Annotated in this window: 42 protein-coding genes and 3 pseudogenes (1 of these 45 running past the window's edge); 31 read left to right on the forward strand and 14 right to left on the reverse strand. The window is 40.1% G+C overall.

What is annotated here, in order from left to right; translation table 11 throughout:
- Positions 1 to 21: 21 nt before the first annotated feature.
- From C3945_RS12120 to C3945_RS04375, 3 genes and pseudogenes are all read left to right on the forward strand, one after another.
- Positions 22 to 228: pseudogene (locus C3945_RS12120) on the forward strand (GNAT family N-acetyltransferase); the annotation flags it as partial.
- Between the two features lie 15 nt (positions 229 to 243).
- The gene (locus C3945_RS04370; protein ID WP_237585476.1) at positions 244 to 753 is read left to right on the forward strand and encodes a hypothetical protein; all 510 of its coding nucleotides are present in this window, start codon (positions 244 to 246) and stop codon (positions 751 to 753) included.
- Positions 754 to 788: 35 nt separating this feature from the next.
- Positions 789 to 1,274 carry a hypothetical protein gene (locus C3945_RS04375; protein WP_161878477.1) on the forward strand — a complete coding sequence of 162 codons (486 nt, stop codon included), beginning with the start codon at positions 789 to 791 and terminating at the stop codon, positions 1,272 to 1,274.
- 65 nt (positions 1,275 to 1,339) lie between these two features.
- On the opposite strand, the gene corA is transcribed toward C3945_RS04375, so the two are convergent.
- From corA to C3945_RS04405, 6 genes and pseudogenes are all read right to left on the reverse strand, one after another.
- Positions 1,340 to 2,356, reverse strand: coding sequence for a magnesium/cobalt transporter CorA (gene corA / locus C3945_RS04380; protein ID WP_161878478.1), 1,017 nt, complete (start codon positions 2,354 to 2,356; stop codon positions 1,340 to 1,342).
- 184 nt (positions 2,357 to 2,540) lie between these two features.
- Positions 2,541 to 4,096, reverse strand: a pseudogene (gene guaA, locus C3945_RS04385) (glutamine-hydrolyzing GMP synthase).
- Between the two features lie 12 nt (positions 4,097 to 4,108).
- Positions 4,109 to 5,591: pseudogene (gene guaB, locus C3945_RS04390) on the reverse strand (IMP dehydrogenase).
- A 420-nt stretch (positions 5,592 to 6,011) separates the two neighbouring features.
- Positions 6,012 to 6,218 (reverse strand): hypothetical protein, encoded by a 207-nt coding sequence (locus tag C3945_RS04395; RefSeq protein ID WP_161878479.1) that lies wholly within the window; start codon positions 6,216 to 6,218, stop codon positions 6,012 to 6,014.
- Positions 6,219 to 6,390: 172 nt separating this feature from the next.
- The gene (locus C3945_RS04400; protein ID WP_161878547.1) at positions 6,391 to 7,911 is read right to left on the reverse strand and encodes an ABC transporter permease/substrate-binding protein; all 1,521 of its coding nucleotides are present in this window, start codon (positions 7,909 to 7,911) and stop codon (positions 6,391 to 6,393) included.
- The gene (locus C3945_RS04405; RefSeq protein ID WP_161878480.1) at positions 7,911 to 8,882 is read right to left on the reverse strand and encodes an ABC transporter ATP-binding protein; all 972 of its coding nucleotides are present in this window, start codon (positions 8,880 to 8,882) and stop codon (positions 7,911 to 7,913) included. Before C3945_RS04405 ends, C3945_RS04400 begins: the two co-directional genes overlap by 1 nt.
- A gap of 101 nt (positions 8,883 to 8,983) precedes the next feature.
- On the opposite strand from C3945_RS04405, the gene C3945_RS04410 reads away from it, so the two are divergent.
- The 7 genes from C3945_RS04410 (at position 8,984) to C3945_RS04440 (ending at position 15,211) form a co-directional block, all read left to right on the forward strand.
- A complete protein-coding gene (locus tag C3945_RS04410) occupies positions 8,984 to 9,454 on the forward strand; it encodes a GNAT family N-acetyltransferase (RefSeq protein WP_161878481.1) in 471 nt (156 codons plus the stop codon).
- 398 nt (positions 9,455 to 9,852) lie between these two features.
- On the forward strand, positions 9,853 to 11,046 hold the full coding sequence (locus C3945_RS04415; RefSeq protein ID WP_161878482.1) for a hypothetical protein: 1,194 nt from the start codon (positions 9,853 to 9,855) through the stop codon (positions 11,044 to 11,046).
- 10 nt (positions 11,047 to 11,056) lie between these two features.
- Positions 11,057 to 12,250 carry a hypothetical protein gene (locus C3945_RS04420; protein ID WP_161878483.1) on the forward strand — a complete coding sequence of 398 codons (1,194 nt, stop codon included), beginning with the start codon at positions 11,057 to 11,059 and terminating at the stop codon, positions 12,248 to 12,250.
- Positions 12,247 to 13,188 carry an ABC transporter ATP-binding protein gene (locus tag C3945_RS04425; protein WP_161878484.1) on the forward strand — a complete coding sequence of 314 codons (942 nt, stop codon included), beginning with the start codon at positions 12,247 to 12,249 and terminating at the stop codon, positions 13,186 to 13,188. The genes C3945_RS04420 and C3945_RS04425 overlap by 4 nt, the downstream gene beginning before the upstream one ends.
- Positions 13,172 to 14,065: a hypothetical protein gene (locus tag C3945_RS04430; protein ID WP_161878485.1), complete on the forward strand. Its 894-nt coding sequence runs from the start codon at positions 13,172 to 13,174 to the stop codon at positions 14,063 to 14,065. The genes C3945_RS04425 and C3945_RS04430 overlap by 17 nt, the downstream gene beginning before the upstream one ends.
- Positions 14,066 to 14,084: 19 nt before the next feature.
- Positions 14,085 to 14,780 carry a hypothetical protein gene (locus C3945_RS04435; protein WP_161878486.1) on the forward strand — a complete coding sequence of 232 codons (696 nt, stop codon included), beginning with the start codon at positions 14,085 to 14,087 and terminating at the stop codon, positions 14,778 to 14,780.
- Between the two features lie 110 nt (positions 14,781 to 14,890).
- Positions 14,891 to 15,211 carry a hypothetical protein gene (locus C3945_RS04440; RefSeq protein WP_161878487.1) on the forward strand — a complete coding sequence of 107 codons (321 nt, stop codon included), beginning with the start codon at positions 14,891 to 14,893 and terminating at the stop codon, positions 15,209 to 15,211.
- Positions 15,212 to 15,274: 63 nt separating this feature from the next.
- Here C3945_RS04440 and C3945_RS04445 read toward each other — a convergent pair whose 3' ends face one another.
- Positions 15,275 to 17,545: a S8 family peptidase gene (locus C3945_RS04445; protein ID WP_237585479.1), complete on the reverse strand. Its 2,271-nt coding sequence runs from the start codon at positions 17,543 to 17,545 to the stop codon at positions 15,275 to 15,277.
- A gap of 247 nt (positions 17,546 to 17,792) precedes the next feature.
- On the opposite strand from C3945_RS04445, the gene C3945_RS04450 reads away from it, so the two are divergent.
- The 15 genes from C3945_RS04450 (at position 17,793) to C3945_RS04520 (ending at position 44,128) form a co-directional block, all read left to right on the forward strand.
- Positions 17,793 to 19,076, forward strand: a complete 1,284-nt coding sequence (locus tag C3945_RS04450; protein ID WP_161878489.1) for a TIGR02679 domain-containing protein — start codon at positions 17,793 to 17,795, stop codon at positions 19,074 to 19,076.
- Positions 19,077 to 19,157: 81 nt separating this feature from the next.
- Positions 19,158 to 21,218, forward strand: coding sequence for a beta-galactosidase (locus C3945_RS04455; RefSeq protein ID WP_161878490.1), 2,061 nt, complete (start codon positions 19,158 to 19,160; stop codon positions 21,216 to 21,218).
- Between the two features lie 163 nt (positions 21,219 to 21,381).
- A complete protein-coding gene (locus tag C3945_RS04460) occupies positions 21,382 to 22,335 on the forward strand; it encodes a LacI family DNA-binding transcriptional regulator (RefSeq protein WP_161878491.1) in 954 nt (317 codons plus the stop codon).
- 368 nt (positions 22,336 to 22,703) lie between these two features.
- Complete coding sequence (locus tag C3945_RS04465; protein WP_161878492.1) at positions 22,704 to 24,578, forward strand: glycoside hydrolase family 13 protein; 1,875 nt, start codon at positions 22,704 to 22,706, stop codon at positions 24,576 to 24,578.
- Between the two features lie 42 nt (positions 24,579 to 24,620).
- Complete coding sequence (locus C3945_RS04470) at positions 24,621 to 26,891, forward strand: glycoside hydrolase family 65 protein (RefSeq protein WP_161878493.1); 2,271 nt, start codon at positions 24,621 to 24,623, stop codon at positions 26,889 to 26,891.
- A gap of 295 nt (positions 26,892 to 27,186) precedes the next feature.
- Positions 27,187 to 27,861, forward strand: coding sequence for a beta-phosphoglucomutase (pgmB, locus tag C3945_RS04475; protein WP_161878494.1), 675 nt, complete (start codon positions 27,187 to 27,189; stop codon positions 27,859 to 27,861).
- Between the two features lie 33 nt (positions 27,862 to 27,894).
- Positions 27,895 to 29,523 (forward strand): glycoside hydrolase family 13 protein, encoded by a 1,629-nt coding sequence (locus C3945_RS04480; protein WP_161878495.1) that lies wholly within the window; start codon positions 27,895 to 27,897, stop codon positions 29,521 to 29,523.
- A 109-nt stretch (positions 29,524 to 29,632) separates the two neighbouring features.
- A complete protein-coding gene (locus C3945_RS04485; protein ID WP_161878496.1) occupies positions 29,633 to 31,933 on the forward strand; it encodes a glycoside hydrolase family 65 protein in 2,301 nt (766 codons plus the stop codon).
- Between the two features lie 297 nt (positions 31,934 to 32,230).
- Complete coding sequence (locus C3945_RS04490) at positions 32,231 to 33,562, forward strand: sugar ABC transporter substrate-binding protein (protein ID WP_161878497.1); 1,332 nt, start codon at positions 32,231 to 32,233, stop codon at positions 33,560 to 33,562.
- 176 nt (positions 33,563 to 33,738) lie between these two features.
- Complete coding sequence (locus C3945_RS04495; RefSeq protein WP_161878498.1) at positions 33,739 to 35,052, forward strand: sugar ABC transporter permease; 1,314 nt, start codon at positions 33,739 to 33,741, stop codon at positions 35,050 to 35,052.
- A complete protein-coding gene (locus tag C3945_RS04500) occupies positions 35,052 to 35,930 on the forward strand; it encodes a sugar ABC transporter permease (protein ID WP_161878499.1) in 879 nt (292 codons plus the stop codon). The genes C3945_RS04495 and C3945_RS04500 overlap by 1 nt, the downstream gene beginning before the upstream one ends.
- A gap of 100 nt (positions 35,931 to 36,030) precedes the next feature.
- Positions 36,031 to 39,000, forward strand: a complete 2,970-nt coding sequence (locus C3945_RS04505) for an alpha-amylase family glycosyl hydrolase (RefSeq protein ID WP_161878500.1) — start codon at positions 36,031 to 36,033, stop codon at positions 38,998 to 39,000.
- A 335-nt stretch (positions 39,001 to 39,335) separates the two neighbouring features.
- Entirely contained in the window at positions 39,336 to 41,036 is a 1,701-nt protein-coding gene (locus tag C3945_RS04510; RefSeq protein WP_161878501.1) for an alpha-glucosidase, read from the forward strand.
- 50 nt (positions 41,037 to 41,086) lie between these two features.
- Positions 41,087 to 43,261: a PTS transporter subunit IIBC gene (locus C3945_RS04515; RefSeq protein ID WP_161878502.1), complete on the forward strand. Its 2,175-nt coding sequence runs from the start codon at positions 41,087 to 41,089 to the stop codon at positions 43,259 to 43,261.
- Between the two features lie 24 nt (positions 43,262 to 43,285).
- Positions 43,286 to 44,128, forward strand: a complete 843-nt coding sequence (locus C3945_RS04520) for an endonuclease/exonuclease/phosphatase family protein (protein WP_161878503.1) — start codon at positions 43,286 to 43,288, stop codon at positions 44,126 to 44,128.
- A 348-nt stretch (positions 44,129 to 44,476) separates the two neighbouring features.
- On the opposite strand, the gene C3945_RS04525 is transcribed toward C3945_RS04520, so the two are convergent.
- From C3945_RS04525 to C3945_RS04535, 3 genes are all read right to left on the reverse strand, one after another.
- A complete protein-coding gene (locus tag C3945_RS04525; protein WP_161878504.1) occupies positions 44,477 to 45,811 on the reverse strand; it encodes a 6-phospho-alpha-glucosidase in 1,335 nt (444 codons plus the stop codon).
- Positions 45,812 to 45,867: 56 nt separating this feature from the next.
- Positions 45,868 to 47,487, reverse strand: a complete 1,620-nt coding sequence (locus tag C3945_RS04530) for a PTS transporter subunit EIIC (RefSeq protein WP_161878505.1) — start codon at positions 47,485 to 47,487, stop codon at positions 45,868 to 45,870.
- Between the two features lie 137 nt (positions 47,488 to 47,624).
- A complete protein-coding gene (locus C3945_RS04535) occupies positions 47,625 to 48,383 on the reverse strand; it encodes a MurR/RpiR family transcriptional regulator (protein ID WP_161878506.1) in 759 nt (252 codons plus the stop codon).
- A 233-nt stretch (positions 48,384 to 48,616) separates the two neighbouring features.
- Here C3945_RS04535 and gntK point away from each other — a divergent pair, with 233 nt between their 5' ends.
- The 3 genes from gntK to C3945_RS04550 all read left to right on the forward strand — a co-directional run bounded on the left by gntK (position 48,617) and on the right by C3945_RS04550 (position 52,596).
- Positions 48,617 to 50,149, forward strand: a complete 1,533-nt coding sequence (gntK, locus tag C3945_RS04540; RefSeq protein ID WP_161878507.1) for a gluconokinase — start codon at positions 48,617 to 48,619, stop codon at positions 50,147 to 50,149.
- A gap of 250 nt (positions 50,150 to 50,399) precedes the next feature.
- The gene (locus C3945_RS04545; protein WP_161878508.1) at positions 50,400 to 51,878 is read left to right on the forward strand and encodes an ABC transporter substrate-binding protein/permease; all 1,479 of its coding nucleotides are present in this window, start codon (positions 50,400 to 50,402) and stop codon (positions 51,876 to 51,878) included.
- A complete protein-coding gene (locus C3945_RS04550) occupies positions 51,871 to 52,596 on the forward strand; it encodes an amino acid ABC transporter ATP-binding protein (RefSeq protein ID WP_161878509.1) in 726 nt (241 codons plus the stop codon). Before C3945_RS04545 ends, C3945_RS04550 begins: the two co-directional genes overlap by 8 nt.
- 296 nt (positions 52,597 to 52,892) lie before the next feature.
- Here C3945_RS04550 and C3945_RS04555 read toward each other — a convergent pair whose 3' ends face one another.
- From C3945_RS04555 to C3945_RS04565, 3 genes are read right to left on the reverse strand one after another with little or no spacing between them, the layout of a single operon-like run.
- On the reverse strand, positions 52,893 to 53,108 hold the full coding sequence (locus C3945_RS04555) for a helix-turn-helix domain-containing protein (protein WP_161878510.1): 216 nt from the start codon (positions 53,106 to 53,108) through the stop codon (positions 52,893 to 52,895).
- Between the two features lie 10 nt (positions 53,109 to 53,118).
- Entirely contained in the window at positions 53,119 to 53,592 is a 474-nt protein-coding gene (locus tag C3945_RS04560) for a DUF2975 domain-containing protein (protein WP_161878511.1), read from the reverse strand.
- A gap of 19 nt (positions 53,593 to 53,611) precedes the next feature.
- A complete protein-coding gene (locus tag C3945_RS04565; protein ID WP_161878512.1) occupies positions 53,612 to 54,088 on the reverse strand; it encodes a DUF2975 domain-containing protein in 477 nt (158 codons plus the stop codon).
- Positions 54,089 to 54,284: 196 nt separating this feature from the next.
- Between C3945_RS04565 and uxaC the strand changes: the two genes are divergently transcribed.
- Positions 54,285 to 55,679: a glucuronate isomerase gene (gene uxaC / locus C3945_RS04570; protein WP_161878513.1), complete on the forward strand. Its 1,395-nt coding sequence runs from the start codon at positions 54,285 to 54,287 to the stop codon at positions 55,677 to 55,679.
- A gap of 298 nt (positions 55,680 to 55,977) precedes the next feature.
- A complete protein-coding gene (locus C3945_RS04575; protein WP_161878514.1) occupies positions 55,978 to 56,385 on the forward strand; it encodes a hypothetical protein in 408 nt (135 codons plus the stop codon).
- Between the two features lie 58 nt (positions 56,386 to 56,443).
- On the opposite strand, the gene C3945_RS04580 is transcribed toward C3945_RS04575, so the two are convergent.
- Positions 56,444 to 56,815, reverse strand: a complete 372-nt coding sequence (locus C3945_RS04580; RefSeq protein ID WP_161878515.1) for a hypothetical protein — start codon at positions 56,813 to 56,815, stop codon at positions 56,444 to 56,446.
- 373 nt (positions 56,816 to 57,188) lie between these two features.
- Between C3945_RS04580 and C3945_RS04585 the strand changes: the two genes are divergently transcribed.
- A protein-coding gene (locus tag C3945_RS04585; protein WP_161878516.1) for a peptidoglycan DD-metalloendopeptidase family protein crosses the window boundary here: on the forward strand, positions 57,189 to 57,671 show its beginning. 1,161 nt of this gene lie beyond the right edge of the window; the window shows 483 of its 1,644 coding nt (coding positions 1-483); it begins with the start codon at positions 57,189 to 57,191; its stop codon lies off the right edge, out of view.

A 57,671-nucleotide genomic window follows, 5' to 3' on the forward strand; every position in this document is an offset into this window, starting at 1 on the left:
GATATGATTCCTCCTGTGTGATTGCTTACGTATTATCACACACCTTATCTTTTCTGTCTAGCTAAGTGTAACCTATCCAGAGAATACATAGGAATTTATATTTCTCCTGAATACCGACATGAAGGAATAGGAACAGAAATATTCGATGAGTTATACAAGCTATCCCCTACCAAGAAATTTCAGATGTCGATTTCATCAAGTGATGATGGAGCTCGCTCATTTTTAAACAGAAGGGGTTTCAACTTGGCAAGAAAGTGCTACACCCCGGCACTGACCCATCCTTTATTTGATAGTGAGAAAGACTATACTGATGAGGGAGTCACGTTCAAAGATCTTACAGAAGAACAAAAAAGAGAGCTCCTAAAACTTCAGCTAACGAATTATAAAGAATGTCATGAACCAGTTAACGCATTGAATGAAACGGTTAGTGCTGAGACTTGGAAGGACATTATCATGGATCAATTTAATGAAGATCACTCTTACATCTATTTGAAAGAGGGAGAAGTTGAAGCGTATGTCCTATCTTATAAGGCTGAAAATATGAAGGATATTGATATAGGATATATAGGAGGCAAAGAGCACGTGGCTTTGCATAATTATCTCCCCTTTTACAAAAGTGTGGTAAATAACCTAATGAAGAATGTTGAAACAGTCTCAATTGAAGCCGATGATGTTGATCCATTCGCTTCAGCAATGCTAAATCTGTTTGAGTACGATAGAAGTATATCGTGGGATGCGTACGTGTTGAATTAAAAACTATTACTTATCTTTAAAGAGGAGACAAGCGTATGGTATCTAAATGGTTATCAGCAACGTCAATACTAATAGCTCTGTTGATTAGTGTAGGTTGCTCCGATCAAGAAGTGGAAGGGAGCCCAGACATTGATAAGGTTGATACAGAAGACGCGATGATTACACCACCTCATTTAATTGTCCACATCGGAGAAGAGACAGTAACGGCAGAAGTGGGTGCGTATAGTTGGACTGTAGACTTGGGAGATGGCAACTATGTTACCACAGTAGTGGATGCTGCTGGACCGCACGACATAGTCAAGATGATTGAACCTACTCCAGTAGATGGAGACGCAAACGTGTCACTTGAGTTTGAAGAAGAACCATTGAGTTATACCGTGAAGATTTGGGACGAATATGGCAATGTAACTAGTGAATCACAAGAAATTGAACTCCCTGACCAAGGAGAAGTCATTTACGAAGTCTTGGCAAGTTGGGAGAGTGATACTGTTAGTTATGCTATTTTGTTAAGTGTGGAGTAGATGATAAGAAAAGCAGCAGCGAGCGCTATTCAAGTGGTGTCTCACTGCTGCCTATTTAATGTCTATTAGAACCACTTCTTTTTCTTAAAAAACAGAAGCATCAACCCTGTGATGATAATCGACACTACCCAAAAACCTGTGTAGCCGTATGTCCAGTTCAATTCAGGAAAGTGGGTGAAATTCATACCGTATATACCCGCCAGAAAACTTAAAGGAATAAATATAGCTGAGTAGATTGTTAAGACCTTCATGATATCATTGGTCTTGTTTCCGATACTTGACAGGTAAGTATCTAATATACCTGAACAAATTTCTCGGTAGGTTTCTGTTAAGTCAATGAGCTGAACAATATCGTCGTAGACGTCTCTAAAATAATAGAGAGTCTTTTCATCGATCCATGCGTAATCATTTTTCGAGAGGCTACTTACCGCGTTTCTCATCGGCCAAAGTGTTTTTCTTATATGGATGAGCTCTTTTTTCAAGTGATGAATAGCAGTAAGGATGTCTTTAGTCGGGTCTTCTAAAACAGCGTCTTCCAACTCATCTATCTTTTCACCTAACGCTTCTATTAATGGAAAGTAGCTTTCAATGACAGTATCGGTCAAAGTATAGAGTAAATCATCCGCCTGATTTTTTCTTATGCGAGTGCCATCTTTTAATTTAGCTATGACCTCATCAAATATGCTTGTCTCAACCGGTTGAAAAGAGAGTACGGTATCTTCGTACAAGATAAAACTAAATTGCTTCACTTCTAACTGGTTGTTTTTGCTTAAACTCATGCCATTGAGTATTAAAAACAAGTAATCGTCATGCTCTTCGAGTTTAGGCATATGGTTGGTAGTTAAAATATCTTCCACAACAAGAGGATGGAGGTTGAATCGTTCTCCGACACCTTTTATCAATGTCTCGTCATTTAGTGAAAGAACTTCTAGCCATTTCACTTTACGACCACCCGTTAGGTCTAGTTGATCTAAGCTCTCCAGTTCCATTCGGTCAATATCTTCATTATCATATTGAATAAAAAACAGTTTGCTGTCATACATGCCTATCCCTCCAGATTTTAGCTGGCAGTCTCTTTGCATTCATTATACCTCTTTTAACGAAGGATTTAGTCCTTTAAGAGTTAAGGTAGTCATTAGGATAATCGTTTTACTAACGCTGATTATGAGGTGTTGCGAGATTTATCGCTAAACTTTAGTATTGTCTCACGAAATAGGCTAGCACAGAAAAGGACCAGAAACTGTTAGCTTCAGGTCCTTTATCTTTTTATTCCCACTCGACAGTTGCAGGTGGTTTGCTGGTAATGTCATACACAATACGGTTCACGTGTTTGACTTCGTTAACGATACGGACGGAAATCTTTTGTAAAATATCCCATGGGATTCGTGCAAAATCGGCAGTCATTCCATCAATAGACGTGATAGCACGAATACCGACAGTATAGTCATAAGTGCGCGTGTCTCCCATGACACCCACACTACGAATACCAGGAAGAACAGTGAAGTACTGCCAAATATCACGGTCAAGACCAGCTAATTTGATTTCTTCACGTAAAATAGCGTCGCTTTCTCGAACGATTTCCAATTTTTCTTCAGTAATTTCCCCTAAGACACGAATGCCTAAACCTGGGCCGGGGAAAGGTTGGCGCCAGACGAGTGACTCAGGCATGTCTAACTCAATGCCTAGTTTTCTCACTTCGTCTTTAAATAGTGTGTTCAAAGGTTCAATTAATGTGAAAGTCATGTCTTCAGGTAACCCACCTACGTTATGATGCGATTTAATGGTTTGAGCTGTGGCTGTTCCACTTTCAATGACATCTGAATAAATGGTTCCTTGAGCTAAGAAGTCCACGTTCTCCAATTTTCCAGCTTCGTCATTAAAGACTTCAATAAATTCATTTCCAATTAATTTACGTTTTTGTTCTGGGTCGGATACACCTTTTAATTTACCTAAGAAGCGGTCTTTGGCATCGATTCGAATAATGTTTAAACCGAATTTGCAAAGAGACTGTTCATCACTTGATCGCCTTCGTCTTTTCGAAGCAAACCATGATCCACAAAAATGCATGTCAACTGATTGCCGATGGCTTTGTTTAAAAGAACACCAACGACGCTTGAATCCACGCCACCAGATAAGGCAAGCAAAACTTTTTTATCCCCCACTGTTTCTCGAATAGTTGCGACTTCTTTTTCAATAAAGTGTGTCATGCTCCAATTACCACTGGCTTGGCAGCTGTTAAATACAAAGTTTTCAAGGAGTTGTGTACCTTGTTCAGTATGGCTGACTTCTGGGTGAAACTGCAGGCCAAAAATTGTTGCTTCACTGTTTTCAAAAGCCATGACTGGGTACTCATCATTTGAAGCCGTTACTTTAAACTTTTTAGGTAAAGAAGTGACTTGATCTGTATGACTGACCCAAACAGATTGGTTTTGAGTCAGTTCGTTAAACAATAAACCGGCTTCTTCCGATAGGGAAACAGAACGGTTGCCTAAATGTTGGAAAGTATGTTTTTCTACAGAACCACCGAAGTGTTTAGTGATAAGGTGCATACCATAATCAATGCCCAAAATAGGGACGCCCATTTCAAAAATCCTAGGGTCAATAGAATACGCGTCACGGTCATTCACGCTCTTGGGTCCACCGGATAAAATAACACCTTTAACTGACTGCTCTCTTAATTTTTCAGCGCTTATGGTATGAGGAAGAAGTTCTGAATACACACCCAATTCACGAATACGTCTGGCCAAAACTTGGTTGAATTGGCCACCAAAATCCAATATAGCTATTTTTTCAAGTTCATTTATATTCGTTTTCAAAGTCATTGTCGCCTCTCTTTATCGTATAGAATAGTTTGGTGCTTCTTTTGTCACTTGGACATCGTGAGGGTGAGATTCTTTAAGGCCGGCTCCACTCATATGAATGAACTGAGCTTCTTCTCTAAGCTCCTTCAAGTCAGTTGCGCCAACGTAGCCCATGCCAGAACGCAAGCCTCCAACCATTTTGGAAAATAATATCTTCTAGACTGCCTTTATATTCCACGCGTCCTTCAATACCTTCTGGAACGAGTTTGTTGGCTTCGTTTACAGAGTTTTGGAAGTAGCGATCGCTTGAACCTTTTTGCATCGCGCCTAAACTACCCATCCCGCGGTACGTTTTATAGCGGCGTCCTTGATACAATTCGAATTCACCTGGTGATTCGTCTGTGCCGGCTAGCATACTGCCCAGCATGACGGCATGCCCACCTGCTGCCAAAGCTTTAACGATATCGCCTGAATATTTGATGCCACCGTCTGCAATGATGGCTTTGCCGTATTTTCGGGCAACAGTTGCCGCGTCATAAATAGCGGTAATTTGTGGGACGCCGACACCAGCAACGACACGAGTGGTACAAATGGAACCTGGTCCAATGCCGACTTTGACAACGTCTACACCTGTTTCAAACAAGGCTTCTGTTCCTTCTGCCGTAGCGACATTTCCAGCAATCAAAGCAATGTCAGGGAAGTGATCACGAATTTCTTTCACTTTGCGAATCACTCCGGCACTGTGTCCATGAGCCGTATCAATAACGATCACGTCAACGCCAACCTCAATTAAGGCTTCAGCTCTTAAGAAACTGTCGCTTGTCACACCAATGGCAGCCCCAGTCAGTAATCGACCATGTTCATCCTTGGCCGCGTTCGGGAATTGGGTCACTTTTTCCAAATCTTTAATCGTAATCAAACCACTTAAGCGACCGTCATCATCGACTAATGGCAATTTCTCAATTTTATGTGTCTGTAAGATTTTCTCGGCTTCCTCTAAAGATGTGCCTTTAGGCGCGGTTACTAAGTTCTCTTTAGTCATGGCAGAATCAATTGTTTGGCTGTAATCTTTTAAAAAGCGTAAGTCACGGTTAGTCAAAATACCGACAAGGACACGGTCTTCTAAGGAATTAACGACAGGAATCCCACTGATGCGGTAGCGAGACATCAATTCTTCAGCGGCAGAGAGCAAGTGGTTAGGTGTTAAAAAGAAAGGGTCAATAATGACACCATTTTCTGAACGTTTAACCTTTCGGACCTCGTCAGCTTGTTCTTCAATAGACATATTTTTATGAATGATCCCCAGTCCCCCTTGTCTGGCCATGGCGATAGCCATACGGGAATCGGTGACGGTATCCATGCTGGCGCTTAAAATAGGCACGTTCAGTCGAATCTTATCAGTGAGTTGAACCGATAAATCCACGTCATTTGGCAAAACATGACTTTCGGATGGAACGAGCAGGACGTCATCAAAGGTGAAGCCCTTTTTAGCAAATTTACTTTCCCATTGTGTCATTGTAATCATATCCTCTCTTGTATAGGTGTACGGCTGAAGCGTCAGTGTTAAATTATCGAGTAGTGTACCAAACGGTTTGGAAGGCGTCAACGCGACAAATGAGAGGAAATATAGAATATGAGAATATTTTCAGAAAGTGAAGCGCCGTTTATAATAAAAAAACTCCCCATAAATAGGGGAGTGAAAGGATTTATGTCGTTTGAACTATGTATAAATACAGAATTATACATAATTATACGCTTTAAATTTTAGGGAATTTTAATGAACGATTGCTAATTCAGAAGAAGAAATGTTAATTTTATTTAAATATTAACGAACGAAAGGAGTGTTTAAACACTGAAAAAAGCTTTAAACACGAACAATTTAATTGGAAGAATGAAACATACTATTTGCTGATATGTATAACATTTATCGTTAGACTTAATTAGCTTTGTGCTTTTTAAGTAATCTCTGCCTATAAAGGATAATGTCATCGTAATACGTCTGTTCGCCAAAGGCTAAGTAATGATTGATACTATCTAAAGTTGATTCGTTAGAAGATTCGCCTAATAGCTCTTTTGCAAAAGCGTATTGGAACGATGCAATGATTTTCCAGTGAAGGGTTTCGTATGTAGCGGATTTATACAACTCTTCTTTTATGGCTTTGAGTCAATAACTATACACTATTAACAAGGCCTATGAAAATATAACTATCTATAACTAATAAACCAATTTTAGATTAACAACATTATTATCTACAGAACTATTGAAAGATAAAAAAGAGTAAACAAGCCAGTTGGCTTGTTTACTCTTTTTTTAGTTAGTCTTCTAAATAACCTTCTTCAATTAGGAATTCTCTGGCGACGTCTTCCGCATGTCTGTCTTCAAAGACGACCTCATAATTCATCCCGCGCATTTGCTCATCGGTTATTTGACCGGCTAATACGGATAGAGCGTCTTCGATTTCTGGGTACTCTTCAAGTAAATCAGTCATCATCAAAGGAGCACCTTGATAAGGAGGAAACAGCCCTTGGTCATCTTCTAATACGACAAGGTCATATTCATCGATTTCCGGATCCGTACTGTAGGCATCAATTAAATTAACATCCCCTCGTTCAATAGCGGTATAGCGAAGCTGAGGCTCCATGGTGCTAATATTATCAAAGGAGAAACCATATAAATCTTGAATACCGAGATAACCATCTTGTCGGTCATTAAATTCAATGGTGAACCCAACATCAGCTAAGTGAGAGACGGGGGCGAGGTCAGAGATGGTTTCGAGACCATGTTCTTCCGCAAAGTCAGCTGTAACAGCTAGAGTATAGGTGTTATTGAAATCCATTGGTTCAAGAAGCGTCATGTCATGAGTTTCTTCAATGTTATCACGTGCGCGTTCATAAACCTCTTCTCTCGGTGTACCGGGTTCAGGGACGTCATCAAAGAAGTCTGCCAAAATGGTACCAGTAAACTCTGGGTAAATATCTATTTCTCCAGAACGTAGCGCATTGAAGACAAAGGTCGTCATACCGAAGTTGGGCTCAAGATCTACTGTTAAATCCGTTTGATCTTCAATCAGTAATTTGTACATGTTCATTAGGACTTCAGGTTCTGTCCCCATTTTCCCGGCGATCGTTAAGTCGTCTTCGTCTGAGAAAATGACGGGTAGAATTAATAGGGCACCAATGACGACGATACCTGTTCCTAAAATAGTCAGTGTTTTTTTGAAAGAGGTGGTTTGCAAATAACGCAGCAAGACGTCAAAAGCAATGGCTAATAAGGCTGCAGGCACGGCACCTAAAATAATTAAGTTGTTGTTACCACGGTCGATACCCAGCAAAATTAAACTTCCGAGTCCACCCGCTCCAATTAAAGCTGCAACTGTAGCCGTCCCAATAATTAACACCATGGCTGTTCGAATACCTGCCATAATAACCGGTAAAGCGATTGGGAATTGAACTTTTCTTAGTTTTCTAAAGCGACTCATCCCCATGGCATCAGCGGCTTCAGTTATAGACGGATCCACACCTGTTAAACCGGTATACGTGTTTCTTAAAATGGGGAGCAGAGCATAAATGATTAAAGCTGAAACTGCCGGAATCGTTCCTATTCCAATAATTGGAATCAACAAACCTAAAACGGCCAATGACGGAATGGTTTGGAAAATAGCTGTGATTTGAATAATTGGTTCGGCAATGTTCTCCCGGTCCAATAAGAAGATACCTAAAGGAACGGCTATAGCGACAGCTATTAATAATGAAAGAAAAGATAATTGCATGTGTTCAATTAAAGCAGTCCAGACATCTCCGCTTCTTTCTTGAAAAGCTTGAATAAAGGCGTTCATCATGGTGCTTGCACCCCCTTGCTAGTTGAAAGTTCTTCTGCCAAGTAATGAATGAGGTCCTCTCTTGTGATAACAACCAACTCATCAGAATGGTCACTCAATACCTGAACATGAGGGTGTTTGGAAAGTGCGACAGTCAATTCACCAATAGAAGACGTGCGAGTGATTGTTTCTTGGGAATCAATTAATTCAGCTGATCTGTATCCTTTGTCTAAGAGATGCTGAACGGTTTTCTTCTCTTCGTAATAAGGCAAGCCCGTTCGTAAGAACTCTTTGACAAAATCGTTGGCAGGATGACTTAAAATCTCTTCTGCTGTGCCCACTTGTTCAATCCGGCCTTGATTCATCACACAAATTCGGTCGCCTAAGTTAATGGCTTCTTGCATGTCATGTGTCACGAAGACAATCGTTTTTTTAAGCTCGCGCTGAAGAGCCACCACATCTTGTTGCAAGCTGTTTCGAGTAATGGGGTCTAAAGCGCTGAAAGGTTCATCCATCAAAATAATGTCAGGATCTGCTGCTAAAGCCCTTATAACTCCGATGCGTTGCTGTTGTCCACCTGACAATTCGGATACTTGTCGATGCCGGTAAGTGTCTGGGTCCAAATCGACCCGTTCTAGAAGTTCGGTTACCCGACTCTGTTTCTTTTCTTTAGACCACTCCAACATGTCTGGTACTGTTAAAATGTTTTCTTCTACAGTCATATTTGGAAAAAGGGCAATCTGTTGCAAGACATATCCAATATTCCATCTTAATTCTTGAATATTGTAGTCAGATAATTCTTTTCCATCAATTAAGAGACGACCTTCTGAGTGGTCAATCAATTGGTTAATCATTTTCAATGTAGTGGTTTTCCCACTTCCGCTGGGTCCAATTAAGACGAAAAACTCTCCCTTTTTTATCTCCAGGGAGAAATCGTCAACGACAGCCGTTTCTCCATAGCGTTTATACACGTGTTCAAATCGAATCACTAAGGTTCCTCCTTTTTTTCATGTATTTTTAGTATAACAAAAGGCAAAGGTTTTCCATTATGATATACTTACCCACAAGAAAAAGGAGAGCAGGTGCACAGATGCGACTGAGAGAAATCGAAGAAAAAGATAATCAGGCGATTGGTCAATTAGTTCAAGACTCATTAGAACGTCATCAGTTAAATATTCCAGGGACCGCTTATTTTGACCCTTACTTATTTGAGTTAAGCGACTATTATAAACAAGAAGGCGCAAAGTATTGGGTGTTAGAAAAAGAGGGCAAAGTCATCGGCGGTTGTGGGGTCGGACCTTATGATAAGGAAAAAGGGATTGGCGAAATTCAAAAATTATACATTGCTGAAGGTGAGCAAGGGAAAGGCTACTCCCATCAGTTAATTCAAAAAGCCCTCGATTTTGCTGCCCAGAATTATTCAGCTTGTTATATCGAAACCTTTGCTTCATTGGACAAAGCGAACCAGTTATATAGGCGCTACGGCTTCTCGCTACTGAAAGAACCACTGGAAGGCAGCGAACATAATGCCTGTGACACGTGGTTATTAAAAGAGTTTTAAGTAGAAAAGACAAGAACCGTCTGCCAAGGGTTCTTGTCTTTTTGAATAAATGAGAGCTGATAATCGGTATTGATACAAGTTGCTGAGAGAAAATAATATTAACTTGTATCCAAATGCTTATTGATACAAGTTACTGAGAGAAAATAATATTAACTTGTATCCAAATGCTAATTGATACAAGTTACTGAGTTAAAATGATATTAACTTGTACTAAAACACGTATTAATGATAATTAAGTAAAAATAATTGTATAACGTGTCATTTAGATTCAAAATACTTAAATAGGGAAAGTTATATGATGAATAATTATGAGAATAAAATGAATTTAGAAGTTTTTTTATGAGAAGTTTATGGTAAACTAATGAAAATACATACTAAAATGGCAAAGGGACGATTAAATGAAGAGGCAAGTTGTACGAGAAACACTCGCCTATATGTGGCGAAATAAGAAGAACCGATTGGTTATTGTTTTATGTTTTGGAGCGTTATTAGTACATAGCTTACTTATTTTACCCAATACTCGCTTTCATGATGAGGTGGATGTCGTGGCATTGGAGCGTAGCATGGATTCCAACCGTCAAACGTTTGAAGACCGCCTTGAGGAGGGGTTAACTGTTCCAACCTTTATGACTGGAACGAGTGCTTATGAAATAGCGCGAAATGAATACGTTAATCAAAGGGAATTGTTGACTGCTCTTAAAATGGGAGACGTGAGGCGTTACTTAGGTATTTCTTATCGACCCACTTCAGAAGAACGTGAGTTTGTTCCGGAAGAAAAACCCTTTACTTTACTTGGTTACGCTAAAGAAGAAGCATTTCAATCCTTTAAAAATAATTATTATATGGATGAAGTAGAGCAGCTAAATTTTCACATTGTTCACGAACGGACGAGCTTGCAGCAGCTTCATTTATTTTTAATTGGCCAAGGACCTTATGTGCTTATTTTCCTATTATTATTTATGGTAAGTGATGTCGTCACAAAAGATCGTAAGTTGCGCACGCAAAAGTTAGGCGTACCAGTTAACTGGTTTACTTACGTCTTGGTTCAGTCACTCACAGCAATGGGCTTCTTTTTAGTTTTTGCGGCTGCCTTAGCAGGATTTTTTATCCTGGTTAACGGCCTACTTTATGGCTTTGGCACGCTAAACCTTCCAGTGGGTGTATTTGATTTATCGCCGCCTGAAGAGGGGCAATTTATGGTGAGTATGATTGTCGAGGCGATTGGAACATATTTCGTACGCGTGCTTCCCTATAGTTTGCTTTTAATGTATGGTTTTACACGCTTATCGTCACTATTTAGTTTATTAGTCAAACACGATGTTGTTGTGCTCATTCTCTCCGTGTTTGTTCTCATGTTTCCACAACTATATTACAGTCCAGGAACATCTGAATTGTTTGGGGTTTCAGCCACATGGTTTCCGCAAACTTACTTCCATTTTGGAGAAGTGGCGAGTGGGCGGATGGCTTTGGATCTTATGACGTATACGCCTTATGTGAGGGGATTAATTGTCCTGGTAGTGACCATCCTCGTTTTAGAATTACTGAACTGGATAGTATCCAAAAAAATAACGCGTCAGGCGTTTATAGGCTAGGAGGGGCAATATGAAAAAAGTATTTAAGTGGAACGGTTTATTATTGCTTCGTGATTGGAAAACGAGACTGATTATATTAGGCTTTCTTATATTTTTGGGATCGTTCTCTTTGCTCTATAGACAGTCAAATGTGGTTTTGCCTGAGATGCAGATTCGAGAAGAGTACAGCGACTCCCATCAAATATTTCGAATGATTCCGGCATCTCATTTTGAAGGGGAATTGGGTCAAGAGGTCCAACAACGATTGGGACGGAATTCAATGCTGATTGGTTTAAACCGGTATATCTTAACTCAGCAAGAAGGCAATACGGTAGCTGGTCTTGAAGACGTTGTATCAGATTATGTAAACAATGGTCGTGAAATGGCTGTAAACAACTTATTTTTACACGATGCAACGGAATTTGAATCGTATGATTTATTATTGGATGTTTACTTGCCTACGCGAGAAGAAGTCGAACAACAAGTTGGTTTTTATGATGCCTTGGAAAGGTATGACTTAGACTTTGAATGGAACCCGTTCTCCGCGTCTCAAGTTCTCCAGCAACAGATTGAATTATTTGTATCGGTTGTCATGTTTATTGCTATTGCGCTTTTAGCAGGGGATCATTTCACAAAAGATCAAGTAAAAAACTATAGTGTGACGCAAGGTTTGCCTCTTTCAATGAAAACGCAATGGAGAGGACGAACCATACTCATTTGGGCTATCTCTTGGCTAGTGGCACTTTTAGGCATAGCCATCAGTTATCTAGTATCTTTATTTTCTGAGACGACAGGAAGCTTGTGGTACCCGATCGGTGTTTACTTTAATCAAGCGGTTAGGTATATCCCTTTATGGCAGTATGGTCTTTTGTTAATTGGGTTAGGGATGCTTGTCAGTTATGTCTTCATCCTTATTATTAATGGCTTGAGTTGGATGATTCGAAATATTTATTTGACATTATTTGTGGTTGGGGGACTTGTTCTGTTACCTATGGTCTGGACGTTCTTTACTCCAGTGACAGGTTGGCAGCCATCCTTTTACACGGACATTGTATCTGTCGTGAGCGGACAAAGTGCTAGAGTGTATCAGTTGCAGACGATTGAGTTTTGGCGCTTGCCTATCATTGCTGTCGTTATGTGGGTTCTCATCGAATTGATCTTCCATTTTATCTTTAAATTGATTCCAACCCAAACATTTGGCTTGAGAAGGAGAATATCTAAATGACTTTAGAAATTAAAAACATGAACATATCTTACGGCGATCGAGTAATTTTAGAAGATATATCGTTTCATCTATCAAATGGCCAATTGATTGGTTTGGTTGCGCCCAACGGGACAGGTAAAACAACCTTGTTCAATGCCATTATGCGTTTCATTCCTGTTAAATCAGGACAGATTCTTGTTGACGGAAAAGAATACACGGCCAAGGATAAGGATATTTTGAAGTTGCATCAATTAATTAACTTCTTTCCGAACCAAGCTGATCTGCATGAGAATTTTTCTGGAACAGAACACATTAAAATGTATGCAGATATGTGGGCAGGCAGGCGCGAAGATGTTCAAACGATCATCAAGCGTCTTGAAATGGATGATTACGTTGATCGCAAAGTGAGTACCTACTCTTTAGGGATGCGCCAACGTTTATGCTTTGCCATGGTTGTTGCAGCAGATACACCCATTATGTTTATGGATGAAGTAATGAATGGTTTGGACCCCGAGAACGTCTCTTTAGTATCAGACATTTTAATTGAGTTAAGAGAAAAAGGGAAAATCATTATGATCGCTTCCCATTTATTGGACAATTTGGATGAATATGCTGACAAAGTATTCTTCTTAAAAGATAAAAAACTCCACCACATCATCGATCATGCAGACAAAAGAGAAGACTTCTTTAAATTGGTCTGTACGCAAAAACAAGCAATCGCATTGGAACAAGTCTTCCCTATGCCTAATAGAACGATTCATTTAGGGAATAGCATGCTGTGTATTCCTATTGGGAAGATGACCGATGAACAACAAGTTGATTTGTATCGACTCATCAGACAATCGGGGGACATTGAATTATCAGTCGGTCCTCTTGGAACAGCGCAATATTATTCGCACTTGTACGGACTTGAATTGCATTCGTATAGTAGGGGGCATAGCAATGAAACGCTTGTCTAAATTAACTGTTAGCTTCTTATTTTTTTTGGTAACCATTATTCTTTCAGGCTGTGCTTCTTTTGCCGGCTTAAGAACGCCTTTATACGATGGGGAGCCCATTGTCGAACACGAAGAAGCCACTGCTCTATACAAAGAGTCTAAAGTAATCCATGACGATTTCCAGGAAGACTATTACCGTTACCCTCTAAGTGACTCGCTTTTTGAGGAGTCGTTAGACTTTACAGGCAAAGAGTCCATTGTTTTGGAAGGAGGCAATTACGTTGTTGGGGAAGAGGTCGAACCGGGGCGTGTCTACCTTCAAGGGGCAGAAAGTGATTTTAGTCCGGATATGTGGATTATTCACACGGCAAAGATGACGGTAAGAGATGAAGAAGGTGTCGTGACATTTGAAAATCACTTTCAAGACGGTAATGGCGTGATGACGGCGGTAGTAGACTTAAGAGAAGGGGATACCATAGAACTCTCTGGGAATGATCCTCTTGTGACAGTTTATTATGAGGACCTTACACAAATGGGCGAATTTATTGAAGAAGGGCAAACGGCTTTGATTGCCGGACATTTTGAGGTTGGTAAGCACATAGAAGCAGGAACTTATGAATGGCAAAATGGGAGTGCCCCTCGAACGAGTGAGTTGTATCATTTTAAATCGGATGGAGAGACAGACGTGATAGAACTGACTACCACCAATTGGTCATTTATGATGACACATGAAGAAAATGATGAGCTCTATCAATTAGGTTACATTGGCTCTGAGGAACATGAACTGAACAGACGAATGATTGATGCCCAATCCGGCGCGTCTACAATTGAATTAGCGAATGGAGACAAGCTCTATATCCCGATGATTTACCAAATTGTATTTGAAAAAGTAGACTAAACAATGAAAGGAAGTTAAAATGTATTCATTTTGGATTAGAGCAGAACAGTTTTATACGCTCATCATGCCTGTGCTTGCAGTCTTTCTTTTGATTCTCTTGATCGCGTATATTATGCTTATTTCTTACACAGAAAAAGGCAAACCGAATAGAAGATGGGCACATAGAGTGTTTTTCGGTATCCTTGGGTTAAGTGCTCTAGTCGGTCTCGTTGGACATTATCAGAACCAGTACTGGTTGGAACAAAATGAGTTTGTGACACCAGGTATCAGAGAATTTAATTACGTCTTGGGTTACCGTAATAATGAAGATGCCTCTATTGTACGTTCCTATAGACGGTCGTCTAATTTAGCCGAGCAACTATCCTTCCTTGATATGTATGAAGGGGAGAGGACCACACGTCCTTTTGATTACCCTTATTTAGGATCAGAAGGGAATGTGCACTACTTTACCTACGGAGAGGACAACCAATACGTGTTTACTTACCAAGGAGACATCCATTGGACTGAGGATGAACGAGAATTAGTGGGTTGGCGCTACCACCTGACAGACGGGCGTTTTGAAGAACTGGGTTTTCATAATGAATTTGATATTATTTTCGATTCTCTAAGTTTGCCTAAAGAAGAGCAAAAAGAACTTGAAGAGTATGATGCGTATACCGCAGTGACGATTGAGGAAATGATTGGCGGGTGGAATTTTGGTCGACAATTCTATTAAGTTTTTTCATAAAGAACGAAATTCGGCCAACAGGTCGAAAGAGATTGTATTTTGACCTCTATCCTTGTAAAATAAAGAAAATAACGCAATCAAAGGGGTTTATAATAAACATGGAAGTATTTACAGAGTTCCGATTGGTATTCATTGTTATTCTCGCAATATTGGGCATCTTTCTAATTTTATCACTTATTCCAAAAGGTCGTAACGTGGTGGTGACCTTCTTTTCAGTACTGACGGTTTCTATCACACATTTATTCATTGCTACGTCACTATTAGTCACTGAAAATTTCTTTTTGGACTCGTATAACTTAGATGGCGATGCCATTACCTTTTACTTATACCTAGGTATTGTGGTTTTAGCGATAGTGAATCCGATAGTATACAAAGTGAGAAACAAGAGAAGTAAACGCAATTCTTATTCATTTAGATAAAATCAAACATCCCAAGCGACGTATGGTATCGTCTCTTGGGATGTTTTTTCCTATCCAATTTTGTTACTCTTTCGATCTACCACCAAAGAAGTAAAATCCTCCACTGACCGCTGCAAGAATGACGACAGCCCCGCTTATCGCAAGGGGTGTATTCAATGTGTCGATACCATCGGATTCTTGAGCAACGGCTGCATCTGTTTCATCGGGGGTATCACTTACATTAGCCCCTTCTTCCTCGTCACTTGTAGTCTCTTCTAGAGACTCACCTTCACTATTGGCTTGAATGAAACTGCCTTCTAATTCATTTGGATTGAAAACAGCAAAGGTTCCAGTCGATTGAGAAGAGCCGATGACTGCACCGTTAGAATACGTTTCACCAAAGATTATCCATTCCTGTGAGTCGTCATTCCACTCATATAACTTGTCCCCTTGTCCTTCTGCATCATTCGTGAAGAAACGGTAAGCCATTGGTTCAGCTAATGCTTGAGAATGTTGTCCATTCTGTTCGATGCTGAACCGTATAATGTCACTCTTAGCACTCGCTTCATGCTCAGACAAAGTAGTATTTGGTTCAAAGATGAGTGTGGCACTGTCATCAACTAAATTGGCTGATGGGATAACCCACTCTAAGTCGATGCGTGCAATCAGTAAGGTGATGCCTTTACTTTTCAGCAGACTGACTTGTTCTTTGGTCAAACTGACACGCTGAACGTTATTCAAAGTCGAGTCAAACGAGATGGCCAGCACGCCATTATCAGCAACGGATTCAATGTCTTCTGTTGTGATTAAGCCTAAGCCATTTGCTTCGTAAGGTCTAATCCAGACGGTACTTGAAGACGTAAAATCTAATTCATCCGTCTCGTCTTCCGATTCGTCCTCAATCTCTTCTTCTAATGAAGTTTCTGTGTCTCCTTCTTCTATGGCACTGTCCTCAGTCGGAGTCTCGCTATCGGTCGTTTCGTCCGTAACTGAACCGGAATCTGTCTCTTCTTCGTTAGGAACCTCGACAATTTCATCAACTTCATCTAGATTGTCTTCAGGACTTTCACCTTCTACGTCGGTTACTTCCTCAGTATGTTCTTCACCTTCACCTTCAGGGACATCAGTTACCTCGTCCTCTTCAACGGGTTCTTCAGGTTCTATTGGGTCTTCTGGTTCTACGGTTTCTTCTAAAGGAGCGTCGGTATACTGAACCAAACCAAAACCGAATTCGACGTCCCGACCAGGTGCGCCTAAATCCAATGCTTTTGAATTCATCCGTTGCCGAATACGTTCACTCGATTCACCGGGGTACTTTTGCATTAACAGTGAAGCAATACCCACAACGTGAGGGGTTGATTGAGACGTTCCAGACATTAAAACATGATTAGCGCCGTCTACTGGTGTGCCAAGGCCCATTATATCTTGACCGGGTGCGGCCAATTCATTTTCAAGGCCAAGCATCGAGTCGTGTGCTCGAACAAATTGATTATCGACGTTCGCAACGGCAATGACTTCTTCATGGGCAGCAGGGTAATCAACCGTTTCGTTTCCGTCCACTCTATTCCCGCTGGCTGCGACGATTAGAATACCTTGTTGAGCAGCGAGTTCTATCATCTCATAGATATCAGGGTTAAATTCAGGGTAACCAGAACTCACGGTAATGATGTCCATGTTGTTTTCAATTGCCCATGCTAAGCCTTCAATTAAGCTGCTTGCTTGCGTACGGTTGCCTCGTGTTTGATGGTAAATCTTTACACCATAAAGGTCAACGCCAGGAGCCACACCTTGGGTACGACTACCTTGGTGAGCACCGATGATACCAGCTACATGAGTGCCATGCCCATCATGGTCGTTTGTCCAAGGATCGGCTCCCCATTCATGTTCCTCGTCAAAAATACTGTAACCACCGGCATATGTGATATCTGGATGATTATAAAAACCAGTATCTAACACAGCGACACGAACAGCCTCTCCCGTGAAGCCTTCTTCCCAAGCTTCATCTGCACGAATGATTTTATTGTTCCATCCATCGCCAGAATACGCTTGACGATCCGCTTCTGTGGTAGACATTTCTTGGTCATAAGTGACCCGTCTCACATTTTCTTGCTGACTGATTGTTTTCACAGCTGAAGCAGGCACAGTCATGGTCTGAATCGGAAGGAGGCTCATTGTTTGAACATTTTGAAAAGCAGGATCTAAATCTTCTTCTGAAGGGACTTCTTCGTGATACCTGACAATAATGTCAATGTATTGATCGCTATGATGGCGATCGTGTGCAAACACTTGAGTAGCCGGTAATAAAGAACCAGCCAATAATAGAAAGGCACCTAATACTGATAATAGTTTAGTCATCTTACGCACGTATCGTGTCTCCTTTTCTTTGTTGCAAGGTATTTAAACAGTCATTTTAACAATAATAATTAAGTCTTATGACTTATAGTGAATATAGTATCATAGACCCACTGCATAAAGGGCTCAATATACTCATAAAAATGAAAAGAAACCAGACAGTTGTCACAATTTGTTAAAAAAATATAGATTAACTCAATAAAATGGTAGAATAGACACACAAGAAAAGAAGAGGGAGTGCATTGAACAAATGAATGACGGCGAGGATATACTGTTTAATAATCAATCTCATCCTGGAATTGATAAGTTATATGAGTCATTTAAAAAGGAAATCAATAAACATGGTGGCATAAAAGGATACGTCCGCTTAACTGCCTTTACAGACGACGAGCTTGAACCGATTGCGCACTTTTTTAATCTGTCAGTGGAATCACTGAGGCAGAAAGGACGAGTGGGGTTGGAGGCTTTTGATCGCGTGCTCGACAAGGCTCCTTATAATGGGATTGGTTTACTTAAACTACTTGAAACGTATTTCGATGAGCCTCTATTGACTTATTCTGCGGTGGAAGAACGTCGAGATTACCTTAAGGGCTTAGAAGAGACATTCTCATTATTAAAAGATTGGCTCGCTTATGTGAGACGGCATACGTCAGATACGAAATGGATTCATGACTTAATTAAACAGTCACCCAATGACTTTGAGCAAATGGTTTTGTATCTATCAGAAGGGATTCGCTTGCTTCCAAGTAGACCGGTTCGGTTGTCCGTATTCAGCCAAATTATTACCCTTAATCCTGATGCCTTTCAATCTACTACCACATTGGGTCAATTATGGTTGCATGTTTTAGCAGAAACGAGACGTTTACATGCCATTGAACCCATCGCCTTACCTGAAACCAAACAAGCAGAAGATGATTTGCTCCAATCCTTTAATCTATATCGAGAAGATATTACAGATGCGGTGACGGTAGCCAACTTGTTTGCGGAAACACCCAGAGGCTATCATCTTATGTGGGAAGCAGCAGTCCATTCTCGCAGCATCATGACGGTTCCTTTGAGAGAAATGGTCAAATTATCTGCGGTTTACCCTGCCCATCAACGATCAATCGTTTGGGTAATCGATAATCCAGAATTATTTACGCGAATTCTTGACGAGGTACCTACTATTCCTATGATTTGTCTTCAGGAAAAATGGTCTTGTGCTGCTTGGGAAGTGTTTGACCGTTTGGAAGCAGAGGCGGTTGAGATGCGCTTCGTCGGAGATTTAACACCAGAGTCTATCGTCCGAGCTGAAGAATTACTCATGCATTACCCTAAAAAAGCAAAGACCTGGCAGATGACAGTGGATACGTATTTAAAAGCAATAGATGAATCCAATCACTTGTCAAAAGAAGAGAAAAACTTACTCGATAAGCATCATCTGGATGACTTGGCGTGTCTTAAAGACGAAATGAAAGATAGAGGCCACCCTGCTTATCTCATGTCTATTGTTGATGAACTTATTAGTGAGCTGGCTTACTATTATAGGGATTGACAGACTCGTTTAGATAGATAAGAATGAGAGTGGAAAGTGAAAGGATAGAGTTAGTGATTATCAGTTGAAAGGAAGACAAGTGTGGATAAAAGAAGAGTGACAGATGAAAAACGCTTATTACACGGAGGGGATTATAACCCAGATCAATGGTTAACTTACCCGGATATTTTAGAAGAAGATGTTAAGTTAATGAAGTTGGCTCACACCAATACCTTTTCCGTCGGTATTTTCGCTTGGGCTGCATTAGAACCTGAAGAAGGACGCTATGCATTTGATTGGCTTGATAAAGTCATCGAAGGCATTGACTCGATAGGAGGCCGCTTTATACTGGCTACGCCAAGTGGAGCAAGGCCGGCATGGATGTCAAAAGCTCATCCAGAAGTTTTGAGAACGGATGCTTACAGACGGAAGCACCTTCATGGGGCGCGTCATAACCATTGTTTTTCCTCGCCTTATTACCGTGAAAAAACGCAGGAAATGAACCGGAAATTAGCCGAGCGTTATGGCAATCACCCCGCTCTATTAATGTGGCACATATCTAATGAGTACGGCGGCGAATGCCACTGTGACCTTTGCCAGGAAAACTTTAGAACGTTTTTAAAAAACAAATATGATAACGATTTAGATAAACTCAATCACTCATGGTGGGGTCCGTTTTGGAGCCATACCATTACCGATTGGGAACAAATTGAATCCCCTTCACCGATTGGAGAGAGTGCTGTTCACGGGATGAATCTGGACTGGAGACGATTTGTTTCGCATCAAACGATTGATTTTTATAAGAGTGAAATCGAACCATTAAGAGAGTTGACGCCTTCTATTCCAATTACGACTAACTTTATGTCGGACAATCCTGAATTTGTGCCGTTCACGGGACTGGATTACAGTGAATTCGCCAAAGAAGTGGATGTCATCAGTTGGGATGCGTATCCTGCCTGGCATAATGATTGGGAAGACACGGCAACGACCGCTTCTCGCACAGCCTTTTTAAATGACCATTTTTACACGATGAAAAACCAGCCATTTTTATTAATGGAGTCGACACCAAGTGCAGTGAATTGGCATGATGTGAATAAAGCGAAGCGTCCAGGGATGCACTATTTGTCTTCGATGCAAATGTTGGCACATGGATCGGATAGTATCCTGTACTTCCAGTGGCGCAAATCAAGAGGATCTTCTGAGAAATTCCACGGTGCAGTTGTGGATCATGACCGCTCATCTGAAAACCGCGTCTTTAAAGAAGTGGCTCAACTTGGTCAAGCGATGGAAGAAGTATCAGAGAAAGTGACAGGTTACAGAAGAGTAGCCGACGTGGCTATTCTTTATGATGTGGAAAGTGATTGGGCACTAAAAGATGCTCAAGGATTTGGCTTGAAAACAAAGCATTATGGTGAAACCCTGCAGAAACATTACCAATCCTTTTGGGATAAAAATATTGCCGTTGACATTGTGACGAAAGAACAAGATATCTCAGCTTATAAGCTGTTAATCGTTCCGATGCTTTACATGATGTCAGAAGAGACTGCTATTACATTGCAGACCTTTGTGAAAAATGGTGGCACACTCGTCTCAACTTATCTGACTGGTTTGGTGGACGAGTCTGATTTAACTCATATGGGTGGGTGGTTGAAGCCGTTACGAGAGACTTTTGGAATCGAACCGCTAGAAACGGATACCTTCTATCCATCGGATAAAAATACAATGGTATACAAAGGGTTCGAATACGAAATCAAAGACTATGCAACCATTATGGAGGCTAAAGGAGCTAACGTTTTAGGCCAGTATGAGTCAGACTTTTATGAAGGCACACCGGCCTTGACCGAACATGCCTACTATGAAGGGAAAGCCTACTATATTGGTGCCCGTTTAGAGCAACGGTTCCATGATGCGTTTTACGAAGAGCTGATTAAAAAGATGGATCTAAAACCGGCCTTAGCTGCTAGCCATAAACGTGGTGTCTCCATTCAGTCAAGAGAAGCAAATGGGATGCAAACCATTTTCATTATGAACTTTACTGAAAAAACTCAGACGCTGACCTTGCACGAAAGAGTGTTAGATAGCCAAAGTGGAGAGTATATAGAGGGCGATTTGAAGCTGAAACCTTACGATGTTAGAATTGTCGAAAAGTCAAAAGAAGCCTAACCATCATCTTTTTATACAAATTAGTAAGTAATTGTGACCGTTTTTCGCCAATTATGGTGGGGAAGCGGTCACTTTTTTCACATTGTCTAGTGTAATAACCGATAGTATTGGTATAATAGAGAAAAGGATTCAACTATTTAGTGGGAGAGAAAGGAGAAGATTCGTGGTCACATTAAATGACGTGGCAAAAAAAGCCAATGTCTCTAAAATGACGGTTTCTCGAGTCATCAATCACCCCGAACAGGTTACAGATGAGTTAAAGGAACTGGTTTACGAAGCAATGAGTGAGCTGAACTATCGGCCGAACGCAGCGGCAATCGCTCTCGCCCATAACCGAACTCAAATCATTAAATTATTAATTTTAGAAGAAATGACAGTCACTGAACCGTATTACATGTTTTTGTTGACAGGGATTGCTAATGAATTGGATAAGTATTCCTATAGTCTTCAGTTGTTGACTCATAAAAATATCCAAATCGGAGATTCTGATGGGTACATTGTATGTGGGATGCGTAGCAAAGATGAAGAGCTGGTTAAAAGTTTAAAGAAACCTGTCGTCTTATTTGGAGAAAATGATTTTGGATTAGATTTTGTGGACAGTGATAACGTTAAGAGCATGGCCAAAGCAACCGAATATGCTTTGGAAAAAGATTATGACCACATTGTTTATCTCGGTATTGATGTGAATGAACCGTTCGCTCAATCAAGAGAAAAAGGCTACACTGAAACCATGGATAAATACGGAAAAGAAAAGCATATTTACCGTTTGGAGAATCGATCTCGTTACTCTGCAGCTTTTATTCGTGATCATTGGGATTCCTTTTCAAAAAACACACTATTCTTATGTGCCTCAGACCGATTAGCCATGGGTGTGATTCGTGAAATTAAAGAACGTGGCGGAAATATTCCTGAAGAATATGGCGTCATCGGACATGACGGTGTATTCTTGGATCAAATTGCCTACCCACAATTAACGACCGTCAAGCAAGCCATTGATGAAATGGGCGCAGCCTGTGCCCGAATGGTTCTAGACAAAGTCAAAGCAGGCGGCAAGTCTCAAGGCAACCAACTCTTTGAAACGGATATAAAAATAGGCGGCACAACCCGTAATAATTAATAATAGGAAATTCAGCCATTCTCACCTTTAAAAAAGGACGGGGAATGGTTTTTTTGCTTTTTTATAGGGGAGTGAAAGCATCATCCACTGTGGTTAAAAATCTAGATAAAGAAGGTCTTTGAGTTTAATAATAGAGGGATTAGCTTTAAAATTAAGAAGAATAGTATTCTATAAAGCAAGTTATTAGAAAAATTAAGAAGAGTAAAGAGAAGTCTCCCTTATCTTTTTTGTTATCGGTAACACATCGAATGTCCTTGTTTATTTTTATCAGGGTGCTAGAATCAAGATGAAATCGCTTTTTTAAACAAACTGGAGATAGCATGCCATCTCGGTGGTCTTACATAACCTTAGATTCAGGAGGAAAGTAAATGGATACAGCAGCACTTTATCACCGTGCCGAAAGTGAGTACTCATATTTGTATGAATATGGTCATTACCACATTCGGCTACGAACAAAAGCAAACGATGTTGAAACCGTTGAGTTATTAAGCGGGGATCCCTATGCATTAGATGAACAGCAATGGTACACGAGTGGAAAAGAAATGAAAAAAGTGGCATCGACCAATATTCATGATTATTGGCAGATCGATACCAACGAGCCGACTCGACGCATGGCGTACGGCTTTCGAGTCATCGGTAAAGATGGTGTAGAGGTTTTTTACTCAGATCAAGGTGTCTATCCGTTTGAAGAGATTTTCTTAAAACAGATGAACTTCTATTTCCGTGTCCCTTATATTCATGAAATTGATGCTTTTCGTGCACCGCAGTGGGCAAAAGAAACCATTTGGTATCAGATTTTCCCAGAGCGATTCGCAAATGGGGACCAATCAAACGATCCAGAAGGCGTCCTGCCTTGGGGTAGCAAAGAGCATCCAGGCAGAGATGACTTTTACGGTGGCGATTTACAAGGTGTGCTCGATAAAATGGATTATTTAGAGAACTTAGGTATTAATGGCCTCTATTTCTGTCCTATTTTTGAAGCAACATCGAATCATAAATACGACACCATTGACTATATGGAAGTCGACTCTCATTTCGGAGATAAAGCATTATTCAAGAAAGTCGTTGAAGAAGCGCATAAACGTGGTATGCGAGTGATGATTGATGCCGTATTTAACCACGTAGGCATCCACTCCCCTCAATGGCAAGATATTATTAAGAATCAAGAGAAATCTATTTATAAAGACTGGTTCTATATTCACTCATTCCCTGTTGATGATGTCTCAAAACTGACGACGGACGAATTGGAGAATGTGGGACGAGTGAATTATGATACATTCGCCTTCACTGGGCACATGCCTAAACTCAACACAGCTAACCCTGAAGTACAGGAATATTTACTAGATATCGCAAGGTACTGGATTAGAGAGTTTGACATCGATGCTTGGAGACTGGACGTAGCCAACGAGGTCGATCACTACTTCTGGAAACGATTCTTTAAAGAAACAACCGCTGTAAAAGAAGACTTATATATTTTAGGAGAAATCTGGCATTCGTCTCAAAACTGGTTAAACGGTGACGAATTCCATGCCGTAATGAACTATGCCTTCACAGATAACATTGAGAACTACTTTTTTACTAAGATCTTATCCCCGTCTAGACTCGTTTCAGGCTTAAACAGCCAGCTCATGCTTTACCGCCAGCAAACCACTGAAGTGATGTTTAATTTGTTGGATTCTCATGATACGGCCCGCGTCTTGACGAAAGCCCATGACGATAAGACGGTGGTAAAAGCAGCCATGACCTTCTTGTTCTCTCAACCAGGTGCGCCCTGTATTTATTATGGGACTGAAATTGGTTTAGACGGTGGACCGGACCCGGATTGCCGTAAATGCATGATTTGGGACGAGGACAAACAAGATCATGACATGAAAGCTTTCTTTAAAGATTTGATTCGATTTAGAAAAGAATACCAAGACATTTTAATATCTGGTGAAACGATTTGGCATGATATTCGTGACGATGAGTTATTTTTAGGCTTCAAACGTAGATTAGGGAATGAAGAATTGCACTTTTTCTTTAACCAAGACGAAGAAGAAGCTTTCCAACCCCATTTGCCTAAAGGGGCAAAGAAATTATTGAGTGTTGAAGATGAAGAAGTCGAAGATGAAGTCATTTTGCATCACAATGGCTTTGCAGTTTATTACTATGAAGATAAAGAAGAAGAAATTAAAGAACGGTTGAAGCAAAAACGTAACCGAGCTAAAAAACGTAAAGTATTGTCTTACGCAATAAATAGATAAGGTGAGACGCTTGAATGAACGATTAGAAAAGGACGTGGCAAAATGCAACGCATAGCAAAAATTGATCCATGGAAAGTAATCACAACAGAAGTGAATGATAATAAACGAATTCAAGAAAGTTTAACCTCTATTGGAAATGGTCATATGGGCCTTCGTGGAAACTTTGAAGAAGGGTACTCTGGCGACACGCATATAGGAACGTACATCGCAGGAGTCTGGTACCCAGATAAAACCCGTGTCGGCTGGTGGAAAAACGGTTACCCTGACTATTTTGGAAAAGTAATTAATGCAACGAACTTTATTCCTGTTACCATCACCATAAACGGCCATCAAGTTGACTTGGCAAAAGATGACGTGAAAGATTACCACCTTGAACTAGATATGAAAGAAGGCATAGTCAACCGGTCATACATTTGGATGAAGGACAACACAGAAGTGAAATTAAGTTTCGCTCGTTTCGTCAGCGTCGCTAAAAAAGAATTAGCCGTGATTAAAATCAATGCAGACTTACTAAAAGGTGATGCTGATATTCAAATGACTCCTTATTTAGATGGGGATGTTGTGAATGAAGACAGTAACTATGATGAGAAGTTCTGGCTAGAAATGAACAGAGGTCTCGAACCCAATCCTTATTTAACAACGAAAACAAAAGAAAACAACTTTGGAATAGATCGCTTTACCGTTACAACGATGATGAAAAATGTGGCAGAAGGCTTAAATAAAAACGAATCGTCTGATTCCTTTATGAAAGTAGAAGAAAGCTATTCAGCTAGCTTAACTCAAGGCGAAGCCGTTTCGTTAACCAAACTAGTCGCCGTCGTCACAAGTCGGGACGTAGAAGAAGAGAAGCAAGTGGATGAAGCAGCGTCTATACTGTCCGATGCGGAATCAGCTGGTTTTGATTCATTAAAAGCTGACCACGTAAACCTTTGGGCAGAGCGTTGGAATAATGCTGACGTGATTATTGATGGAGATGAAGCCAGCCAACAAGGAGTCCGCTTCAACATCTTCCAACTCTTTGCGACTTATTATGGGGAAGACCCTCGTTTAAACGTTGGTCCAAAAGGCTTTACAGGCGAGAAATACGGCGGAGCGACTTATTGGGATACGGAAGCCTGCATTTTACCGATGTATCTATCGATTACCGATGAAGAAGTCGCTCGTCAATTACTTGTTTACCGTCATAACCAGTTAGAACAAGCCTATACAAATGCTCAAAAACAAGGACTAAAAGGGGCATTGTATCCAATGGTTACCTTCACAGGGATTGAATGCCATAATGAGTGGGAAATTACCTTTGAAGAAATTCACCGTAATGGTGCTATTGCTCACGCTATATTCAACTATTCGACGTACTATGGCGATGAAAGTTATCTACTAGATAAAGGCATCGATGTACTGGTTGGCATTTCACGTTTTTGGGCAGACAGGGTTCACTATTCTGAGCGCAACAAACAGTATATGATGCATGGCGTCACTGGACCAAACGAATACGAAAACAACGTCAATAACAACTGGTATACAAACCAAATGGCTACATGGACTCTCCGCTACACGCTTGAATCACTTGAAAAAGTAGCTGACGATAAAAAAGCAGCTCTAGACATTGATACTGAAGAACTAGCTAAATGGCAAGATGTTGTTGATAACATGTACTATCCTGAAGATGAAGAATTAGGGGTCTATGTCCAGCACGATACATTCTTGGACAAAGAGTTACGCCCAGTTGATTCTTTAGATAAAGCAGAAAGACCGATTAACCAACATTGGTCATGGGATAAAATTTTACGTTCGCCATTCATTAAGCAAGCAGACGTTTTACAAGGCTTGTATTTCTTAAATCATGAATTTACAAATGAAGAGATTGAACGTAACTTTGATTTTTATGAACCACTAACTGTTCACGAATCATCCTTATCTCCATTAGTGCATTCTATTTTAGCCTCACAATTGGGTAAAAAAGAAAAAGCATTTGAAATGTATAGCCGTACAGCTCGTTTAGATTTGGACAATTACAATAACGATACAGAAGACGGTTTACACATCACGTCAATGAGTGGTGGGTGGTTGTCGATTGTACACGGATTTGCAGGCATGCGTACATTTGAAGGAGACCTGTCATTTGATCCTTACTGCCCAACTGAGTGGGACGGTTATCAATTCAAATTGAAATACAGAGGTCGATTGATCAGTGTGGATGTGAAGAAAAAAGACATGACCTTTACTCTGGAAGAGGGAGACGCATTACCGTTTAAGTTATACGGCAAAGACATTACCCTGGAAGACACAGTGACTCACCCAGTCGAAAAATAAAAAGAGAGAGGCTTGCCCTCTCTTTTTTATATTAATACATCAGCGTCGGTAACATGATACACATTCAAAGAAAATGTGTGCCTTGAGTTGTAATCATTTCGCTGAATGGTTACAAATCAAACAAGATTACATTTACGAGTTGTCATCATTTTGCTAAATGATACAAACTCAAACCTAATACTCTTTACGAGTTGTAATCATTTCAACAAATGAGTCGAACTCAAGAGATTTAAACCTGGTGAATCGTAACCATCACAACAAACGACTAGAGAAAGCAACCACAGGAGGAGAACGAATGATTAAAGGACTTATTTTTGACTTGGACGGTGTGATTACCGATACAGCTGAATACCACTATTTAGCTTGGAAAAGCTTGGCTAAAAAGCTAGACATCAATATTGACCGTGAATTTAACGAACAATTAAAAGGCATCAGCCGAATGGAATCCCTAGAACTCATTTTAGAGCACGGCAATAAAGCCGATGCGTATACAGACGAGGAAAAAGAAGAACTAGCCACGTTGAAAAACGACGAATACAAAGAATACATCAAAGAAATCACACCAAACGATTTGTTGCCGGGGGTACATGAGTTACTTCACCAAGCGAAAGAACGCGGCATTGGCATGGCTTTGGCTTCAGCAAGTAAAAATGGCCCGGAAATTATGAAACGACTAGAGATTGAAGACCTATTTGACGGTGTCGTTGATCCGGCTACATTAAAGGCAGGAAAACCGGATCCTGAGATTTTCATCAGAGGAGCTGAACTGTTAGGATTAAGCGTCGACGAGTGTATTGGACTGGAAGATGCGGAAGCAGGCATTGAATCCATCAATAAAGCAGGAATGTTTTCTGTTGGTGTGGGGTCAAAAGAAGCGATGGCTGAAGCGGACTATGCGGTTGAAAGTACGGCTGACTTATCTTTAGATACAATAATTAAAAAAGCGCTTGAAGGCAAAAAGTCAAACTAGGCGTGTAAACATAGGGGAGCGAAGGAGGATTTTATGAAGTGGTGGCAAAGTGCAGTCGTCTATCACATTTACCCAAGAAGCTTTCAAGATAGCAATGGAGACGGTATCGGTGATATTCCGGGTATTATTAGTCGATTAGATTATTTGGAACAGTTAGGCATTACAGCCATTTGGCTTGGTCCTGTGTATCAATCACCAAATGACGACAATGGGTATGACATTAGTGATTACCGTGCCATTCATCCTGATTTTGGAACAATGGCAGACATGGAAAAGCTAATAGACGAAGCAAACAAGCGAAACATTAAACTTATTATGGATTTAGTAGTGAATCATACAAGTGATGAACACGAGTGGTTCAAAGATGCTAAACAAAACAAAGATAATCCTTACAGAGATTATTATATTTGGAGAGATCCGGTCAATGGCGGACCTCCCAATGACTTAAGATCAACCTTCAGTGGGTCAGCCTGGGCATTCGATGAACAAACAGGGCAATATTACTTGCATCTGTTTAGCAAAAAACAACCTGATTTGAATTGGGAGAATGAAAAGGTACGTCATGAAGTTTATGACATGATGAATTTTTGGCTGGATAAAGGCATCGGCGGTTTCCGGATGGATGTGATCGATTTAATTGGTAAAGTGCCAGACGAAGGCATAACAGCGAACGGACCGAAGCTTCATGAGTACCTTAAAGAAATGCATGAACAGACGTTTAAAGGTAGAGACGTGATGACAGTCGGTGAAACGTGGGGTGCCACGCCAGAAACGGCTAAACTGTATTCACATCCTGACCGAAACGAATTATCAATGGTTTTCCAGTTCGAACACATCACGCTTGATGAGCAGCCGAACCAGTCCAAATGGGATTTAAAGACGCTTGAGATAAAAGATTTAAAAGAGGTGCTGTCAAAGTGGCAAGAAGAATTAAAAGGTGATGGATGGAACAGTCTATTTTGGAATAATCACGATACCCCACGCATCGTTTCCAGATGGGGGAATGACTTGAAATACCGAGTAGAAAGCGCTAAATCATTTGCGATTCTTCTGCATTTAATGAAAGGAACACCCTATATTTATCAAGGAGAAGAAATCGGAATGACGAATCGGCACATCACGTCCATTGATGAAGTCGATGACATTGAAAGTCGCAATATGTATGCTGAACGTTTAGCCGAGGGATACAGTAAAGAAGATATTCTTCACTCGATTAATGTCAAAGGAAGAGACAATGCCCGTACACCGGTTCAGTGGGATGATTCAGAACAAGCTGGTTTTACAAGTGGGACACCGTGGCTTCCTGTTCAACCAAATAAAAATGACATCAATGTAAAAGAAGCTCTAGAAAATAAAGAGTCAATTTTCTATACGTACAAAGCTTTGGTTCGCATGAGAAAAGATAACCCGATAGTGGTGTGGGGAGAGTACAAGCAACTCTTGCCAGATCACCCAACCCTTTTTGCCTATAAGCGATTATATAAAGGAGAAGAGTGGGTCGTCGTTGCTAATATGAGTGAGAAAGAACTGAACGGAATCTCTTTAGATAGTGCTAAAGAGGTAGAAAATATTATGATTAGCAATTACAACCGAGACGATATTGACTTGAACAACTTATTTTTGAAACCCTATGAGACAGTTGCGGTGAAGCTTAAAGGCTAACACGTCGTAATTAAAAGTAAGATTTTTTATAATGCGTACGAGTGATGGTAGGATAATAAGAGAAGATAATCGGTGGAAGTCTTGTTAAGACAGTTGAAAGGAGCTAGTCATGAGTTCTTTACTATCTCATCAATCGAAATGGGTTTTACAAGAAGAAGGTATCTCGAAAGAGACAATCGTTCAAAATGAAACCTTATTCGCTTTATCTAACGGCCACTTCGGGACAAGAGGAAGCTTAGAAGAAGCATACCTCATACCTGAATACAGTTACGGAGAATCGACACTTGTTAATGGGTTTTACGACAGTGAGCCCATTCAATACGGAGAGTGGGCTTATGGTTATGCCAAGAATCATCAGACCATCATCCCCGTTCCCAATGGCAAGAAGCTAACAATCTCTTTAAACGGCGAACCATTTCATTTGAAAATAGGCACCACAACGGATCATAAACGGACACTTGATTTAAAAAAAGGCCTACTCACCCGACAATTTGTGTGGACAAGCCCGGAAAATCAATCTATTGATGTTAAAATAGAACGCTTTGTTTCTTATGATTACCCAGAATTACTCGTTCAAAAAATATGGATTATTCCTCATCAAGACGGCAACCAATTAGAAGTGACTGCAGAAACAGATGATTTAACAAAGATGAGCCATTCAGCTAAAGAAGAAGACAGTCATGATCCACGTAAAAAAACGGTGAAAGAAAGAAGATTTGACTCTCGAAACATTAAGGGGTCTACAAACAAATTGATGCACATCTCTCCTCATCACACCGATTTAAATCTGATTATAGGAGCTACGGATACCTTTTCTGATCAATCAGCTACTATCAAAGAGAACGGTCATCAAGTGAGTTGGACAGTTGAAACTAAGAAAAATCAAACCATCTCTTTAGAACGCTATATGGCTTACGGTTTTATCTTTACTGATCCAAATGAAGTGGAAAACCAAGCGCGTCACATTGACAAACTCCTGTCTACTGTGAAAAAAGAAGGCTATGCGGCTTTACGAGAAAAACACCTGACTTATATGAACGATTTTTGGACCCAATCAGATATTGAAATTGAAGGTGATGACACCCTTCAAATCGGCTTACGCTTCAATATCTTCCATTTGCATCAAGCTGCGGGCCGAGATGGTTTAACCAACATGTCAGCTAAAGGGCTAACGGGTGAAGGTTACGAAGGGCATTATTTCTGGGATACGGAAATGTATATGCTGCCATTTTTCATCTACACTCAACCGACTATAGCAAAACAATTGCTGAAATACCGCCATTCTATTCTCCCAAAAGCAAGAGACAGGGCACGTGAAATGGCTGTAGATAATGGCGTACTGTTTGCTTGGCGAACGATTAACGGAGAAGAAGCAAGTCCTTACTATCCTGCTGGCACTGCACAAATTCATATAAATGGAGATATTGCTCACGCTGTAAACACCTATTTGGAAGCGACAGAAGATAAAGAGTTTGCAAGGAAAGAGGGCTTGGATATACTGATTGAAACAGCCCGATTTTATGAAGCTTATGGTCATTATGACGATTTACGTGACGGGGCTTTCGTTATGAACGACGTCACTGGACCAGACGAGTATACAGCAATCGTCAACAATAACTTCTATACGAATCTACTAGCCAAACACACCTTCAACTATGCCATTAAATGGGTGAATAAAGCGTTAGAGGAGAATGATGAAGTCACTCAACAAACCTTAAACAGACTTCATTTCAACAAGCAAGAACTGAAGGCGTGGAAAAAAGCAGCGGACAGTATGTTCTTGCCTTATGATGAAGATCAACAGTTAACCATGCAAGATGACAGTGCGTTTCATAAAAAAGTGTGGGACTTTAATCAGACGCCAAAAGAAAACTATCCATTATTATTGCATTACCATCCGTTGACGATTTACCGTCATCAGGTTAACAAGCAAGCAGATACTGTATTAGCGCAATTCTTATTTTCTACTGAGTTTAGTCAAGAACAAAAAGATAGAGATTATGCTTATTATGAATCAATCACAACGCATGATTCCTCTTTGTCTCGGTCGATTTTTGGGATAATGGCCAGTGACATAGGGCAAATAGATAAAGCGTATGGCTACTTTATGGATACAGCTTTAATGGACATTACGGATTTACAAGGCAACACGAAAGATGGTGTGCACACTGCTAACATGGGTGGGACGTGGATGAGCATTGTGTACGGTTTTGCGGGCTTACGGGTAGTTAAGGACACGCTGTGCTTTTTTCCGAAATTACCAAAGCAATGGGAGACAGTATCCTTTACCCTACAATTTAGAGGCAGAGCACTCAAAGTCACTCTGAAGTCAGGTGATGTGACCTATAGCTTGCTCAAAGGAGACCCTATAGAAATTGAACAATTTGGCCAAAAACGACTAATAAAATAGACAGCCATAGCGCCTCCGGGAATTTATTCTGGGATATTTTTGTATTGGAAAAGGAGTTTGTTACTGAATTTAAACAAACTAAGTGTGACTATGTCTTATTATTTTGATACCGGTAACATGAAAATAACCATTGTAACATTGGCTTAAAGCTTATATAGTTGTCTTGTAACCACTTTCAGACAATCGCTTCCAAACAAACTGGACGAGTAATCCGGTGACTCTACAAAACAAGTGATGGGTGAAAGTGGAAAACAAGATAAGCAAAAAAACAAAGCAAACAAATAGGAGGAAAAAATAATGAGTAAGAAAAACTTGCTTTACAAAGGATTGTTACTGCTTTCAACAGTTGGAGTGCTAGCAGCTTGTGGAAATGGTGACGACGCAGATGCAACAGATACAGGGGATACTGGTGACTCAACTGAAGAGACCGAAACAGATGAAACAGCGACTGACGAATCTTCAGAAGAAACAGCAGCAGACGCAGATGCGCCTGAAAAACCTGAATCTCTTCACATGTGGGTTAACAATGAAGACCCTCAGTTAGAAGCTTACGAAAACATTACAGCGCGCTTTACTGAAGAGTATGGTATTGATGTTCAAATCACACCTTATAACATGTTAGAACAGTTAGAGGGGATGAGTTTAGACGCTCCAGCCGGACAAGGGCCAGATTTATTCTTCCAACCTCATGACCGTATGGGAGATATCCACTTGCAAGGTTTAGCAGCTGAGCTGGAGTTAACTGAAGATCAACAGAATCGTTTGTCTGAGTATAACGAAGAAGCAGTCAACTCATTCAGCTTTGAAGGGATTCAATATGGTATCCCAGCTGTTGTTGAAACATACGCTTTATTTGTAAACAATGATTTAGTACCCGAAGCACCCGAAACAATGGAAGAATTAATGGATATTGCTCGTGATTTGACAGATGGCAATCAATACGGCTTCATGATGAATGCTGGAGATCTATACTTCACTTACCCATTCATCACTGCTGATGGCGGTTATATCTTCGCTCAAGACGACAGTGGTGCGTATGATCCAACAGATATTGGATTAAATACACCTGAAGCTGTTCAATCAGTAGAAATGATTCAATCGTGGTTTGACGAAGGTTTAATGCCTCCAGGAACTGACTTAGAAGTAGCAGACAGCTTATTCATGGACGGACAACTAGGAATGGTTGTTAATGGACCATGGGCTATCCCTGATTACCGTGATGCCATTGGTGATAGTTTACAAGTTGTTGAATTACCAACGCAAAATGGTAACCCGTTGAACTCATTCTCAGGAAACAAGGGTTGGTTAGTAAACTACTACACTGAAAATGAATACTGGGCAACTGAATTGGCTCTATTCTTAACGAATGAAGAAAGCTCACAAACATACTTCGAAATGGCCGGTGAATTACCAGCACACACTGGAGTGGAAATTGATGACGAATTCATGGGACCAATCTTTAACCAAACACAACACGCACACCCAATGCCAAATATACCTGAAATGTCTCAAGTTTGGGAGCCAGTAGGAAACGCTCTTCAGTTCGTTCAACAAGGAGAGAATGTTCAAGAAGTGTTGGATGAAGCAGTCGAACAAATTGAATCAAATATTTCAATGATGGGACAATAAGTCTACTATCATTTGCAAAATCAAACTAATCTAATGTAGTGGGAGATTGAGCAAGTACGTATACTCAATCTCCTTCTTATTGTCATTTTTGATGTAGGACTTTAAGAAGGCGCTGCTGTAATCAAAAACAGAAGTGTATGGATTAAAGTGCGAGGGCAAACAGAAGGAGAGAGACCATGCCTAAGGAGAAACAAAAAAGAAAGCCTGTACCGGTGAATGCAGATTTGAACCATAGCCCGAAAAAAGCTATGCTTTTATCTATCATTCCGGGATTGGGTCAACTATATAATAAAAGAAAGCTAAAAGGAATTATATTATTTATCTTGTTTGCTGCATTTGGAATTATGATGTTTGATTTCATCTTTTCAGGCTTTCAAGGCTTAATTACATTAGGAACAATTGAACGTGAGCACGACTCACGAGTGTTCATAATTGAAGGGATACTTGCACTTATCTTTGCCGTCTTTTACGGTGTGTTTTATTACTTAAACATTCAGGATGCAAAAACAGAAGCTCGAAAGATAAGAGATGGTTGGCAACCTGGTAGTGTAAGAGAAAATTTCAGAAATGCATGGGACACAAGTTTCCCTTATGTGTTGATTGGACCGGGATTCTTCTTACTGATTTTTGTTGTTATTTTACCCCTTTTATTTATGGGCTTTCTAGCATTTACAAACTACAATTTATACAATTCACCACCACGCAACTTATTGCAGTGGGTCGGTTTCCAAAACTTTATTCAATTGGTTACTCTCTCAGAATGGCGTACGACGTTTGTAAGTGTGCTGTCATGGACATTAACGTGGACATTTGTCGCGACGACGTTATCCATTGGCTTGGCTATGTTCCTAGCTATATTAACCAATGACAGACGAATTAAAGGAAAACGAATTATCCGTACCTTCTTGATTTTACCTTGGGCAGTACCGGGATTCGTTACCATTATTATCTTTAGAGCTTTGTTTAATGATAACTTTGGAGCGATTAACTCAGACATCCTTCAGCCTTTATTTGGTATAACGATTCCCTGGCTGACCAATGTGATGTGGACACGTATTGCTATTATCGCTATCCAATTATGGCTCGGGTTCCCTTACGTCTACGCCCTCTTTTCAGGTGTGCTGCAAGGGATATCGTCCGATTGGTATGAAGCGGCAGATATGGATGGTGCCACTCGCTGGCAAAAATTCAGAAATATTACCTTCCCTCATTTAATGTTTGCAACAGGACCCTTACTCTTAACACAGTATACATTTAACTTTAACAACTTTAATATCATCTATCTATTTAACGAAGGTGGGCCAGCTCTTCGCGGCCAAAATGCCGGCGGAACAGATATATTGATTTCATGGGTCTATAACTTAACATTCACTAACTCTCAGTACGGGATGGCAGCGGCTATTTCACTGATTCTAGGAATTGTTGTCGCAACCTTTGCGTTCTTCCAATTCCGACGATCTCGATCATTTAAAGGGGATGGTGAATTCTAATGAGTAAACAACCGAATTCAAAAAAGAAAAAAGGATTTAGCAGAAAACAGAAAAGTCGTCTAGAAGTAGCTTTAATTTATTTGGTCATTGCAGTGATGTTTGTTATCATCGCCTATCCATTACTATGGGCATTGTCTATGTCAATGAACAGTACAACCAACTTGTTTAGTGCCTCTCTATCTCCAGAGAACTGGTCTCTCGTTAACTATGAATGGTTGTTTAACAACCCTCGAAGTGACTATTTGCTTTGGTATAGAAACACATTATTCGTGTCGACAATTGTAACGATTTTGACCACCCTACTTGTTCTATTTACGGCTTATGCCTTTTCAAGATACCGTTTCAAAGGAAGAACGTATGGGCTTTATGCCTTCTTACTTCTTCAAATGTTCCCGGTATTGATGGCGATGGTTGCCCTTTTTATCCTATTAAACACAATTGGATTATTGGATAACTTATGGGGCTTGATTATTATTTACGTCGGTGGAAATATACCGATGAACGCCTTCTTGGTTAAAGGGTACTTAGACACCTTACCAAGGTCCTTAGATGAATCAGCAAAAATGGATGGAGCTGGACACTTCAGAATTTTCTTCCAGATACTCTTACCATTGGCTAAACCGATCATCTCCGTGGTTGCGCTCTTTAACTTTATGGCGCCGTTTATGGATTTCATCCTGCCGCGTATCGTATTAAGAAGCCCAGAAAACTTTACGTTAGCCTTGGGACTATACAACTTCGTGAACGCTCAGTTCTCGAATAACTTCAGCCGATTTGCTGCTGGAGCCGTTCTAGTCGCTATTCCTATTGCAACGGTGTACTTGTTCTTACAAAAATACCTTATCTCTGGATTGGCATCTGGAGCAACTAAAGGTTAAATCTATTTATAAAATTGAATCTCCTTGCTTTTATTTGAAGTGGGGAGATTTTTTTACGGAAAATGTAAGCGTTAAACTAAATGAAGAGGAGTTTGAGAGCATGATAAAAAGGAATCATCCCTTATTAATGGGACTTTTAGCAGCTTTATTACTATTTCAATCTTTAGCACAAGTTTTTCCAGTTTTTGCAACAGTTACTGCAGCAACTGAACGGGTCCTTCGGGTTCACTTGGAGACAGATTCTATCGACAATGGCTTATCTTTATGGGCTTTTGGCGATGTGTTAGCCCCTTCGGAATCGGTGGGTGAGTGGCCAGATGGCATCCCATTTACTGAAGAACAGCAAACTGATTTTGGGTATTATATTGACGTTGAATTAAACGCGGATGCTGTAGATGTCGGTTTCGTAGCCGTCTACGAAGACGAGAGCAGGTATATTCAAGAAAATATTGAATTTCAAGTAGACTCGGATACTAATGAAGTTTGGATTCAAAGAGATGGATCAGTCAGTTTTGAAAGGCCAACTAACACTGAACCTGTCGAAACTGAAGAAAGAGTCATCCGAGTTCATTATTTAAATGAAGAAGCAAATTATGAAGATTATGGGGTATGGTTCTGGGGGGCGCCAAATCAACCTCAGGTCTGGCCTAGCGACGCTATTAGTTTTTCAAATGAACAAGTCGGAGAAAATGGAGCGTTCGTAGAGATACCTGTAGGTGAGAATCCGTCTAGCTTTGGCTTTTTAATCGTTTATACAGGAGAAGTTGCTGAAGGAGAAAATCGATTTCAAACAGGTAATTTAATGTTCGCTTCCTTTGACGAACAACAAGATGTCTATGTGACCTCAGAAAATCATGACATGGCATTTTTAGATCCGGACTACCAAAAACCTACTGTGGAAAGTGAAGAAGAACCAGAAGAACCGGAAACAGAAGGGGAAGCGGATATTACCGTTACAGCTAGTGTGAATCGTCCATTTAACTATAATGAACATGCTTTACTTGATGTTCAGATTGCTAATGAATCAGACTTATCCATTAGCCGTATTCGTGCGGATCTAACAGCTATTGGCGGACCGCCGAATTTAGGTATTTCACCTGAATTAAATCGAGTGACTCTATCTGTAGATCACACCGTTCAACCGGGCACCTATTCGATTCCAATTACTGTTGTCGATGAACTAAACGGTAGCTACACGGCTCAAGCAGAAGTGACTATTACTGCTCGTAACAAGACTGCTGGTGAACGTGATTGGGATGAAGAAATTATTTATTTCATGTTAACAGACCGATTTGCTGATGGTGATCCTTCAAATAATAACCCATATGGTCTGGATTATGAAGGAGCAGGAAATCAACGTGGTGTTTACCAAGGTGGAGATTTTAAAGGTGTTACTCAAAATCTAGACTACTTGGAAGACTTAGGTATAACGACTATCTGGATTACGCCTATTGTCGAAAACGTTGGTCAAGATGTAGGTACAGCTGAAGCTGGTGAATATTATGGTTACCACGGCTACTGGGCAAAATCCTTTGAAAAACTAAACCCACATTTGGGAACGCTTGCTGAATTCCATGAACTTATTGATGCCGCAGCAGCAAAAGATATTAATATCATGGTTGACGTCGTGTTAAATCACGCTGGTTATGGCATGCACCCTAAGGATAATGGTACTAGCCCATCTGAAGGATTCCCTACTGACTCAGATCGTGCACACTTTGATGGAATGATTAGAGAAAACTCAGGTAATAACGACCGAACGATGGAACTTGCTGGTTTACCTGATTTTGAAACAGAACGTCACGAAGTAAGAGAACAATTAGTAGAGTGGCAAGCGAATTGGGTAGAAAAGTCAACAACTCCAAATGGAAATGCGATTGCCAGTTACCGAGTAGATACAGTTAAACATGTGGATACAACGACTTGGCAACACTTTAAAAACGAATTAGTAGAAAGAGACCCATCTTTCAAATTGATTGGAGAATCATGGGGAGCAAACTACAGAGATAATCATGGCTATTTAAATAATGGAACGATGGATAGCCTGCTTGACTTTGGCTTTAAAGATATTGCTAACCTCTTCCTGAATGGCAGAATAGTTGAAGCGAACAATCAACTGATAGAGAGAAATGCTGTTCTTTCGAGCGATGCTACTTTAGGACAGTTTCTAGGTAGTCACGATGAACCAGGATTTTTATTTAACCGTGGGATGGATAATACCGGCGAGTTGAAATTAGCTGCTTCTCTTCAAATGACAGCTAAAGGTCAGCCAGTAATCTACTACGGTGAAGAATTAGGGCAATCTGGAGCCCTAAATTGGCCGCAATACGATAACCGTTATGACTTAGATTGGTCTGCAGTTGAAGACAACGACATCTTAGATCACTATCAATCAGTTATCGCGTTTAGAAATGATTTCAGTGATATCTTGTCTCGTGGAAACAGAAGTACATTTTTAACATCGAGTGATCAAGACTGGATTATGGTCGAACGTGCTTTAGCTGACGAGTCAGTGTATATGGCCTTTAACTTATCTGATGAAGAACAGACGATTGCGGTTGAAACGAGCAATGATCAGGTAGTTTTGACGGATCACTATTCTAATACAACCTATACAGCACTAGAACAAGACGGTGAAACAAGTCTGACATTCACTATCCCTTCACTAGAAGATGGAGGCACAGCCTTATTAACTGTTGAAGAAGGTGAATTAGTCAGTAGTGAAGTCGATGTACCAACCGATTCGGAAGAACCACAAGATGGTGAATCACCTAAGGAGACTGAGGATAACTCAGATAACGACGGTGACACCGCCAATGACAATAACGATAGACCGAATAACACTGACGAATCCAGCGGAGAAGATACACCAACAGAAGATCGTTCAGTATCTGATAATGATTTGCCGGGTGAAGGTGATTCATCAATTGATGATAAAGAGTCTGAAGAAGAGTCTAGTGAAACATTACCATCTACAGCGACACTAATCGGCTCGATTGGGTTAATGGGTATTGCAGCACTAGGACTTGGTGTCGGACTGACTTACTATAACAAGAAGAAAAAAGACTGATGAATGACTAGTTCATTAACTTAATCAATTAACCAAAATAGAGTCGTTATCTAAAGCGAGTATCGGAGCTTATTGATAACGACTCTATTTTTTGTGTACAGATACAAAGAAGCATTGTCTGTTAAACCACTCATAATAAAAGGCTTTCAACCATTCCTGGCCTCCATCTACTTTAATCTTATTATCATGTTAGCATTTTGATACCGATAACAATTCAAAAAGTCTTGATTCAACCAGTGACGGACTATAACATTAGGAATGGTGCTGAAAATTATCCTGTAACAGAAATATGCATAATAAATATAATGATAAAGAGTTGGAGTGACAGATTTAAAATGAAAAAACAATGGTGGAAACGGGCAGTTGCCTATCAAGTTTATCCAAGAAGTTTCTATGATTCGAACGGTGATGGAATCGGTGATATTCAAGGTGTAATTAAGAAGTTGGACTATATCAAAGATCTTGGTGCAGATGTTATTTGGATGAGTCCTATTTATCAGTCGCCAAATGATGATAACGGATACGATATTAGTGATTACCACGATATCATGGATGAATTCGGCTCTATGGAAGACTTTGATGAGCTGTTAGCAGAGGTTCATAAGCGTGGCATGAAAATCATCATGGATCTAGTGATTAACCATACCTCTGACGAGCATGAGTGGTTTGTTGAAGCCCGTTCATCAAAAGATAATCCATATAGAGATTACTACCTATGGCACCCAGGAAATGTAGATGGCACGCCGATTAATAACTGGGAGTCCATTTTCGGAGGCTCCGTTTGGGAATACGACGAGATTTCCGGAGAGTACTACATGCACGTTTTCTCTAAAAAGCAACCTGACTTGAACTGGGAGAATAAAGAAGTAAGAGAGAGCTTGTACGAGATGGTAAATTGGTGGCTCGACAAAGGGATTGATGGGTTCCGCGTAGACGCTATCTCTCACATTAAGAAAAAAGAAGGTTACCCAAGTTTACCTAATCCATTCAATAAGAAAGTGGTCCCATCTTTTGATGGACACATGAATCAGCCAGGTATTGACTTGTTTTTATCTGAATTCGCTGAGCGAACAATAAAGAATTATGATGTGATGACAGTTGGAGAAGCGAATGGGGTATCCATTCAAGACGCAGACCGTTGGGTAGGCGAAGAAAGCGGTTATTTCAATATGATTTTCCAATTTGAACATTTAGGTTTATGGGGAGCAAACGGTGAAGGCCTTGATATTCATGAATTAAAAGATGTCATGACTCGCTGGCAAAAAGGTTTAGATGGTCGTGGATGGAATGCATTGTTTATTGAAAATCATGACTTAGCTCGTTCCGTATCGACTTGGGGCAATGATGCGGATTTAAGAAAGACATCCGCCAAAGCGTTGGCTACGTTTTACTTCTTCATGCAAGGGACACCATTTATTTACCAAGGACAAGAAATTGGTATGACAAATGTCCAGTTCCATACGATTGAAGATTACGATGACGTCGGCATGAGAAACATGTACGCGGAAGAAATTGAGAACGGTAAACCGCACGAGGAGATCATGGAATACATTTGGAAAAATGGTCGAGACAACTCGCGTACACCGATGCAATGGACAAATGAACCTGAAGCAGGATTTACTACAGGAAAGCCATGGCTTGGAGTGAATCCAAACTATCCTGATATTAACGTGAATCAAGCAGTCAATGATCCGGATTCCATTTATCATTTTTACAAAAAAATGATTCAAATGAGACAGACGACACCGGCTTTGATTTATGGGCACTATGAGTTAATTGCAAAAGAGCACGATTATGTTTATGCGTACCTTCGTTCTTATGAACACGTTGAGTATGTCATCATTGTGAACATGTTTAATGAAACCACTTTTATTGATTTAACGGAAGAATTAGAATTAGGCGATTTGAAACTGTCTAACTATAGCGTAGTCGATGCTCAAAATGCAGTCATAACTTTACGTCCGTATGAAGCACGGGTTTACAAAGTCGCTAAGCAAAAAGTTTGGCACGACCCGAACTACTATGAGCAATATTAAACTGAAAACGATTCTAAAATAAAGACTGAGAAGTAGAATAGGAGAAAATGATGAAAAAAGTACTGAACTTTGAATTTTGGCAAAAATTCGGTAAGGCATTAATGGGTGTTATCGCTGTTATGCCAGCAGCCGGATTAATGATTAGTATTGGCGGATCGCTTCCGTTAATTAACCCGGAACTGCAAGCTTTAGTGGCTTTCAGTAGTGTCATTGAAAGCATTGGCTGGGCAATTATAGGGAACTTACACCTCTTATTCGCAATCGCAATAGGGGGAAGCTGGGCGAAAGACCGTGCCGGTGGTGCATTTGCTGCGGGTATTTCCTTTGTATTAATTAACCGAATCACTGGAGCAATTTTTGGCGTAACCGGTGATATGTTGGCAGATCCGAACGCTGTAACGAACACGTTATTCGGAGCAGAAATTCCAGTAGATGGGTATTTCATCAGTGTTCTAGAAGCGCCTGCACTTAATATGGGCGTATTCGTCGGAATTATTGCTGGATTTATGGGTGCGATGGCATTCAATAAATACTACAACTTTAGAAAACTGCCAGATGCGTTGTCATTCTTTAATGGTAAACGTTTCGTACCGTTTGTTGTTATCTTATGGTCATTGATTGCATCAGTCGTATTGGCTTTCTTATGGCCAGTCGTTCAAAGCGGAATTAACAGTTTTGGTGTATGGATTGCTGAATCGCAAGATAATGCACCTATCTTAGCTCCGTTCTTATTTGGAACATTGGAACGTCTATTGCTTCCATTCGGTTTGCATCATATGTTGACTATTCCAATTAACTACACGCCACTTGGTGGAACATATGAAATTTTAACAGGCGCTCAACAAGGCGCTCAAGTTTTCGGGCAAGACCCTCTTTGGTTAGCTTGGGCAAGAGACTTAGCTAACTTAGATATTGCAGGAGACACAAGCACCTATCAGTACGCTGTTCAAAACTTTATCCCTGCTCGTTTTAAAGTTGGGCAAATGATCGGTTCATCCGGTATTTTAATGGGTATGGCTTATGCGATGTACAAAAACGTTGATAAAGACAAGCTTAAAGGGTACAAATCAATGTATGTTTCTGCAAGTTTAGCTGTATTCTTGACAGGGGTAACAGAACCATTAGAATTTATGTTTATGTTTGCTGCTTTGCCTTTATATGGTATTTATGCCGTGATTCAAGGGTTGGCCTTCGCGATGGCAGATGTGGTTAACTTACGTATTCATGCCTTCGGTAATATCGAGTTGCTGACACGTACACCGCTAGCTCTTCGTGCAGGGCTCGGCATGGACTTAATTAACTTTGTATGGGTAACGATATTATTTGCTGTTGGAACGTACTTTATTGCCAACTTCTTAATTAAGAAGTTCAACTATGCGACACCTGGTCGTAATGGCAATTATGAAGGAGAATTGGCTGAAGGGGAATCTGGCGAAGCGGTTGATGCCTCTCAACAAGTCTATGACATTATTCATCTGCTAGGCGGAAAAGAAAACATTTCTGACGTAGATGCGTGTATGACTCGTTTGCGTGTGACTGTAAAAGATCAAGATAAAGTCGGTAATGAAACGAGCTGGAAGAAAGCAGGCGCTATGGGTCTTGTACGTAGAGATACGGGTGTTCAAGCTGTGTATGGTCCGAAAGCTGATGTCTTAAAATCAGATATTTTAGATGTTTTGGAATCCAATGCACCTATTCCTGCTTCAACCATTGATCAAGCTAAAGAACTTAAATCAACTGAAACCGTTGATCACACGGTAAACGCGTCTTTAGAAACGCCTATTCAATCCGTTGCAACGGGAGAAGTGATGGCGATTACTGAAGTGGATGATCAAGTCTTCTCACAAAAAATGATGGGTGACGGCTTCGCGGTTGTTCCATCAGAAGATGAGGTGGTTTCGCCGATAAACGGGACAGTTCAAAGTGTTTTCCCTACTAAGCATGCGATAGGCTTACTGACAGATTCAGGTCACGATGTCCTTGTGCATATGGGAATCGACACAGTTGAACTTCAAGGCAGTGCGTTTGATGTCTTCATTGAAGAAGGGCAAACAGTGAAAGCTGGCGATGCTTTAGCAACGATGAATAGAGCGGCTGTTAAAGAGGCTGGAAAAGCGACTGACATCTTAGTTGTCTTTACAAACTTGACCGAAGACCAAGCGTTTGACTTAACTGAAACAGGAGAGTCGACGGCATCAACGGTGATTGGTAAAATTAAAGGGTAAAAATAAAAAGCAGGAGTGGTTTTCATGAATAGTCTGACATTAAATACACATGCATGGATGGAAGAGAATCCCATGGGCAAGTTAGAAGACATCGCAAGTGTCATTGCTCAAGGAAACTTCGAAATGATTGCCTTACAGGAAATCAATCAGAGTATGGATGCAGAAGAAGTGGAAGATGACACATTCATTCCAGCTTCAGGGGAAACCACTCCTGTCCCTATTAAAAAAGATAATTTTGCTTGGTTGTTAGTTAAATTACTGAGAGAGAAGGGCGAGTCTTACTATTGGAGTTGGACAGCGACTCATATTGGTTATGATGAGTATGATGAGGGCATTGCCATACTAATGAGGCGCCCTTTTACATCAGAGAGTATCTTAGTGTCAAAAAGTACTGACTACAATTGCCATTACACGAGACGGATTTTAAAAGCAAATGCAACGTTTGCTGACAGAGACTGGACTGTTTTTTCCGCCCACTATTCTTGGTGGAAGGATGATGAGGGAGAGGCTCTTTTCTCTTATGAATGGGAAAAAACCTTACCTCACATAGAGAGAAACAAAGGTAAGGCTATACTGTTTATGGGAGATCTGAACAATGAAGCTAATGTAAAGGCTGAAGGTTATGAGTTGATTCAACAGACCGCTCCATATTTAAAAGATACCTTTGAGGTGGCTGATGAAAGAGTTGGTTCATCGACCGTTCTAAGCGCTATCGATGGTTGGGAAAATCAAGGCGGAGAAAAACGCATCGACTATATTTGGAGTACTTTTGATGATGAAGTGGTTGAATACCGAGTCATGTTTGACGGTAAAAACGGACCCATTGTCAGTGACCATTTTGGTGTTGCTGTAAAACTTAAACTTTAAAAAGAGCACGAGATGTCTACTGACATCCCGTGCTCTTTCGCTTTGATATAATAACAATAAGGATAGTATTCTACGAACTCAGTTAGTAAATTCACGTGAGTATGGAGAAAAAGGACGGTATTCTACGAACTCAGTTAGGAAATTTGTGTGAGTATGGAGATAAAGGCCGGCATTCTACGAACTCAGCTAGGAAATTCATATGAGTATGGAGATAAAGGCTATTATTAATCGCTAATTCAATGAAGAAATGTGAACTAAACGGAGCCCAATGTAAAAGACACGACCCCATCTAGAGCAGTGAGTAAGTTTCAACTGATCTAAAGGGGTCGTGTCTTTATTTTTTGACTATTAAGTTAATTCAGGCCAATAACCTTTGTTCGCTTCAATTAAATCATCCAACAATTGTTTAGCGACTTCTGCACTTGGGACAATTTTCGACAAGCTTAGTGCTTGCCATAATTTCTGGTAGCTGCCTTCAACGTAGGCTTCGACAACTAATTTTTCTGCGGTAACTTGCTGTAACATTAAGGCTCTATTGAAGTTAGGAATCTTTCCTTGAGCCAAAGGTTCTGGACCGTCACTTCCTACAATACATGGCACTTCTACCATCGCATCATCGTCGAAATTAGCGATAGCTCCATTATTCTCAACAATCAACAGCATACGTTCTTTCGTATTGAAAGCAATCGCACGAGCCAGGTCAACGATAAATGAGGCATGACTGTCGATATGGAAGCCGCCATCTTTAGCCGTTCCATTTTTAATAATATTTCTGGCTGCTGTAAAGACTTGTTTCTCACGTCCATCCATGACTTCGTTAGCTCGAGTGAAATCTGGGTTTGAGCTGGCTACTTCGTAATCTGGATAGAAGTAATACTTCAAATAGGTGTTAGGCAAGAAACGCGGCTCAATAGCCAGTAAGTCTTTCGCTTTCTTATGAGTTGCTTGCCAGCTCTCGTCCATATGCTGAGTATCAACTTCAACTTGAGTTAAGTAGCCATTTTCTGCTACATACTCTTTAATTTCATCGGTATAGTCGTAACCCGTTTCTTTGTCTTTAACGTTGGTCCACCAACCAAAGTGGTTCAATCCAAAATAGCTGACTTCCAATTTATCTGGAGTGGTACCAACGATTTGAGACATTCTACGAAGGGTGCCGACCGGCATATCGCAAATATTTAAGACTTTAGAGTCGGGTCTGAGTACGCGTGTTGCTTCTGCCACGATAGCGGCTGGATTTGAATAGTTTAACATCCAAGCATCAGGTGAGTATTGTTCCATGTAGTCGATGATCTCAAGCATGCCAGTGATACTTCTCATCCCGTAAGCAATACCACCTGGGCCACAAGTTTCTTGTCCAACCACACCATACTTCAATGGGATTTTCTCGTCTTTTTCACGCATCTCGTATTTCCCGACTCGAATGTGAGCCATGACAAAGTCCACGTCTGTAAAGGCCTCTTCAGGGTCTGTCGTATAGGAGAACTTAACGTTAGGTGCTTGTTCTTTCAGTAAAATCTCAAGTGCTTCTCCAAGAACCGCTTGTCTGTCACCATCGTTGTCATAAAGCTTTAATTCTCTCATGGGAAAGCGGTCGCTATTCTCCAACATCATCATAACGATTCCTGGAGTAAAGGTGCTTCCGCCACCTGCAATGAGTACTGAAAACTGTTTGTCTTTCATTTTTTAAAAATTCCCTTCTATTGTGTTCCTTTAAATTTAGTATATAGTCATCGTGTCTAATCTTCGGACGGTCTACCTAAAAATTCATCGACGGATCGTCTAACTTTCGTTACTTGTAGACCATAAACGACTTGGACGTTCTTATCTTTTACAATAACCCCACTTGCGCCAGTTTCTTGACGAAGCACGTTTTCGTCCACTTTATTAGGGTCGTCGACTGTTAAACGTAAGCGAGTGTAGCAGTTGGTCACTGTTTTAATATTATTGTCTCCACCAAGTGCCGCAACAATGGTAGCAGCAATACCTGCATCTGGAGAAGGATTAGGATCAACGACATCATCGATCAACTGACCAGCTGTAGTCGCTTTAGCACTTTGATAATCTTTTTTAGAATACAATTTCGTTTGTTCAGACGTATCTTCCCGTCCAATGGTTCTGTAATTAAACTTCTTAATTAAGAAGCGGAAGAGTAGGTAATAAATGGCAAAGTAGAGCAAGCCGACTAAAATATAACCCGGCCATCTAGTTGTCCCGACTCCCAAAGGCACGTTGTAGAGCAAGAAGTCAATGAAGCCATTTGGACCAATAGCTCTGACGTTAAAGAGGTTAAGTGTCACCATACTTAATCCACTCAATACGGAATGAAGAACAAATAGTACAGGAGCAACGAACATAAATGAGAATTCAATAGGTTCTGTTACACCGGCAATAAATGAAGTGAACGCTGCAGGAATGAGTATCGCGCGAGCTTTCGCTTTGTTTTCAGGCTTAGCTGTATGATACATAGCCAAACACGCGCCGATTAAACCAAACATTTTAGAAATACCACGAGCATCCCACACTACGCTTTGTGACAGTAAGCCAATATTCGGTTGAGCAATTTCAGCAAAGTAAATATTACGTGCCCCTTCAAAGACTTCTCCACCCACTTCTGCAACGCCTCCTAAGGAAGAGTATAAGAAAGGCGTATAAACTAAGTGGTGCAAACCTGTTGGAATAAGGAGTCGTTCAAGTGTTCCGTATAAGAACAAACCAAAGTTACCTGAGCGGTTAATGAATCCACCTAAGGAATCAATACCGGACTGGACAATAGGCCAGACGAAGCTGAACCCGATAGCGAGAAGAACCACAATAGGAATCAATACAATAAAGACAAATCGAGAACCGCCATAAATTTGGAAGGCATTGTCGAATTCAATATCGGCGTATTTATTATGAATAAGAGAAATAATGACCCCTAAAATAATACCTAAGAAAACACCCATATCAAGAATTTGGATACCCATAACCATCGTTTGTCCAGACCCTCTTAAAGCGGTCGGATCAACTAATTGGCCACTTAATTGTAAAAAGTTATTCATTGCATTGATAAAGACTAAGTAAGCAAGAACAGAGGTGAAGCCCGCTTCTGCTTTTTTCTTGTCAGCCAAACCAACGGCTATACCCACACAGAAAATTAATCCTAAGTTAGTTAGGATAGAAACTAAAGAACCTGAGAGAATCGTTCCAAAACCGGTCAATACCGGATTATCTAAAAAGGGAACGGTTTCGAGTAGTTGCGCATTTGTAAACAAATTTCCTATAGCGATTAAAATACCGGCAATAGGTAAAATTAAAACAGGTATAAACATCGCTTTTGAGAAACGCTGCATACCGTTCATGACTTTATCTTTCATCTATCTTTCCTCCAAGTGTTTTTATTTATGAATTAAGTAGAGTATAACGTGAAAGCGGTTGAACTGTCAGGTGTTCTGACGAGTAAGAAACGTGTTCCGCCAAAGCGAAACACGTTTCATATCATTTAATGACATAATTACTCTTGAATTAAGTGGTTGAGGTAATGCTCGACGATGTATTCAAATGACAATAGGACACATGGGAAGAACACATTCGGTAACATGTTTCGATCATCCAACTTATTTGTATCGTAAATAGGGATAGTCAAATCCGACAGGTTGGCGATTCGGTTATCAGAGTTTTGGGTAAAGGAGACAGTGAATATGTCTGCCTCAGACGCCTTTTTCAATTTACTATAGACTTGCTCGGTTTCACCAGATTTAGAAATAACCAACATAGCTCCTATATCTTCCAGGTTATTTTCAAATATACCTAGAGAATCAGAACCGCTAGATAAGATGGCTTTTCTACCAAGAACCAATAATTTCTTGTAAATGTATTCAGCGATAATTTTAGAGAACCCTGTTGCATAAATAAAGGTGTACGTCTCTTTTTTGAGTAGGATATGTTCTATAAATAAATCAAGTTTCTCTTCTGATAAATCCGATAGCATAGTCGAAAAGTCATAATTTAATAGAGTCCCCTCTGTAGAAAATGGATCGTTCTCTGCCCTTTTGATAAGAGGAAGCAAAGAATAATACATATCTGTGAAGCCGGAATACCCCATTTTTTTTGATAAACGAATCACAGAAGCAGGTGAGGTAAAGGTTTCTTTTGCGACAGCCCTAACGCCCATGTCTTGAATGTCAGAGATGTTTTTGACGATATAAGCCAATATATCTTCTTCAAGTGTGGTTAAGTGCTTTCCAGCAGTTAATTTGTTTAAATCAATCACGAGTAGCCCTTCTTTCTTTAAGCGGATAGTATTTATTTAGGAGGCATTGCTCTAATAGGTTATGACAATAATCTCCTTCATTATAAGACTAACCGTCAGGAATGGACAATCCTTTTAGTAAATAATAAAAAGAAGCAGAATGGTTCTTTATTGAAGCAAGGCGTCTGTTGTACAATAGAGAAAAGAGTTAAATGTGAAGAATATAAAAGACAGCAGTAGAGAGGATTAGATTGATGAGTCATTATTCTTTGGGAGTCGACATAGGAACAACCAGTACGAAAGCCGTTTTATTTAATGAAACGGGGGAGCATATCCATCAAGCAACAGTTGAATACCCTTTGTTGACGTCTGAACCAAAAGCTGCAGAACAAGATCCGGATGAAATAGTAGAAGCTGTGAAGCTGGCTATTAAAGCAATAGTCGATTACTTATCCGCAGATATAAGCCATTTGACCGTTGTTTCTTTCAGTGCAGCGATGCATAGTGTGTTGGCGGTTGATGCAAAAGGAAAGCCATTGACTGCTTCGATTACGTGGGCTGATCAACGGGCAGAAGCGTATGCTAAACAGTTACGAGAAGGAAATGGGCAGGCTATTTATGAAAAAACGGGTACGCCTATTCACCCGATGTCTCCTTTGGTCAAACTCTTGTGGTTGAAAGAAGAGAAGGCGTCTATCTTCGAAAAGGCTCACCGGTTTGTAGGCATCAAAGAGTATGTCTTTTTCCATCTGTTTGGAGAATGGGTTGTTGATCACTCGATTGCGTCAGCTACGGGATTGTTTAATATGTACACAATGGACTGGGACGAAGAAGCGCTAGAACTGGCAGGAATCCAGTCTAGTCAGCTATCCAGGTTAGTGCCAACAACAGAGATTTTTACTAAAATGAAAAAGGAACGTGCTCAAGAATTGGGTTTGCCTCCTTCAATCCCTGTTGTCATTGGAGCCAATGATGGTTGCTTAGCGAATTTAGGTGTGAATGCTATCCAACCGGGAGTCGTTGCTGTGACAATCGGAACAAGTGGTGCCATTCGAACGGTTTCTGATAAACCCGTATCCGATTCGAAAGGTCGTATTTTTTCATATGCTTTGACTGAAAATCATTGGGTCATCGGAGGACCGGTAAATAGTGGCGGAATGATATTAAGGTGGCTCCGTGATGAACTCTGCCAAGAAGAAGTTCAAGAAGCCGAGTTAACAGGGGAAGACCCTTATCATTTAATCACGAAAAAAATAGCTGAAGTGAAAGCTGGATCGGAAGGCCTTCTGTTTCACCCGTATCTCGCAGGTGAACGGGCGCCTTCTTGGAATGCTAATGCCAGAGGCTCTTTTTTCGGACTGGCGCTTCAACACAAAAGAGAGCATATGATGCGGGCTGTTTTAGAAGGGATCAATATGAATATGTATATGGTCTTTTTAGCCTTGGAAGAACTGATAGGCATACCTGATAAAATACACGCAACAGGTGGCTTTGCCCAGTCAGATGTCTGGCGTCAGATGCTGGCAGATATTTTCAATCAAGAGGTTCATGTATCTCAGACGGTTGAAAGTTCTTGCCTGGGTGCCGTCGTTTTAGGACGATACGCTATTGGGGAATTGAGTGACTTGAGCGATGTCAAAGATATGGTAAGCATCAAAGAAGTCAGCACACCTGATAAAGAATTAGTCACTATTTACCAAGAGTTGATGCCTTTATATATACGCTTAAGCCGCCTATTCGAAAAAGAGTACGAGGCGATTACTGACTTTCAACAAACATACAAATAATTATGAACACACCCATTTGGATGATGTCTAAATGGGTGTGTTTTGCATTGACCTCAAGTAGCTAGTAAATTGAATGAAGGTATTAAAAAGTGAATACAAGCGATTTCTACATGTGTAATATACACTGTTTATCCTTTATTTGTGTATAAACGATAAATAATATTCTTTTTTGCGCTTTTATATTGCATAAATAACTACAAGGTGGTAAGATGCTTTACATTGAAGAGAACAATTAAGGGGACGACATCATATGACAAAATCAGTTAAGCATTTCTTTTTAATACTCATTGCATTAGTCAGCTGCTTCCTGCCTACTATGACAGTATCGGCTGAAGACGGATCGGCATTGCAGCGCATTCAAGACGAAGGGGTTCTGACGATTGGAACCAGCGCAGACTTCCCACCGTTTGAATTTTACGCTGTGGTGGACGGGGAACGTCGCGCTGTAGGGATGGATATCTTTATCGCAGAAAAAATTGCGGATGATTTAGGTGTGGAACTAGAAATTCAAGACATTGGCTTTGACAGTTTGTTGCCGGCTTTGGAAGCTCGAAACGTCGACATGGTTATAGCCGGGATGACACCGACGCCAGAGAGACGTAAGAGTGTAGATTTCTCAGAAATTTATTTTAAAACATTCCAAAATATTATGGTTAAAGCAGAAGACCAAGACGTATACAGTTCTATAGAATCATTAAATGGAATGAGAATTGGTGTACAAGCTAGTTCTTTACAAGAACAATTAGCAAGCCAAATTGATAATCCTGAACTGATGACGTTAACTGACTTAAACGACTTACTATTAGCATTGAAAACGAATCGTTTGGATGCCGTTATAATGCAAGGGCCAAATGCTGAAGCTCATGCGGCTAACGATGAAGACTTACATACGTTTGTAGGTGGGTTTGAAATGGACGATGATGACCAAGGATCTGCCATTGCTTTTAGAAAAAATGAAGATTCTTTGGTTGAAGCTGTCAACGAAAGCTTGAATGAAATTGAAGAACAAGGCCTAATTGAAGACTACCTCGCCCAAGCCGGAGAGTATATGGCAGTATCTGAAGTGAACGAAGACGGCGAAGAAGTGGAAGATGGATTTGTATCAAGTTATTGGGAATACTTTTGGGATGGGACCATGCTGACTCTATTTATTTCAGCAGTCTCTGTATTTATCGGTATGATACTTGGCGCTTTGCTCGCTTTCAAGCGTTTATCTAAGAATACTTTCGTGAGAGTGGTGGCTACCGCTTACGTTGAATTTGTCCGTGGTACCCCTATGATGATTCAAGTCATGTTTATCTATTTTGCCTCTGGTATATTCTTTGATTTGCCAGCATTAGCAGCCGGAATTATAGCCGTGTCATTGAACTCAGGAGCATATATTTGCGAAATTGTCCGTAGTGGATTAGGTTCAGTAAATAAAGGTCAAGAAGAAGCCGCCAGAAGTTTAGGGATGAGCAAGAAGCAATCCATGCGTCATATTATTTTCCCACAAGCACTGAAGAATATATGGCCTGCTTTAGGAAATGAGTTTATCACAATCATTAAAGAGTCGTCTATTGTGTCTGTTATTGGTGTAGGCGAATTGATTTTCCAAACACGAGTCGTTCGTTCGATCTCATTCCAAGGGATATTACCACTATTTGTAAGTATGTTAATTTACTTTGTGTTGACATTCAGCTTAACTAAACTATTGAACTACTATGAAGGGAAAATGAGCCATGATTAAAGTAAACCATTTAAAGAAATCATTTGGAAAAAATGAAGTGTTGTCTGACATAAATGAAGAGATTCAAAAAGGGGAAGTGGTTGTAGTTATTGGTCCTTCAGGATCAGGGAAATCCACTTTTCTACGTTGCTTGAATATGTTAGAAAAACCGTCGGATGGCGAAATCGTTTTTGAAGGTACAAGTTTGACTGGGCTAAAAGAGCAAGAGTTAAATCAATTACGTCAAAAAATGGGAATGGTATTCCAGCAATTCAATCTCTTTCCTCATAAAACAGCTTTAGAAAACGTCACGATTGCACCAATCAAAGTCAAAGGAGTACCAGAGTGGGAAGCTCAGCAAGATGGTACGCGAATTCTGGAGCAAGTCGGCTTGGCAGATAAAGTAGATGCTTACCCATCCAGTTTATCCGGTGGGCAACAACAGCGTGTCGCTATTGCCCGTGCATTAGCAATGAATCCGGACGTGATGTTGTTCGATGAGCCAACCTCTGCGCTGGATCCAGAGATGGTCGGAGAAGTTCTTAAAGTAATGAAAGACTTGGCCAATTCGGGTATGACCATGGTAGTGGTCACGCATGAAATGGGCTTCGCCAAAGAAGTAGCTGACCGCGTCATCTTCATGGATGGTGGTTATGTTGTCGAACAAGGCGTGCCGGAAGACATCTTCACTCATCCACAACACGAAAGAACCCAGGACTTCCTGGCAAAAGTACTTTAATTTAATCTGATGGGACACGAAATGACCTGTGGAAGTTGTTTCGTGTTTTTAATTTGGCCAACAGTTAACCAGTAACTCCGAGTTGCCTAGAGAGCGGCTCTCTGAGCAACTCGGAGTTAAGTACAAACATGAGTTGCTTAGATAACGATTCTCTAAGCAACTCAACATAGTACGTATTAGGTGAACTGCTTAGAGAGGGCGTCTCTAAGCAACTTATCTATTTATCACTATTCTCAACTATCATAAAAGACCAAGTAGTCTTCCTGAGTAGGAAAGTGACTTGGTCTTTTACTGACTTAATAAACATCGTCCGGTCGGTATTCTAAAATATCCCCGGGTTGGCAATCTAAAGCTTTGCAAATCTCATCTAGTGTATTTAAGCGAATCGCTTTTGCTTTGCCATTTTTTAAAATCGAAATATTAGACATCGTAATGCCTACTCGTTCAGACAATTCCGTCACACTCATTTTACGCTTAGCTAACATCACATCAATATTAATCACAATAGTCATTTGTCACACCTCATATCGTCCACTTATTTTCTTCTTTAAGTTCAATTGCTTTTTCGAACAACTCTTGAAGGACAGCCACTAAAGTAGCCAGCACAAAGGAGGCAAAAACAGGTAGGGCGCCGACGATAACGAGTCCTGGTGCGTCATCGATTTCCGCTAACATAAAAATAAAAGGCAGAATGACAGTGAAAATGCCACTGAAAGCAAGTGCGCTATATTTAATCCTTTTTAACAAAGTCACCGCTTCTTTTGAAAAAGCATTATCCTTCTCTATATAATTTAAAACAAAGTAAGACTGCATCAAACCATACAAAAAGGGAAGAACTGATAAATATAAACCAATAACAATAGGATAAAGGATGTGATCAAGGTCTGGATTAGCAGGGTTAGTTAATAGCCAAGGAATGCCCACGGCAGCAAGTATCAAAACAGGGAACGCGAGTAATAATATGGCTCCTTTTAGAAGCATCGTCGATTGTTTCATTATAAATCCCTCTTTTACATTATATAGTCAAATCGGTTTCTTCTTTTAATGCGACAGCCTTTTTGATAAGCGATTGGAGAATGGCCGCGACTACTGAAATAATGAAAGAAGCAAAGGTAATCATTAATGCCAGTAAAGATATGCCTGGTTGACCGGCATTTTCTGTGTGTATAAAGACCAAACCGATAATGTATAAGATTCCAATACTCAAGGCGCAGATTTTGATGATCTTTAACGCATGAACGGATGGATTAGAAAAAGGCTTATCCTGGTCTATATGCCTTAATAATAAAAAGGCCTGGTATAGAGCCATAAAAAAAGGAAGAGTCGTCAAGTAAATACCAATCAAAAGGGGATACCTCAAATGTGCGAATTCAGGAGCGCTTTTAGCGAAGTATTTAGCCATTTGCGGCAACCAGAACACACATAGGCCTAGAACAATAAAGCCAATACCAAAAATCGTTACCCTTAAATAGCTTGTACGTTTTATTTTCATTTAACACACCTCTTCGATGAATTTAACTGAATTATAAACCAAAATTTATCGAGAAACAATAAATAATAATTGATTTACATAAAACTTAAGAATTAACTCAAGACTAATTTATAATTATACTCTTGTATACGAGAAGCGTTCGTTCTAAAATAGAGTTAGTTCAAACCATAAACAAACTTACAAACGGAGGGTTACCATGAGTTTTATTAAAGAGAACTTTATGCTTCAAAATGAAACCGCTGTAAAACTGTATCATACTGTTGCGAAAGATTTACCAATTATAGATTACCATTGCCACTTAAGCCCACAGGAAATTGTTGAAGATCATGTATTTGAAGACATTACTGAATTATGGCTAGCAGGCGACCACTACAAATGGCGTGCTATGCGAGCAAATGGTGTGCCGGAAAGTCACATCACTGGTGATGCATCATCGAAAGAGAAATTCAAAGCGTGGGCAGAGACCGCTGAAGTGTCTGTTGGGAATCCTTTATTTCACTGGACTCATCTTGAAATGAAAGAATATTTTGGCATAGAAGAACTCCTAACCAAAAACAACTGGGAAACTCTTTATGAAGAAATGAACCGTCAATTAAAAGAAAACAAGTTGACAGCTCGTGAACTGATTAAGCGTTCCAACGTCGAATTCATTGGGACGACGGATACGCCTTTTGACAGCTTAGACGAACATAAGCAAATTGCTGAAGATGAAACCTTTGATGTAACGGTTGCACCATCCTTCAGACCGGATGAACTCTATAAGCTTACACCGATTGATTTGAAACGATTGGAAGAGTTGACCGGAAAAACGGCTGATACTTATGAAGCACTTCGTACGATTATAGAAGACCGAGTTGATTACTTTGACCAACGAGGCGCATTAATTTCTGATCATGGCATTCAATACGTGGTGTATGCTGAAGCAACTGACGAAGAAATTGAACGTATTTTCCAAAAATTAAAAGGAGAAGAAACCTTATCCTTAGACGAAAGTGACAAATGGATTACTCGACTGCTCGTGGATTTATCAAAAATGTATGCGGACAGAAACTGGATCATGCAAATTCACTTTGGAGCCATTAGAAGCACGAACACCCGTCTATCTAGTCAGTTAGGTCCTAATATCGGCGTGGATTCCATTGCGGACCAGTCTTATTTGGCTGAAAAATTAAACCAGTTGTTGGACGCGATGGATAAAGAAGGCCACTTACCAAAAACGATTGTATATAATTTAAATCCAGAATATAATCACATTGTGGCTAGTGCTACAGCCAACTTTCAAGCGAATAACGAGGGCGTTAAAGGTAAAGTACAATTCGGAGCCGGTTGGTGGTTTAATGACACAGAAAAAGGCATGTTAAGACAAATGGAAACCTTAGCTGATCACGGCTTACTCAACCATTTTGTGGGTATGTTAACAGACTCGCGCAGTTTTGTCTCTTATCCCCGTCATGATTACTTTAGACGTATTTTCTGTAACTACGTCGGCGAAGAAGTCGAGCAAGGCAAGTTCCCAAATAGCGAACCGATGTTAAAACAATTAGTAGAAAACGTCTGCTATTATAACGCCAAACGCTACTTTACAAAATAATGATACCCCTTATTAGTCATTCGTTACCGAAGGCGGCTAATAGGGGTATGTTTCATTTACAAAGGAAGCAATAAGTTCATAGAATGAGCAGGTTATTCTACGAACTCAATAACAAACCCGTTGCTTAATCGTAGAATGGAAGATTAATTGAACGAACCCAACTAGCATTTAACTCAGACATCGTCTAATACAGCGTTAGTCCAGTTAATCACTGAATATAATATAGTAATCTAAGCGCTTCATTTTTATACTATCAATAAATAGACCGTACGTGCAGCTATACATTAGGAGGATAGGGATGAAGAAGATACTCGTTGGATTAATGTTAAGTTTTTCACTACTCATCGTGGGCTGTAATCCACCGCAACCTGAGTTAAAAGGTGGTTATCAGAGTGATAAGCATTACAGTGGTCACATGGTTCAACTCTCTTTTCAACCTGAAGATGACACCTTTGTTTACTACATTGATAACCGAGAAGTGGATAAAGGAACCTATGCTTTGAAAGAACCATGGGTATATGAATTGAATGGTGACAATCAAGCGATTGACATCCACCTATCCACAGACAATTCATTTGCCCTTTATATTAATCAACTAAATGGGAATGACCCCATTATAATGAACAATTTAGGAGATGTACCTGTGTACTTTGGTACAGAGTTCGATGACGTTGAAGAATATGAAGGTTTATTAAATGAAGAATAATGGCAAAATCAGCTCCAATCCCTTGTGAGGAATTGAAGCTGGTTTTATAGTTCACACATTAGCCTTCTACATTTGCTAAATAAGGGATCAATTCACCATCAACATCTGCGAGCAAGATATCGCTTCGACCGGAGGCAGAATAAATGAGTGTACCGATGGGTAACTGATTAGCTGTTCCGTTCTCAAAGGCGTCAGAATTACCTGTTTGATGGGTTATTTCAGTGACTTGATCATCAGCAGTTAAATGCAGCTCTTCTACCCAATCAGCGTGTGCTTTGTAAATGATGTTCTCATGCTGAAAAATATCTGCTTCAGGATCTAAACGTAACACCTCTTCAGCATCTATTATTGATGTATTTTCTGTGATTGAAGCGCAAGAAACCAAACTAAAAACAATACTGACTAATAAAACTATACGAATAAATTTCATTATTTACCTCCAGTATTTAATCATAGGGATATGGTTAGTATAGAGCAGAAGTGAATCATGATCAATTTGAAAGGGTATACATTTAAATGTTTAAATCGGATTATCTAGTTAATTTAGTAATAACACATTTAGCTTTACTAGTATTAAACTAACTCGATGATTAGTGTTGATGCTCTTCCTACACAAAAAGTAAGTAGAATTTCACTCTAAATTTGTCCAAAAAATGAATGGAATTCACTTGTAATCTAACTGTAACCTGAAATATAACAGGTAATCGCTAATGAGATGGTAATATAGGTGACAAGAGCAAAACGAAATTTATTTATTGATTATTGACTATTATAAGACTATCGCTAAAAGTTGGAGGATTAACGTGAAGAAAAAGATTATTGCTGGTATTGTTTCGACTATGTTAATTGGAATAGTGTCACCGTCGTATCAAGCTGTTGTATCAGCTGAAACGAACTTGGATGAACTAATAGAAGAAAAAGAGAATGTCGAGAACCGTTCGTCTGAATTGAACTCAGTTATTGAAAGTACTGAAAGTGAAATGTCAGCATTGGAAGCGGAAAGACAAGAACTAGAGCAACATATTCAGTCTTTGCAAATTCGCATCTCTGAATTAATGGAAGATTTAACTGCACAAAGTGACTTACTTGAAAAAACAACTCAAGAAATTGAACGATTAAATGAAGAAATTGATGTACTAAATGTACTCATTGAACAGCGTAATGATAAACTAATGCAGCAAGCGCGTGCAACTCAGACTCAATGGAACCCTGAAAATATCATACATATGATTTTGTCAGCTGAATCGGTATCTGATTTAATTAGCAGAGTCGGCATCATTGGTCAA

Origin of the sequence: Alkalibacterium sp. MB6, assembly GCF_009935905.1 — a bacterium.
Lineage (GTDB): Bacteria > Bacillota > Bacilli > Lactobacillales > Carnobacteriaceae_A > Alkalibacterium.

Bases quoted from the DNA above. Each gene is read 5' to 3' on its own strand.
- C3945_RS04400 (WP_161878547.1), bottom strand. From the start codon at position 7,911: ATGAACGCCTTTATTCAAGCTTTTCAAGAAAGAAGCGGAGATGTCTGG.
- C3945_RS04470 (WP_161878493.1), top strand. From the start codon at position 24,621: ATGCAACGCATAGCAAAAATTGATCCATGGAAAGTAATCACAACAGAA.
- C3945_RS04530 (WP_161878505.1), bottom strand. From the start codon at position 47,487: ATGAAAGATAAAGTCATGAACGGTATGCAGCGTTTCTCAAAAGCGATG.
- C3945_RS04465 (WP_161878492.1), top strand. From the start codon at position 22,704: ATGGATACAGCAGCACTTTATCACCGTGCCGAAAGTGAGTACTCATAT.
- C3945_RS04450 (WP_161878489.1), top strand. From the start codon at position 17,793: ATGAATGACGGCGAGGATATACTGTTTAATAATCAATCTCATCCTGGA.
- C3945_RS04545 (WP_161878508.1), top strand. From the start codon at position 50,400: ATGACAAAATCAGTTAAGCATTTCTTTTTAATACTCATTGCATTAGTC.
- C3945_RS04520 (WP_161878503.1), top strand. From the start codon at position 43,286: ATGAATAGTCTGACATTAAATACACATGCATGGATGGAAGAGAATCCC.
- C3945_RS04425 (WP_161878484.1), top strand. From the start codon at position 12,247: ATGACTTTAGAAATTAAAAACATGAACATATCTTACGGCGATCGAGTA.
- C3945_RS04510 (WP_161878501.1), top strand. From the start codon at position 39,336: ATGAAAAAACAATGGTGGAAACGGGCAGTTGCCTATCAAGTTTATCCA.
- C3945_RS04420 (WP_161878483.1), top strand. From the start codon at position 11,057: ATGAAAAAAGTATTTAAGTGGAACGGTTTATTATTGCTTCGTGATTGG.
- C3945_RS04505 (WP_161878500.1), top strand. From the start codon at position 36,031: ATGATAAAAAGGAATCATCCCTTATTAATGGGACTTTTAGCAGCTTTA.
- C3945_RS04525 (WP_161878504.1), bottom strand. From the start codon at position 45,811: ATGAAAGACAAACAGTTTTCAGTACTCATTGCAGGTGGCGGAAGCACC.
- C3945_RS04480 (WP_161878495.1), top strand. From the start codon at position 27,895: ATGAAGTGGTGGCAAAGTGCAGTCGTCTATCACATTTACCCAAGAAGC.
- C3945_RS04560 (WP_161878511.1), bottom strand. From the start codon at position 53,592: ATGAAACAATCGACGATGCTTCTAAAAGGAGCCATATTATTACTCGCG.
- C3945_RS04555 (WP_161878510.1), bottom strand. From the start codon at position 53,108: ATGACTATTGTGATTAATATTGATGTGATGTTAGCTAAGCGTAAAATG.
- C3945_RS04490 (WP_161878497.1), top strand. From the start codon at position 32,231: ATGAGTAAGAAAAACTTGCTTTACAAAGGATTGTTACTGCTTTCAACA.
- C3945_RS04500 (WP_161878499.1), top strand. From the start codon at position 35,052: ATGAGTAAACAACCGAATTCAAAAAAGAAAAAAGGATTTAGCAGAAAA.
- pgmB (WP_161878494.1), top strand. From the start codon at position 27,187: ATGATTAAAGGACTTATTTTTGACTTGGACGGTGTGATTACCGATACA.
- C3945_RS04565 (WP_161878512.1), bottom strand. From the start codon at position 54,088: ATGAAAATAAAACGTACAAGCTATTTAAGGGTAACGATTTTTGGTATT.
- C3945_RS04495 (WP_161878498.1), top strand. From the start codon at position 33,739: ATGCCTAAGGAGAAACAAAAAAGAAAGCCTGTACCGGTGAATGCAGAT.
- C3945_RS04435 (WP_161878486.1), top strand. From the start codon at position 14,085: ATGTATTCATTTTGGATTAGAGCAGAACAGTTTTATACGCTCATCATG.
- C3945_RS04485 (WP_161878496.1), top strand. From the start codon at position 29,633: ATGAGTTCTTTACTATCTCATCAATCGAAATGGGTTTTACAAGAAGAA.
- C3945_RS04410 (WP_161878481.1), top strand. From the start codon at position 8,984: ATGCGACTGAGAGAAATCGAAGAAAAAGATAATCAGGCGATTGGTCAA.
- uxaC (WP_161878513.1), top strand. From the start codon at position 54,285: ATGAGTTTTATTAAAGAGAACTTTATGCTTCAAAATGAAACCGCTGTA.
- C3945_RS04515 (WP_161878502.1), top strand. From the start codon at position 41,087: ATGAAAAAAGTACTGAACTTTGAATTTTGGCAAAAATTCGGTAAGGCA.
- C3945_RS04440 (WP_161878487.1), top strand. From the start codon at position 14,891: ATGGAAGTATTTACAGAGTTCCGATTGGTATTCATTGTTATTCTCGCA.
- C3945_RS04575 (WP_161878514.1), top strand. From the start codon at position 55,978: ATGAAGAAGATACTCGTTGGATTAATGTTAAGTTTTTCACTACTCATC.
- C3945_RS04415 (WP_161878482.1), top strand. From the start codon at position 9,853: ATGAAGAGGCAAGTTGTACGAGAAACACTCGCCTATATGTGGCGAAAT.
- C3945_RS04445 (WP_237585479.1), bottom strand. From the start codon at position 17,545: ATGACTAAACTATTATCAGTATTAGGTGCCTTTCTATTATTGGCTGGT.
- C3945_RS04550 (WP_161878509.1), top strand. From the start codon at position 51,871: ATGATTAAAGTAAACCATTTAAAGAAATCATTTGGAAAAAATGAAGTG.
- corA (WP_161878478.1), bottom strand. From the start codon at position 2,356: ATGCAAAGAGACTGCCAGCTAAAATCTGGAGGGATAGGCATGTATGAC.
- gntK (WP_161878507.1), top strand. From the start codon at position 48,617: ATGAGTCATTATTCTTTGGGAGTCGACATAGGAACAACCAGTACGAAA.
- C3945_RS04430 (WP_161878485.1), top strand. From the start codon at position 13,172: ATGAAACGCTTGTCTAAATTAACTGTTAGCTTCTTATTTTTTTTGGTA.
- C3945_RS04580 (WP_161878515.1), bottom strand. From the start codon at position 56,815: ATGAAATTTATTCGTATAGTTTTATTAGTCAGTATTGTTTTTAGTTTG.
- C3945_RS04375 (WP_161878477.1), top strand. From the start codon at position 789: ATGGTATCTAAATGGTTATCAGCAACGTCAATACTAATAGCTCTGTTG.